Here is a 57,671-nt window from a genome sequence, read left to right on the forward strand (position 1 = left end):
GCTACAACCGCTACGCCCCAGGCGACCACACACAGTCACTGCTCCCAGGCCACCCCGCCGAACTGACGACAGTTGAATAAGCGAGCCCACCAGTCTGGGACCCCGCCTGGGCGCACCGGTGGTCCTGCACCCCCCGCCCTCGATGGTGGGTTCGCCGAACGCCGCTCACCTGGCCTGGTGGCCTCCGGCTCGCCGCTGGTGCCTGCACGGGGCCCAGATAGCGACCTCTTAACACATTGACAAAATTCTTCGATCGAGCGCATTCTAGATCTGACATTGTCAGCCTGGAGGATGGCATGCCCGACGACGACCGGCTCCCGAGGAGCCTCCCGCGCAAGTGGAAGGCTGTGGCGTGCGCGTTGGAGGAAGGGGACTCTCTCCCCGCGCTGTCTGCGCTGGTGGAGAAGGCGCTTGCGGCCACCATTAGGGACATCGGCGGTGTACCGCTCATCAACGACATCTGCGATCAGGTGCACCACACCGCCCGGACGCGATGTCATGCTCTTCCGCTCGACGGCTTCCGCCCCGATCTGTCGCTGAAGCATGACCGACTTCCGCAGACCGACGTGGCGTGGTGTCGTGCCCGAGTTCTGCTGGAGACCCGTACGGAAGAACTCGCAGCGGATCTGAAGCAGACCCGCCACAGGGTCGCAGTTTCCGTGGTGCGGGCACTGGCCTACCACTTCGGATTCGGCCGTATCGTGCCGGCTCTCATCGATCGTGCGCCTTGGACGGCGGACGAGCTACGTGAACGCTGTGCTCAGGCGCTCTCTCAGCCGGGGATCGACAAGCTCGCGGACTGCCTGCTCCGACGGCCCGACGGCCAAGGGGTTCGGGCTCCGCGCCGCGAACGGCTATCCGTCGAGGCCATGCTCGGCATGTCCCTGGAGGATCTACGGTGAACAAATCCTGGACTACCTTCGATTTCCGCTCTGGCGCTCCAGTCGTTCGGCAAGCGGTTCACTGGGATCGTGACGTCCATCTTGACGGCCGTCCGCTGATGGACCAGTTGGCCCGGGTGCTGCCGACGGCCGCAGCCGACTTGATGGAGCTCGCGACGGCTGTCTACACGGCAGACCGCCTCAAGGCCCGTGACGTCGCCGACGCCTACAAACTCGGCTGGAGCCGGAGACTACGCTTGCACGTCCCTGTACGGCTTCCCGACCTGTGGGAAAGCCACGCAGATGCTCTCGTGCGGCTGTTGTCATGGCTGACCGATGACGAATGGAGTCTGCACTTTCACCAGACGGATCCTGCTACGGCGCCGCTGGACAATCCACAGGACTATCTGTTCCCTACGGTTCCAGACCACGCGTGTGTTGCCTTGTTCAGCGGCGGGCTGGACTCGACGGCCGGGCTCGCGGTGGATCTGGACACTGATCCTGTGACCGATGTTCTGACGGTCCGCGTCGTCACCAACGGCAGGATGGAGAGCCGTCAGAAGGCCATCCTTCGCCACTTTGGTTCCCGCGTCCATGACTGCCGCCTACCACTGAGTCTTGCCTCGGGCCTCTCCGCGGAATCCAGTCAGAGAACCCGCGGGTTCCTTTTCATGGCGGCTGGGGTGGCCACCGCGCTGACCGCCGGGAAGAACGTGCTGCGCGTCTACGAGAACGGCATCGGAGCCATCAACCTGCCGCTCCTGGAATCCCAACGAGGCTCACAGGCAACGCGAGCCGTTCATCCACGCACGGTACGGATGATGGAGCGGTTGGCCACCTCATTGAACGGCGGCGGCTTCCGCATCGAACTGCCGCACCTCTGGTCGACCAAAGCCGAGCTATTGCTTAAGGCACCGGCCAGCTTCAGCGAGGCGTACGCCAATTCGGTGTCGTGCGACAGAGGATTCGCCACCCGTACCGAAGGGGCGCGGCCCTGTGGACGATGCACCTCGTGCATCCTGCGCAGACAGTCGGTGTTTGCGTCAGGCCTCTTGCAGATCGACAGCGGCCAGCAGTACCGGCACCGCCTGGACGCCGCACCGCTGCCCTGGGAATTGCGTGCCTCGCTTTGGCAGATCCACCGAATCCGAGTTGCCCTAGATGATTCTGACCCTTGGAGCGCCTTCCTGCACGAGTTTCCGCAGGTCCTCGACGTACCAGCCACCGAGAGGGAAAGCGGGCGCGCGGCAGTGCTTCGGTTGTACGGTCAGTACTGCGCCGAGTGGCAGGCCATGGCCCGTCAACTCGGCGTCAACATGAGCAACTGGGGTCTGGAAGGGGCGGCGGCCGCATGAGGAACGTTGACACCACACTGCCGGAACGGCTGCGAGCCGCCCGGCAATCAGCCGGTGTCACCCAGCAGCAGGCGGCGGCTGCACTGGGGGTGAGTCGCCCGCTCCTGGTGGCCATGGAAAAGGGGACTCGGGATGTCCGCCCCGACGAACTCGTCGCACTTGCATCGCTCTACAAGCGGCAGGTGAGTGATCTGCTCCGGCCGCAGCCTCCCGTGGAGGCCATTGGGGCCCAGTTCAGACTGGCCCTTACCGGCAAGGCCGGTGACGAGAACCTTCACGATGTCATCAACGAGCTGGAAAACCTAGCCGACGACTTCCTCGATCTCGCACGACGGAGCAGCATCGAGCTGCCTCGCCGATACCCGGCCACCTTCGAATTGGCCTATGGCGATCTCGCCCTCTGTGCCGAAGACCTCGCTCTAGAGGAACGACGCAGGCTCGGCCTGGGTGACGGCCCCGTCCAGCAACTCAGGGAATTCCTGGAGGACGAGGTCGGCGTTCGCGTGTTCATGCCGGTCATGCCTTCGAAGGTGGCGGGCGCAATTGTGTACGCCGAGCCTCTTGGCGCTTGCGTCGCTGTGAACGCTCACCATCCGGTTCAACGACGCCGGTGGACGCTCGCCCACGAATATGCGCACTTCCTTACGAGGCGTGATCGTTCTGAGATCACCCTCATCGAGAATCGTAACAACACCGAAGAGCGGTTCGCCGACCTGTTCGCGGCCAACTTCCTCATGCCCCGCAGCGGTCTACGGCGGAGGTTCATCGAACTCACCCGTGAACGGTCTCAGGGCGGCCCGACCGTCGCTGATCTTTTTCAAATGGCCCGCATTTTCCGAGTGTCGTTGCAAGCCATGACACATCGTCTAGAGGATCTGGGCCTCATAAAGCGGGGAACCTATGACAAACTGGAAGGCAACCTGAGGCCGGCTGAGGCGGAGCGGGCCTTGGGTTTGCGGCCGGACCTGGAAAGGGCCGAACTTCTTCCGCTGCGATATCGGTACCTGGCTGTCGAACTGTTCACCAACGGTGAGATCACCGAGGGACAACTCGCCGCCTACCTGCGAACTGACCGCGTACAAGCCCGCAACATCGCGCGGGACCTGACCACGAGCAATGACGTCACGGGAGGCGGCATGCCAGAGCCCGTACGGTGGAACGAGGCGGAGTCCTGACCAGTGCATGTGCTGCTGGATGCCTGCGTGGCGCTAAACCTCGAAGCTGCCGGCGAGTTCGACGCCATCGCCGATGTACTCGGCCTCACGTTCGTCATGTCTACGAAGGTCGCGGAGGAAACGTTCTACCTGGACGACATCATTGACGGCGAGCCCTGCCGCATCCAGATCGATCTCGGCCCGCACATTCGGAAGGGAACACTAGGGGTCCATAATCTGACCCCAGGGGACGAGACCGCCACCTTCGTACGCCTCGCGGGCCAGGTCGATGATGGCGAAGCCGAGTGCCTCGCCCTCGCCGTGCACCGCGCGCTGCCCTTCGCTACGGACGATCGGCTGGCCATCAGGGTCGCCGGCGACCTCGGTCTCACTACGATCTTCAGAACCGCCGAACTCCTTAGGAGATATGCGGACCGCGCCAACCTAAGGTCCCACGACATCACCCTGATGCTGGGAGCGGTGGAGCGGCGCGCCAGCTTCCGCCCACCACGCAGTTCGCCAGACTATTCATGGTGGCTGGGTCACTCCTCACCCAGCGACCACTGAGGCGAACCCGTTGAAGATCCTCGACATCCGATGGAGTCGGAGCTACCGGATGCGATCTGTGGCGCGCAAGCGGGCGACGTGATCTCTCCCGACTGGTGCCTGCCACGATGCAGCCCGATCGGCGCCACCTACTTGACGTAGTCGGAGAACTACTTAAAGTAATCCTCCTGGAACTGCAAAGGGATGGAGGACGTGATGGCACCACGGGCAGTTGGATCGATCGCGCTACTCGCAAGCGGACTGATCCTGAGCGCCGCCGTACCGGCATCGGCCGGGATGTCAGGTTGGCGAGACAGCTATGCCGACGGCAGTGTGACGGTCCCCGCCGACCGGTCGTCGATCAGGGTATGCGACGGCAAGGACGACAGCCACGTCTACAAGGCGGTCTGGCACAACGACAATCCCATCGACGCCAGGAAGGCATTCGAGGTACGGGCGCCCCAGGGCGGATGTGCTACGGATGACTCCTTCTGGGGGTCGGTCAAGGTCTTCAAGCTCTGTTATGGGTACCTCGGTGCCAACAGGCTGGTCGTCTGGGATGGCTGCAAGGCTTCAGTATGGCCAGGCGGTCACTAGGCCGGCACCCTCATGGCGCGCCACGTCCTCTGGCCTCGCCCAGCATCGAGGTCAGAGGGCGCGGTTCCCTCCTGGCTCCTCTTCGCGGCGTTATCGATGCGCTGTAGCCAGACGTAACAGTTAAATCACTTACCGTAGTTGCGTGCTTCTGTGGACCTATGGTTGAGGCCATGACGCCGTGGACCTACATTCAGGCCTTCCTGGATGTACGTATTCAACGTGCCCGCAATGCACCAAGCCGAGGCGCATCAGCGGTTGAATGGGTGATCATCACCGCCGTCATCGCCGGGGTCGCGATGGCTCTCGCCCTGCTGATCAAGAGTCTCGTTGGGCAGGAAATGGGCAATCTGGAGAAGGCATTCAGCACCCAACGGTAAGCCTCGCAAACGTGGCTTACCGACACAGAGGCCTGACGGTTCTGGAAGCCCATAGGGCGTGGTGCTCTCGTAACGCCTGTTTGATCGGCTGAATGCTTGGATCCGTTGGCATTTCGGACACTTGTCTGCAGGTCATTCGTTCATGGTGGTGGAGGAACCAGTTGAATCCTGACCCTTTACGACGGCTGGCGTGCTCGATACAGCCGGTCAGTGATCCGGCCACCAGTCGGCATCCTCAGCTCTCCAGCACTTCGATGGGGCGTCCACCCTTCAGGCCAACCGCGGCGGTGGGGTGTCAGTCAACCTGCAGGTTCTCGCGTGAACGTGCCCGCTGCTCCGGCGGCCTTCACCAGACGTGCCCAGCGAAGGCTGCGGTGAAAGCGACGTGCCAAGTCAGCGGAGCGAGGCAACGCCCCGTCAGATCCCCGATTCTGGTGGGCCCATTCCCAAGCTTCACGTTGCAGTTTCCGGCGCGAAGGCTCGCGGCGGGAGCAGGCGTCCGTTCGCGGATCCATGAGGTGGTCGACATCGTCGGTCGTGTGCGTGAACGTCCGGCGCATCACGGAGCATCGCACCAGTCTGAAGGCCATCTCCATGCCGCCGATCAGCGCGAAGGCCGGCCACGCCGCTACCGCACGGCCGATGATCGAGGGCTCAGCCACGGCGACGTTGGCGCCGACGCTCGCCAGGCTGCCAATGACCAGAAGGCTCCAAGGCAGAAGACCGCCCCGCTTGCCGCGGCGCGAGTCGGACAGCAAGGCCATGGATGCTGCGAGGATCATGCCGTCAACTGAGAGGGGGAGCAGAGCCGCTGACCAGGATGACTCACCGTGGCGGATGGCGAGCATGTGGAGGTGGCGGTAGCTCACCGTCGCGGCGATTGCAGCGAGCAGAACAACGGTGAGGATGGTGGTCCATCCGATGACTCGGTCCGAACGGGAGAGATCTTCGCCGCACGCACAAGGCGTACTGTTTGTCATGGAGCCTCGACTTTCCTACGCCAGGGGTTGTGGGTTCAAGGGCTCGTCAGGTGTTCCCGCACGTGGCGAGCCCGTCTTTCCGCTACGACGACTTCCGCGCTTTTCTGTTCCTGATCTTGGCTAGGGCGTCGAGCGCCGTCTCGTCTGCGTCGTCCAGCGTGTGCAGGTACTTCTCGGTGGTCTTGATGGACGCGTGGCCGAGACGCTCCTTGACTACCTGCAGGTCGGCGCCACCGGCGAGGAGCCAGGAGGCGTGTGCATGGCGCAAGTCATGGATCCGCACGGCGATCTCCAACTCAGCCGCTTCAAGGGCGACGTGCCACACGCATCTCCGGAACCAGTCGGCGGGGATGTGGCCGTCGGTGTCCCGCGTTCGCGGCGGTCGCGGGCTGTCCTTGCCCTTGGAGCGCCTTTCGGCTCGGTAGGCCGCGAACGCCGCGCGGCAGTGCTCGCATCGGCACTTCCCCGTGGTGTAGGCCGTACGTGTGCCGTGCTTATAGGAACGACCCACTTCGTTCGGCTCGGTGAAACCGAGCGAGTCAGGGTTGGGAAGAACTCGGAGGTGAGGACAGGGATTCGGGTCGTCCTTCCACTCGAAGAACAGAGCCTCGCGCCCCAAGCCCTGAGCCTTCACATGGGCCTGTAGCTTGCGAACGATCTGGGCGCTCAGCTTGAAGCGCCGCCATTCCTTGTCCTTCGGGTACGGCTTGACGAGGAACCGCATGCCTTGGGGATGGAATTTCGGATTGACCTCCACCACCGCTCGGCAAACCGTCAGGATGCGGCTGGCGAAATCGAGATCCTTGACTCGAAGCTCTGTGAGCTCTCCCCAGCGAAGGCCGGTTTCGATGGCGGTCTCCACCAGGAGTTGAACGTCGGCATCCGGCAGGGCGTCGTACAAGGTGGCGAACTGCTCGGGACTGATGATCGTGAGCGGCTTGGGGACGACTGGGGGAGTCTTCACGCCCTTGCACGGGTGGAGGTAAGTCACCTGGTCGTTCAGAGCGGTGGTGAAGATCGCGCTGAGGATCACCATGAGACTCTTGATGTTGACAGGCGTGACGCCGTTCTTCTTCAGCGTCGTCACCCACTGGCGCACGTGCTCAGGAAGGACGTCGACCATCCGGAGAGCGCCGAACTCCGGGATCAGGTGCTTGTGGATGGCGTAGGTGTACTTCTGTCGTGTCGTCGCTTCCATCTCGTGGTTCGGCAACCAGGTGTCGAGCACGTAGCGTTCGAACGGCTGACGCCCACGTTTGGGATCTCCCACGCGCCCTTCGGCGACCTTCGCCTCGGCCTTCTGCCACTCCTTGTCGGCTTCCTTCTTGTTGGAGAAGGTGCCGGCTGACCGCTCCCTGCCTTTGATGTCCCAGTAGTAAGCGGTGTAGCGCGGCTTGCCGTCGCGACCGATGCGCTTGCGAGAAAACCCCACCTGACCACCACCTTGATCGTTTGACCGTCATTTGACCGTGAGACTTGCTGTCACGGCGGGGGATGACTGGTCACTCGTGGGCACTGGAATCATGCCGTCTACCTGCGATTTTACGCAGAAATCGAGTGGCGAGCAGGGGTTCTGACACCGCGCAAATGGGCGCTGATAAGGAAGAGGTCCCAGGTTCAAGTCCTGGTAGCCCCACAGAGTTTCACCAGATCAAGAGGCTAGATCCCAAGATCGTGGATCTGGCCTCTTGATCGTTTGACCGTCATTTGACGGCGGCGGGGTGATGCCGTGTTCAAGTAGATTCTCCGGTCCTTCCGAGGATCTTGAGCGGTGTCCTGCAGAGGGGCCTTCAGCCCAATCGAGAGTCTCTTGCCGCCGATGCCCGCGCCGACATGCCCTCCAGGTCGAGAAGCAGGGCCTTCTTTTCAAGATCAGCGCGGCTGGCCCACGGACTGCTCTTTATGGACGGCAACGGCTTGCGAGCCATGCTTGTCTGCCGGGACGACGTGCGCCTTGCGGTACCTCAGCGCAACCCCGCCCGCCTACTGGAGATCACCGTCTTCAATGACTCCTTTGGGTGACGGCGAGCTGTCCGGATGGCTTGCGGATCTGCCGATGAGCGGACATCTGATCTTCCAGGGCCGGGGCCGCCCGATCCGGGCGGCGATCTGAACAGCTGCGGGCGTCTTCAGAGGGCCAGGTCTCGCGCGCCTCGGCCTCGATCGGCTGCGCAGCGCGTTCTCAGTCTGCGGGTCCCGCTCGCCGTGCTGTCTGCGCGGACCGGTCTGACAAGCGGCTGATCAGCTCGCCGCGAACATCTGTGCCGCCAGGCGCCGCGAGTTGTCGATGGCCGCGAAACCACGCGGCAGCATGATTGCCTGGTATGCCGCAACCGCTTCGACCAAAGATTTCCCGCCTCGTGCGGCGGAAAGGATTTCATCCGCCAGTGTGGCGGCGTCGGCCAGCGCGGTGTTCGCTCCGGCCCCCGCGGTGGGCGGCATGGTGTGGACCGCGTCGCCGAGCAGGGTGATCGGGCCCGGCGCCCACGCCGGTATCCGTTCGCTGATCCGGAACGTGATCGGGAAAAACGATTCGGTGTCGGCGCGGGCGTAGATTTCGCGAATAGCCGGATGCCAGTCGGCGACGGTGTCCGTCGAGAGTTTCCACAGTTCTTCCGACGACATGCGGAACAGCCTCTCGTCCGTGACGCCGAGATGATCCGGGGTCGCGACGAGGGTGGCCATCAGGTAGTCCTGCGCCCCGTCCACGGGGGTGCGGAACCGGACGGTACCAAACCCGGCGCCGCACGTGCTGCCACCCGAAACCCAGCACAGACCACGCTCGAATTCCTCGGGAGACAACGATCCGGTGAGGGGCATCCGGCCGTACACACACCGCAGACCGAAGTCGTGCACCACCGCTCCGGGGAGCAACAGGCGCCGAACGGCTGACCCGACGCCGTCCGCGCCGACCAGCAGATTCCCCTCGTCGCTGCCGCCTTCGGCGAACTCGACCCGCACGCGTCCCGAGCCGGTCACCTGATAGCCGGACACTGTGCGCCCGAACCGGACGACGTCCTCGAGGCCGGTGAGCAGGCCCTGGCGGAAGGTGTTGCGGTCGACGGCGGTGAGCTGGTCGGCGGGAATGTCGGGGAAGTGCTGTGTGAACACCTGCCTCAGCCCGGTGGTGAAGGTCGTCACCAGATCGCCGTTGCGGCCGCTGGTGCGGCGCAGCACTGCCAGCACGTCCGGCGGGACGCAGTCGGCCAGTGCCGCGTTGCCGGTCGGGTCGAGGTGGATCCGGTAGCCCTGGTTCCGGGTGCGGGGTGTCGGGTCCTGCTCGTAGACGACGACATCGAGCCCGGCGTGGTGCAGCGCCTGCGCGAGCGCCAGGCCGCCGACACCGCCACCGGCGATGAGAATCCTTGTGCTTTCCGGCATTTCACTCCCCTTGTTGGCTGCGATGCCCCAATGGTGCGCCTGGAGAGCAATGCTGTCAAGCGTCCATTTGATACTTTCAAACGTATGCTTGATAGAGCCAGGTGAAGATATGATCGCGTGCATGTCCGCGTCGAAACCCCGAAGGTCCCCCAAGCCGCAGGAGCGGCAGCGCGATCCCGAACGCACCCGCGCGCTGATCCTGGACGCCGCGATGGCCGAGTTCGGCGCGCATGGCTACGCGGGCGCCCGGATCAGCGCGATCGCCGCCCGCGCCGGAGTGAACGTGCAGCTGATCTCGTACTACTTCGACGGTAAAGAGGGCCTGTACCAAGCCATTTCGCGGCAGTGGCAGCAACGACAGGCCACGCTGGCGCCCGCGGGCACGCCGTTGCCGGAGCAGCTACGCCGCTATGCGCTGGAGGCATTGCGCAACCCGGACGGGGTCCGCCTGCTGGCCTGGAACGGGCTCGAATACACCGGACCCGACGCGCACCCGTCGACCGGCATGTTCGCCGAAACCATCGACGAGCTGCGGAAACGGCAAGAGGCCGGTGAGCTGCCCGCCGATCTCGATCCGGCCTGCCTGGTCGTCATGCTGATGGCGATGACCATGGCGCCCACCACACTGCCGCATATCATCGAGGGCACCTGCGGCGTCGACCCGCGCTCGTCCGAATTCCTCGACCGGTTCGCCGGCCAGGTAGCCATCCTGGCCAGGCACCTCGGGCTCGGCTGATTGGTAGCACAACTCGCCTTCAGAACATGGCCGAGTGATCGCTAACTGGTCCCAAAGTGACTGACGCCGTCGGCGTTGCCGGCGGTCGCCACCAGGACGTGCACGTTGATGATCCGGCCGCCCTCACGCACCTTCTGGGTGAGCGTGTCCAGTCACACGAAGGTGCACGGGCCGGCGTCCAGCGCGCGGGTGCGGGACGCCTCGACCTGCTCATCCAGCGCCTTGGCCATCTGCGACACCTGGCTCTTGGAGATGTGCTTGATGCCCGGCTGCTCCACCAGCTTGTCCACCCGCCGGGTCGAGACCCCGAGCAGATAGCTGGTCGCGACCACGCTGATCAGCGCCTGCTCGGCGGGAGTGGCAGCAGGCAGGTCAGTACGGTGGTCAGCGCTCGGCCGGATCGGCGCGGCCCGTGTGCTGGCCAGGCGCCGCCGGTTACGTCAGTAAGGCGGTGTGGCAGCGGACCCGGAGGGGCGCCCTGACCCCGTCCGGCGGCCACAGCGCGGAGGCGTGCGCGTGGATCAGGTCGTGGAGCCGGTACAGGCCCGGGGCCGGCTCCTGCAGGAGGTGGGCGTTCAGGAGGTGGTCCAGGAGCCGGATCGCCTGGGTGGTGGTCGTGTTCAGCAGGGCAGCGGCGGTGTCGAGGTCGAAGGCCGGGTGGAGGGCCGAGCCCAGGAGCCGGTAGGCCTCTTGCTGGTCGGTGGGCAGGCGTTCGTAGGAGCGGTCGAAGGCGGCGGTGACGCTTTGGTGGCCGGCTGTCAGTTCGGTGAGGCGGTCGGCGGCCAGGCGGTCGAGCAGGTGGTGGGTGTTCCAGGCGGGGTGGGCCTGGAGGTAGGCGGCGGCGATGCGGATGGCCAGAGGGAGGAGGCCGCAGCGGCGTACGATCTCGGCCAGGACGTCCGGAGGCGTGTCCCCGTCGCATCCGGCTGTGCGGGTGAACAGAGTGATCGCCTCTGCCAGAGGCAGGGTGTCCAGGGACAGGATGCGGGCGTTGCCCGGGCAGGTCAGGCGGTGGCGGCTGGTGACGATCACCTGGCAGCCGGGGGTGGCGGGCAGGAGCGGGTGGAGCTGGCGCTCGTCGGCGGCGTCGTCCAGGACGATCAGGAGCCTGCGGCCGGCCAGGACGCTGCGGTACAGCGCGGCGCGGTCGTCCAGGTGCCACGGGATGTGTTCCGCCGGGACGCCCATGGTGCGGAGTATGCGGGCGAGGGCGGCGCCCGGTTCGACCGGTGCCGTCGCCTGGGCGTGGCCGTGCAGGTCCACGAAGAGCTGCCCGTCGGGGAAGCGAGGGGCGAGGCGGTGGGCGGCGTGTACGGCCAGCACCGTCTTGCCCGTCCCGGCCATGCCGTTGACGAAGACGACGACCTCGTTCAGCTCAGGCATGGTGGTGGTGTGGTCCTCCACGATCGCGAGTTCGCGTTCCCGGACGCCCGGCGCGGCGACGTCGGCGGGCAGCTGCCGGGGGATGGTCCACGGCCTCGGGTCGGTCACAGACGGGTCAGCCGGGGCTGTGGTGGGGCGGCCACGGGCGACCGCGTTCAGGGTCGCCCGTTCCGCACCGTCCAGCTCCAGCGCCTTCGCCAGCTGCAGAACCGAGGTGGTCCGCGGCTGCAACAGCCCGTCGTTCTCCAGCCGACGCACCGTCCTGACATTCAGACCCGCCCGTTCGGCGAGTTGCTCCTGCGTCAGCAGCGCCCTCCTGCGCCACATGCGTAGCAGCGCCCCCAATGACATCCCGACACCCCCGTCTTCTTCGGCGGTCCTGCCCCCGCGAACAACCACGACCATCGAAACCGCGTCCCGGCTGTTCAGGCCACTGGTCGGACGGCATTGGACGGAATCGGACGGGGCGGATGAATCCGGCTATCCGCGCAAACGTGATTGAGGGCGTGCGGGCGATTGGCCAGAATGAGCGCCATGGGCGAGCGAGGCGGGGGCGGCCGATCCCACGATGTGTGCCCCTACCAAGGTCTGGTGCCGTTCGAGGACACGAAGGCCGAACTGTTCTTCGGGCGTACGCGGGCGACCCGCAGCCTCCTGGATCGCCTGGGGAGGCGGCTGGCGCGGCACGGATCCATCCTGCTGGTCTCAGGCGCCTCGGGGGTGGGCAAGTCGTCGCTGCTGCGGGCGGGGCTGATGCCGGCGCTGGCGGAGGGGATGCTGCCGCTGGCCGGGTCGCAGGACTGGCCGCGCCTGCTGGTGACGCCGAGCGCGAAGCCGTTCGGCGCGCTCGCCGGGGTGTGGGTGGGGGAGTTCGGCGGGCTGGTCGAGACCGTGGCCGAGCGATTACGGGAGGATCCGGGGGAGGTCGTCGCGGGAACCGGGCGGTTCGTGCTGGTGGTCGACCAGTTCGAGGAGCTGTTCACCCTGGTGGGCGACGAGCGGGAGCGACAGGCGTTCGTACGGGCCCTGCACGCCCTGGCCGAGGGCGCGGACGGCGGCGGGGTGATCGTCGGGGTGCGCGCCGACTACTGGGACCGGTGCGCCGCCTACCCGCAGTTCGCCGAGGCGATCCAGGACGGTCAGGTCATCGTCGAGCCGATGACGGAGCCGGACCTGCGGCTGGCCATCACCGGCCCGGCGGCCGCAGCGGGTCTGGAGCTCGAACAGGGGCTGGTGGAGATCATCCTGGCGGAGCTGCGCGCCGGCGACCGGTACGAGGCCGGCGCCCTGCCCCTGCTCTCCCAGGCCCTGCGCAACACCTGGGAGCGGCGCGAGAAGGACACCCTGACAGTCCGGGGGTACGAGGACTCCGGCCGGGTACGCGACTCCGTACGACGTACGGCCGACGAGGCCCTCGACGGGCTGCGGCCGGATGATCGCAAGGCCGCGCTCAGGTTCTTCCGGCGGATGACGACGATCACCGCGGGCGGCCGGGTGGCGCGGCGCCGGGCGACGCTGGCCGAGCTGCACGCCGCCGCGTCGGCACGTTCGGTGGAGGACCTGGAGCGGACGGCGGCGCTGCTGTCCGCGTTCGCCGACCGGCGCCTGCTCACCCTGCACGAGGACAGCGCCGAGATCGCCCACGACGCGCTCCTGACGGCCTGGCCCACCCTGCGGCAGTGGCTCGAACCGGACCTCGCCGCGCAGACGGTGTACGACGGGCTCCTGGAGGCCGCCGCCCAGTGGGCGGAGAACCACCGCGACCCGGCTTTTCTCTACCGGGGACCCCGGCTGCTGGCGGTCCAGGACAGCCGGCCCCGCTGGGAGCGCGACCCCGACAGCTTCCCCCCGCCCGGCGCCACCGTGGAGAGCTTCGTCGCGGCCTCCACGCGGGAGGCGCGGCGGGTGACCCGGCGCCGCCGGCTCGTCATGTCGGGTCTGGCAGCGCTGTCGGTCCTCGCCCTCGCCGCGGCCGGCACCGCCGTCAACGCGGCGGCCGACGCGAACTGGCAACGCGGTCTGGCCAGCTCCCGCCAGCTGGCGGCGCAGAGCGAGGTCACCGGCGACACCGCCCTGGCCTCGATGCTCGCCGTGGCGGCGTGGCGGATCGCGCACACCAACGAGGCCAGGAACCGGGTGCTGACCGCGGCGACCCGTACCGGCAGGGGGACGCTCACCGGGCACCAGCGGGGCGTCACGGCGGTGGCGTTCACTCCCGACGGCGCGACCATCGCGACGGGGGGCGACGACGGGACGGCGCGGTTGTGGGACACGGCGACGCGGCGGCAGCTCGGCGCGCCGATCACCCGGGCGAAGTACGACTGTTCGAGCGTGCTTCTGGCTTTCAGCCCCGACGGCCGGACGCTGGCCACGGCGTGCCTCGACAGCGTCCGGTTCTACGACGTGGTCACCCGTCGCGAGCTGGGCGCCCAGGTGAAGGCCGAGGGGGTCGTGACGGCGCTCGCGTTCAACCCGGACGGGAGAACGCTGGCGACCGGCGACAGCAGAGGCGTGGTCCAGCCGTGGGACGTGGCCACGCGCCTCCCGCACGGGGCTCCCATGGGTCGTCCGGGCGAGGGGCACGCCATCCACGGGGTGACGTACAGCAGGGACGGGAAGATCCTGGTCACCGGCGGGGAGGACAAGACCGCGCGGCTCTGGGACACCGCCACGTCCCGCCAGCTCGGCGCCCCCTTCACAGGGCACACCGAGTCCCTCGGCGACGTGGCGCTCAGCCCGGACGGGTCAACCCTGGTAACCGTGAGCTGGGACCGTACCGGCCGGGTGTGGGACGTGGCCACGCGCAAGCTGAAGGGGATGCTCAAGGACCGCAAGGCCGGTTACTACTCGGTCGCCTTCAGCCCGGACGGCACGCGGATCGCGACCGGCGGGGACAGCGGCCGCACCGTGGTGTGGGACACGGCCAGCCGGCAGCAGCTGTTCGCGCTCTGGGACAACTACGCCAGTGTCGACGACATCGCGTTCAGCCCGGACGGGGGTGTGCTGGCCGCCGCCAGCAATGACGGCGTGGTCCGGCTGGCCGACCCGCAGGTCCTCCAGCAGAAGGGGACCCGCGTGCCGGCGCAGGGGGCCGTCGCGCTGAGCCCGGACGGGCGGATTCTGGCCGCCGGCGTCGACGACGAGAAGAGCCCCGACCTCCAGCTGTGGGACGCGGCCACCCAGCGTCCTCTCGGCCCGCCGCTGCATCCCGAGGGCGCCCGCCGTGCGGCGTACCGGGTGGAGTTCACTCCCGACGGGCGGACACTCCTGTCGGAGGGCTCGGACGGGATACGGCTCTGGGACGTCGCGAGCCGCCGCGAGGTCGCGCACGAGAAGTCGCTTCACTGGGCCAGGATCAGCTCCGACGGCAGGTTCGTCGCCGCCCAGCGGGACAAGTCCATCGTGTTCTGGGACATCGCGAGCCGCAGGGACACCGGAGCGCGCATCACCGTACGCGACGGCACCGACGTCATCACGGCGATGACGATCAGCCCCGACGACACGATGGTGGCGACCGCGGGTTTCGACAACCGGATCCGGCTCTTCGACGTCACCACTGGCCGGGAGCTGCCCGGCCCGACGTTCACGGCTCACGGCGGATTCGTCAACGACCTGGCCTTCAGCCCCGACGGGCAGCGGCTGGCCGTCACGGCCTACGACAACAGCGTGCGCCTGTGGGACGTGCCGCACCGCCGTGCGGTCGGCATCGGCCTGATCGCCGAGGAGGGCATGACGACCTCGCTCGCCTTCAACCCCGACGGGAAGGTCCTCGCCACCGGCCTCACCAACGGTGAGGTGCAACTCTGGGACCTGCTGACCTACCGGCGGCTCGGGCCCCCGATGAAAGGCCACACCAAGGGCGTGACCGACCTCGTCTACAGCGACGACGGGACGACGGTCGCCACGGCCTCGGGAGACAGGACCGCGCGGCTGTGGAACGTCCGCACACCCCCCGACCTGGTGGCCGCGGCGTGTGCCAACGCGGGCCGCTCCCTCACCCGAGAGGAGTGGGAGAATCTCGTGCCCCAGGAGGAGTACCGCCAGACGTGCACGTGACCCTGGACCCGACCACGGAGAGAACACGGATGTTCCTGCGAGGCTTACGGCGGCGGACAGGCAGGCCCGTCCCGGAACTGGTCGCGTTGTTCCGTTCGATCGTCGAGGGCGGCCGCGACTTTCACCCGATCGCGTCCGACTTCCTGGAGCACTTCATGGACGGCGCAGGCGCGTCGAGGACGATGTCACTGCGGTGGTTGCGCTCGTTCAAGGTGATCAAGAAGGCCGAGCGCAAGAATCAGCGCCGGTTCGAACGGCAGCTCGCCCGCACGGCGCGGCAGCTGCGGGAGGGGGAGTCGAGCTGGTTGCACGACTACTGGGACGCGCGGATCAACGCCTTCATCGGTACGGAGCTGTTCTACGTCAGCAGGATGAGCCTGCTGCGCTCGCAGGGGTCGTTCGTGCTGACCAGGGACGGACCGGAGGTACGCGTGTCCGGCACGGTTCGCCACCGCTGGTTCGACCCCTACGACTGGGACCGCGGCCGCTGGGTGTACATCCCCCGGCACGGGTTCGTGCCCATAGCGGTCGGCCGTGACCTGGTGGAGGCCGACGAGGCCCGCAACTTCCTGATGGAGTCGCGCCACGTGCAGACGCTGGAGGGCCGGTGCCTGGAGGGCCGGTGGCCGCGGCGCGGCAGGGACGAGTTCGGCTGGGCGCTGGTGCGGGCGGGAGAGGGATGATCGAGGAGCGTCCCCGTCCGCCCGATCCCGCCGAGGCGGGCAGCACGGCCGACTTCGTACGGTCGCTGGCCCTGCTCAAGCAGTGGGCGGGCGAGCCGTCCCTGAGCAAGCTGCGTTCGCTCGGCGGCCAGACGACGGCCACGGACGGCGCCACGGTAGACGCGTTGCCGAAGAGCACGGTCTCGCACGTCCTGCGGCAGGCCGACCGGCTGCCGCGGTGGGATTTCGTCCGGGCCTTCGTCACCGCCTGCTTCCACTACTGCGACTACCCGGCCGAGCTGATCCCCGGCGAGCTCGAACGCTGGCGGGCGGCCAGGACGGCCCTGGCGAAACCGTCCGCCCCTGTCCCCGAGCCGCCGGCGACGCCGGCCGTCTCCACGCCCGATCCCGCCGTCGAGCTGCTGACCCGCCGCGTGGTCCGCGAGGAGGACAGGGCGCGCAAGGGGCTGCTCGGCGGCTACAACCTCGCGGCGCTCTCCTTCAGCCTGTACGGCGACACCGGCGAGACCGAGTGCGACCTGCACACGATCGGGCGGTTCTTCGGCGACCTGGGCCTGCGGCGCCTGCTGGTCGTGGGCGAGTCGGGGGCCGGCAAGACGGTGCTGGCGATCGAGCTGGTGCTGCAACTGCTGGAGCCCGTGCTCGCCGCCGGCGGCCTGCTCGACCAGGCGCAACTGGTGCCGGTACGGCTGAGCGCGGCCCGCTGGACCCTCGGCAGGCCGTTCGAGGCCTGGCTGGCCGAGCAACTGGCGCAGGACTTCGGGCTCGCGGCCAGGGACGCGCAACGGCTGGTACGCGATCGCCGGGTGCTGCCGGTGGTGGACGGGCTGGACGAGCTGGACCCCGAGCCGGGGTGGGGCCCGCCGCGCCGGGCGATCGGGCTGCTGGCCGAGCTCAACCGCTACAGCGACCTGTCCGGCAGGCGACCGGGCGCGGTCGTCGTGACCTGCCGCGCCGACCGTCACGCCGAACTGCGCGAGGCCGGGGCCGGGCTCGACAACGCCGCCAGGATCCACCTGCACAACCTGACCGTCCAGCAGATCGGCGCGTACCTGCGCACCCGCTGGCCGGACGGGCACCCCTACGGCGCGCACCGCGAGGCCATCCACGGGGCGCTGTCCGGGCCGGCGGGCAAGGCCGTGCACGCCGCTCTCGCCACGCCCTGGCGGCTGGTGCTGACCGTGACCGCCGTGGAGTCCGGCGCCGATCCCGCCGGGCTGCTCCGCGTGGATCCGGGGCTCGACACCGGTGAAGGGGTGGCGCGGATCGTCAGGAGGCTGCTGGAGGCGTACGTGCCGGCGGCGACCGTGCTGACGCCCCGTACCGCCTACGGGGCTCCGTACCAGGCGGAACAGGTGCGGTCGTGGCTCGTGCACCTGGCCGCCCACCTGCGCTGGCAGGCCGCCCGGGGCGCCGAGGTGGACCGGCCGCCGCCTGGCCTGACGGCGATCGACATCGTTCCGCACCTGCTGTGGCCGATCGGCGGCAGGCGGCGGGTCTGGGCGCTGCACTGCCTGGTCTGCGCGCTCTTCGCGGTCGTCGCGATGCTGGCGTACTGGACGGGGTCGGCGGCTGACGATGCTGGAGCCGGCCCTGAGCGGCTGCTCACCCTGACGCTCATGGCGGGCTGGGTGGCGATCGCCACCGGCCTGTCGTTGTCGCCCTGGCCGGCCGCCGCCGGTGGGCGCAGCGAGGTCCCCCGCCGGCGGCGCGTGATCGGCGGCCTGCTGGGCGCCCTGGCGGGCACGCCCGTCGGGGTGCTCGGCGGCCTGGCCGGACTCGTGCTGACCGGGGGCAAGGTCTTCGGGCCCGCCTTCGCCGTCGCCGCGGGCGGCACCGGAGGGCTGGTGCTGGGCGCGGTCATCGGGCTGACCGCGGCAGGACAGCGGGGCGCCGAGCGGATGACCGTCCCCGAGGTGCTCCACGCCGAGCCCATCACGCTGCTGGGCTTCGGGTTGTGCGGCGCGATCATCGGGCTGGTGCCGCTGCGGCTGGCCCACGCCGGCCCGCTGCAGCTGGCCGTGGGGCTCGCCGGGACCTTCGCCCTCGCCTTCACGCTGGGGGTCGTCTTCAAGATCGCTACCGGGGGCTGGAGCAGGGATGCCGAGCTGGCCCACCCGCGGGAGGCACTGCACCGCAACCCGACGATCGGGCTGGCCTTCGGCCTCACCGGCGGCGTCGGCGCCTTCCTGGTGTTCGTCATGAACACCGGCGTCGTGGAGTCGCTGGTGTGCGCGCTTGTCGGCGGCGTGACCTTCGGGCTGTCCTTCGGGGCGATCGCCTGGGCCCGTACGATGATCGGGCTGGTCGTCGCGGCCATGCGCGGCCTGCTGCCGCTGCGGTTGTGGGCCTTTCTCGACTGGGCCTGCGAGGCCCGGCTGCTCCGGGTCAGCGGCGCCACGTACCAGTTCCGGCACCGGGAGCTCCAGGACTTCCTGACCCCCTCCGACGGTGACCGGTGAGCTCAGGGCCGCTCGGCTGCGTGCGGCTCGCCTGGGCGGGCGTCAAAGCTCGCTGCGCCGCCACTGCTCGATCTCGTCCTCCAGCGCCTGCTCATTCAGCATCGGTACGAACACGTTGGTCGCCCACGCAGTGAACAACCGCACGAACTCGTGGTTCTCGTCGTTCGGCTCACCGTTGACGTGGAACCACGAGATCAGTGGGGCGGCGTGCAGATCATCCGTGTCGCAGTCCGAGCACAGCACCACCCCGGTGTAGCCCTCCACCCGCGTGCCGACGGCGTTGTACCAGCCGTTCGGCACGCGTGCGTACAGCAACCCCTCTCGGCCGCAGCGGGGGCACCCCGGCGCGTCGTCGGAGCTGATGACCTCGATCCGCCGGCTCAAAGCGACAGTGCTTCAGGCCCGAGCAGCGCCTTGATATCGGCGGCGAAGCTCGGTTCGGCGTTGACCGGCCACTCCGGTAGCGACATCACCATGACCTTGCCCGCCGGCCGCCGCAGGTTGATGTGCAGCGGTACGCGGCCCTGGTGCATCTTGAGCACCTGGCGCAGTTCGTCCAGCAGGGTCGGAGTGATGCGTTCTTCCCGCAGGAGAAGCGTGATCGGGGCGCCGGACTCGCTGTTGACGCCGGACACATCGATGAGGGCCATCTCCTGGGCGAAGACCGAGATGGCGCCGTCCCGGTTGTTGATCTGGCCCTTCACCGACACCACGATGTCCGGCCGCAGCTCCGGCCCGTACAGCTCGTAGTTGCGGGGGAAGAACAGGCATTCGACGGCGGCGTCCATGTCCTCGACCGTGAGGATGGCCCACGTGTTGCCTGCCTTGTTCACCCGCCGGTCCACCTTGGTGACCAGGCCGGACACCTGGACGTCGCCGCGGTCGTCGCGGCCGCTGTCCAGCAGGTCGGCGATCGTGGTGTCCCGGCTCCTGGCCAGGAGGCGCTCGGTGCCGGCCAGCGGGTGGTCGGACACGTACAGGCCGAGCATCTCCCGCTCGAAGTCGAGCTTGGTCTTTTTGTCCCACTCGCCTTCGGGGACGGCGATCGTGAACGCCGCGTCGTCGCCCGTGTCGTCCATCCCGCCGAACAACGAGTCCTGGCCGTGCGCCTCGTTCTTCTTGATGTCGATGACGGACTCGACGGCCTGCTCGTGAATCATGAGCAGGCCCTTGCGCGGATGTTCGAGGGAGTCGTACGCGCCCGCCTTGATCAGCGATTCGATGACGCGCTTGTTGCAGGCGGTGAGCGGCACCTTGCCGAGGAAGTCGTTGAAGTCGGTGAAGCGGCCCTTCTCCTTGCGGGCCTTCACGATCCCTTCGACGACGTTCTCCCCGACGTTGCGGACCGCGCCCATCCCGAACCGGACCTGCGTGTCCCCGACCGCGACGAAGTCGAGCTGGGAGTCGTTGACGTCGGGCGGGAGCACCTGGATGCCCATCTTGCGGCACTCGGCCAGGTATACGGCCGCCTTGTCCTTGTCGTCGCCCACCGACGTGAGCAGGGCGGCCATGTACTCGGCGGGGTAGTTGGCCTTCAGATACGCGGTCCAGTAGGCGACCAGACCGTAGCCGGCGGTGTGGGACTTGTTGAACGCGTACCCGGAGAAGGGCAGCATGACGTCCCACAGCGCCTGGATCGCCTCGTCGCTGTAGCCGTTGCCGCGCATGCCGGCCTGGAAGTTGGCGAACTCGGCGTCCAGGATCTCCTTCTTCTTCTTGCCCATGGCGCGGCGCAGCAGGTCGGCGCCGCCGAGGGTATAGCCGGCCAGCTCGCGGGCGACGGCCATGATCTGCTCCTGGTAGACGAGCAGATGGAAGGTGGGGCCGAGGATCGGTTCGAGCGCTTCCTTGAGCTCCGGGTGGATCGGCTCGATGTCCTGGCGGGCGTTCTTGCGGTGGGCGTAGTTGGTGTGCGCGTTGGCCGCCATCGGGCCCGGCCGGTAGAGGGCGAGCACGGCCGCGATGTCCTCGAACCGGGTCGGTTCCATCAGCTTCAGCAGCGACCGCATGGGGCCGCCGTCGAGCTGGAACACGCCGAGCGTGTCGCCGCGGGCCAGGAGCTGGTAGGTCTTGGCGTTGTCGAGCGGCATCGTCAGGGTGTCGAGCTCGACGCCCCGGTTCTGCTTGATGATCTTGATGGCGTGGTCGATGATGCCCAGGTTCCGCAGTCCCAGGAAGTCCATCTTGACCAGACCCATGTCCTCACAGGACGGGTAGTCGAATCCTGTGATGACCACGCCGTCCTTGTCCCGCATGTGCATGGGGATGAGGTCCAGCAGCGGGGTCGAGGACAGGATGACCGCGGCGGCGTGCACGCCGGTGCCGCGGATCAGCCCCTCGATGCCGCGGCCGGTGTCGATGACCTTCTTGACGTCGGGGTCGTTCTCGTACAGGGCGCGAAGCTCGGTGCCCTCGTTGTAGCGGGGGTGGCTCTCGTTGAACATGTCCGCGAGGGGGACGCCCTTGCCCATGACATCCGGCGGCATCGCCTTGGTGATCTTGTCACCCATCGCGAACGGATAGCCGAGAATCCGGCTCGAGTCCTTGACGGCGGCCTTGGCCTTGATCGTGCCGAACGTGTTGACCTGCGCGGTGAACTCACTGCCGTACTTCTGGGTGACGTAGGCCACCATGCGATCACGCTGGCGGTCGTCGAAGTCGAGGTCGACGTCCGGCGGGTTGATCCGCTCAGGGTTGAGGAACCGCTCGAACAGCAGGCCGTGCTCCAGCGGGTCGAGCTCGGTGATGCGGGTGGCGTACGCCACGATCGAACCGGTCGCCGATCCACGGCCGGGCCCGACCGGGATGCCGTTGTCACGGGCATATTTGCAGATGTCGGCCACGACGAGGAAGTACGAGGAGAAGCCCATCGGACCGATGACCTTCATCTCGGTCTCGTACCGATCCATCACCTCAGCCGGAATCGGGGCGCCGTACCGCATCTCCAGGCCGCGCTCGCATTCCTTGCGCAGCCACGACTCCTGGGTCTCCCCCTCGGGCACGTCCGGATAGTCGGGCATCCGGTCCACCTGGGCGAACACGTCGCCGTAGTCGCCGATCATCTCGGCCACGAGCAGCGTGTTGTCACATGCCTCGGGCAGTTCCGGGAACAGGGCGTACATCTCGTCGGCGGGCTTGAGGTAGTAGCCGGATCCGTTGAACCGGAACCGGTTCGGGTCGTCCTTGTTCTTGCCCACGCCGACGCACAGGAGGCTGTCGTGGGCGTCGGCCTGGTCCTCGGTCACGTAGTGGGAGTCGTTGGTGGCCAGCAGCGGAATGTTGAGCTGCTTGGCCAACCTGAGCAGGTCCTCCCGGACCTCCCGCTCGATGCTGATGCCGTGGTCCATGAGCTCCAGGAAGTAGTTCTCCTTACCGAAGATCTCCTGGTATTCGCCGGCGACCTTGACGGCTTCGTCGTACTGGCCCAGCCGGATCCGGGTCTGCACCGCGCCGGACGGGCAGCCGGTCGTGGCGATGATCCCGGTCGCGTACTGCGAGATCAGGTCCTGATCCATGCGCGGCTTGGAGTAGTAGCCCTCGAACGACGCCAGGGACGACAGCCGGAACAGGTTGCGTAGCCCGTTCGCGTCCTTGGCCCACATGGTCATATGGGTGAACCGGCCACCGCCGGAGACGTCCTTGCCACCCTCGCCGTCCGCCACGCCGGTCTCGGCCCGCTGCCCCCAGAACACCGGCTTCTTCACGAACCGGCTGTGCGGGGCCACATACGCTTCGATCCCGATGATCGGTTTGACCGGTGTGCCCGACGCGACCTTCTGGAACTCGTACGCACCGAACATGTTGCCGTGGTCGCTCATGGCGATCGCCGGCATGTCCAATCGTTCGGCTTCTTTGAACAGCGGCTTCAGCTTGGCCGCCCCGTCCAGCATGCTGTACTCGGTGTGGACGTGCAGATGCACGAACGACTTGCTCACCCGTTCCCCCAACTTCGCATCGGCCCGGATCCTCGCATGAGCCTATTCCGTCTCGCGAGGCTCATGGGGCATCGCGCCCGGAGGGCGGGAAGGTTGTTGCCAGGCTGTTGTTGACGCTGCGTGAAGGACATACCACACCGACCGTGAGCTGGGGAAACGCCTCCGTCTTCGGTCCATACCCACTGTTCGACGGACTCGAACGTATGAGCGAGCTGCGCAGCCCGACCACCTCCGATACGGCGAGTCTGCGTTCACCGACGGTGCCCGCGGCCTAGGCTCCAAGCGCGGCCCGGCTCGGGCGGCGGATCCCCCCGGCCTTGGCTGCACGGATCGTCCAGCCGCTCCACAGGACAGCCACTGCGGGAGAGACGAATGGAGTGGTTGGTCTCGCTGCTCGGGGCCGCGCTCATCATGGCCGCCCTACGAGACCTGTTCCACACGCTCTGGCACCCCACCCGCCACGGAGGGCTGAGCCGGCTCGTCATGGCGGCGTTGTGGAAACTGGCCCGGCATCTCCGAGCGCGCAGGCGTGTTGTGGGGCTCGTCGGTCCGCTTGCCATGGCGACGGTGGTCGGCATGTGGGCCGTCACCATCATCATGGGCTGGGCCATCGTCTACTGGCCCCACATGCCGGAGGCGTTCGCCTTCGCACCCGGTTCCGGGCTGTCGCAGGAGCCGGCACTCCTCGACTCCGTCTACCTGTCGCTCGTCATGGTCGCCACCCTCGGGCTCGGGGACATCGTGCCTGTCGCGGGCTGGCTCCGCGTGGTCTCGCCCCTGGAAGCTCTCATCGGCTTCGTCCTGCTGACGGCCACCGTCTCCTGGGTGCTGGAGATCTATCCGACGCTGACCCGCCGGCGGGTGCTCGCGATCCGGTTGGCGTTGCTGCACCGCTCGGACCCGTCCATGCGGCAGCTCGACTGCGCCGCAGGCGCGTCATTGCTGGGAAGCCTGGCCACCGAGGTGGTGCGTGTCCGTATCGACTTCACCCAGTACGCGGAGGCCTACTACTTCCATGACGGTGAGGACCACTCGTCCCTGGCGGCCACGATCGGCTATGCCACTCGCCTCGCCCAGCGCGGGCAGGCAGCCCGACGGGCAGATGTGCGCCTGACGGCCGACCTGCTCGCCGGTGCGTTGGAAGACCTCGCCACCATCCTTGACCAGCGTTTCCTCCACACGAATGGATCACCTGCGGAGGTATTCGCCGCGTACGCGGCCGACCACGGCCGCGCCCTCACCGGGGCCTGAGCGCTGCTCATCTCATCGGTACGGCGACCCGCTCGGCCCTTTCGACCGCAACGCCTCCAGCACGGGTGTGCCGGACTCGGGGTGGTGCGGCGGGCGAATTCCGCATAAATGCAAGGGTGCCGTCACGATCCGACATGGCGCCGTGTGTCGCATCAGCCGCCTCTGTCCGCCGGGTCATAGTGGTCGAGCCGGCTGCCTCTTCAGGCGAGCGGGTCTGCACCCCGGTCTCCATCACCGGTCCGCCGAGCCACGCGTGGCCCTGAAAGGTCCGCACGACACAGGCACGACAGGGCGCGTGCGCGTCCATGAACGAGAAGGCTTCCACCACACGCATGACCAAGAGGGACCGAATCCGAGAAGCGGGCAGAAAGCCTCGGAGGCTGGCGCTCAGCGTGCCACAGATCGTGGGAAGCGCGATGGCCGCGGTCACGGCGGCGGTCGCGGCGTCGTACCTGGGCGTCGCCGGCACGGTGATCGGCGCCGCTGTGATGAGCCTCGCCAGCACGGTGGCCACCGACGTTTACACGCACTATCTCAAGCGCACCGGCGACAAGGTCAGGCAGCATGCCGTGAGCGCGTGGCACGAGCGGACAGCCGAGGCGGGTGATGGCGCGGCGCGGCGGTCCGCGCGGGCCGGGGCACTTCTGAAGGCGTTGCCGTGGGCCAAGCTGGGGGTGGCGGCCGCGCTGGTGTTCTGCGTCAGTATGGGCGGCATCCTGACCTACCAGGTGATCGTTGATCAGACGGTGGCCGACCAGGTGACCGGCAAATCCCGGAAACGGGCCGAACCCCGCAAACCATCTTCCAAGAAGAGCAGGCACGTCGAGTCCCCGGCTCCGGCGCCGTATCGGGAGTCAGCCACCTCGACGCCGACGGGCGCGTCTCCGTCCTCCACCCCCTCCACGTCACCGACCACCCCCATCCCCACGCCGACTCCCACTCTGACGCCGAAGCCGACGCAGAGCGTGCCGGAGCCGTCCGAGCCTTCCCCTTCCGAAGGGACTCCCGACGTGACCAGGCAGCCCCCGGCGCCGGGTCAGGGTGGGCCAGCCGGCTCGCCCTCCGCCACGCCGCCGGGCACTGTGCACATAAAGCTCTTCTGAACGTGGCGGGAGACCGGCTGCCGCGCCGACCAGTCGTAGGTGAGCGTGACCTCGGTCTCGGAGGGACCGAGCGGCGCAAGGTCGTAGCGCCGGCGATACGTCCATATTCGTTGAAGCGTCGGCGTGGCGGCGTCCGGCCTCGGTAGCTTTCGACGCCGTGAGACGTACGATCTGCGCTGTATTGGCGTTCCTCTCGACGTGCCTGTCCGTGGGAGCGACGCCCGCGACGGCGGCGGGAAAGGTCCCGGCCCAGTTCTTCGCCAAGCTGTACAGCGAGGCCCTGGGCAGGATGCCCGACCCCAGCGGCTGGTCCGCGGCGGTCGGCGACTTCGCCGCCAAGGGCTGCACGCCGGACCGCGTCAGAGATTTCGCGCGGGGCTTCTACACCTCGGCCGAGTTCATGGCCCTGAATTACGACGCCGAGGAGCGTGTCCTGGCGCTCTACCGGGACGCGCTCAACCGCGAGCCCGATCGGAGCGGGTTCGACCACTTCACCGGGCTGCTGACCGAGGGCGCGCGGAGCTGGCCGCAGATCGTGGACGCGATCGTCTCCAGCGGCGAGCTGGCCTCGCTCGCCGCGACCATCTGCGGCTCGTCCACGAGCTACCACTACGGCACCGCGCCCGCGCTGACGCTCACCCCCAAGGGCGCCGGGTTCGCGGGCGGCACGGGCGAGCAGCTTCAGGCGCTGCTGGACGCCACGCCCGAGGGCGGCACGGTGTACCTGGCGGAGAAGGCGGTGGTGCGGGTCGGCGCGATGCTGGTCATACCCCCTGGTCGTACGCTGGCCACCACCGGGACGCCGTCGCCCCGTGAGTATGCCCGGCAGGGGCGCCTGGTGCGCGCCTCCTCCTTCGGCGAGCCGGTCGTGCGCCTGCAGAGCGGCGCCCGCCTGCGTGGCGTCTGGGTGGACGGCCAGCGCGGCGCGTACACGAACTTCACCTTGAACGCCATCAACGTCCAGCTCATGGGCGGCGACGGCACCGAGGTCAGCGGCTCGAAGATCTCTGACAGCCGTGGCTGGAGCAGCTTGCTGGCGCTCGGCAGCGGCGACAATCGGCCGTGCCCGAGGGCCGTGATCAGCGGCAACCTTGTCACCGCGTACTCGTCGGAGCATGTGATGCACGACGGCGTGGGCCGCTGGACCGACGGCATCTCCGTCTCCTGCGAGAACGCCGTCGTCGAGGGCAACGGGATCGTGGACGCGACGGACGTGGGGATCGTGCTGTTCCGTTCGAGCCCGGCGACCCAGCGTTCGAGCGTGCAGGGCAATGTGGTGCTGAACGCCGGCAATGCGGCGTACGGGGCGATCGTCGTGGACCCCCTGTACGGCGGGGACGTGACGCACGACTTCACCGGCGCGACCGTGTCGGGGAACGCCTTCTGGACCGGCCCGGACACGCACGCCGACATCGGCATCGCGGCCGGGACCCGGATGTGGTTCGGCGAGCGCGCCGACGACGGCGCCGGGGTGTCGGTACGCGACAACACCACCAACGGCCTGACGGCGGTCGTCGGCACCGGGATCGCGGTCGGCGGCATGAACCGCGCCACCGTCCAGGGCAACGACCTGCGGCTGTCGGTGCGGGCGATCAGCTCCTGCCCGCACGTGAACTTCGGCGTGGACCAGGAGGGGCACGCCCAGGACGGCGACTTCCAGCCGGGCGCCACGCCGGTCGACTTCACCAACCCCTCCGGGGGAGGCTGCATAGGCCACTGAAGCCCCCAGGGGGTCCGAGAGGTCGTACTGTTCCTGTCAGCCGAGCCAGCTCGCGACCTGCGACTCGACAGCGGGGTACCAGCCGAGTTGGAGATGGTTGGCACCGGCGATCAGCGCGGTGCCGGCCACCGTACCGATGCCTACCGTGGACAGCGCACTGCTGACGAACACCACGCCGTCGCTGGGTCCCCGGTTCTCGTTGTAGATGCCCACGACGCTGGGCGACCCGCCGGCCAGCAGGTACGTCGCCACCGACGCCGGCACACCCGCCTGCTGGATTCGCGAGATCAGCGAGCCCGCGTTGATCGCGGCCTGGATGCCGGGCCCGGAGGTGTAGAAGCCCTGTCCGCCGTAGTACGTGGTGTACCAGTCCTGCTGCGTCTGGTCGATGCCGTAGGTGCCGTCGAAGCGCGCCAGCATCTGCCGCTGCCCGGGATAGCAGTCGAACCCGCCGGCGGGTACGAACGAGAACTCCGGATGGTTGGCGTAGATGCCGTAGCAGGTCATGTACGCGTGCGGCGCGGGGGAGTTGACGCTGCCGCCGCACTCCGGCCAGATCGAGAAGTCGTGCGCCCAGCCGTGAGCGAACGGATAGTCGTAGCCGGCGTTCGGGCCGCCGAGCGTGATGAGCTTGCGCACGTCGCCGGCGTACGAACGGCCCCAGCTCGGCTTGACCGACGACACGTACATCCGCGCCGACATCTCACCCTTGCTCCAGCCCACCAGATCCACCGCGGACACACCGAGCTTGGCCTTGATGATCGCGATCGCGTCGCCGACCTCCTGGGCCTGCATCAGGTTGTCGCCTTCCTTGTGCGCGAACCCGATGGCGAAGACCCGGTATCCGGCGTTCGACAGGTGCTGCATCAGGCCGGTACTCGGGCAGCTTATGGCGCCGCAGCCGAAGCCGCCGGACTCGCCGGGATTGGCCCACGCCCGGTCCGGATTGTCGTTGGCGCCGTGGACCAGCAGTACCGGAGTGGCCTTGGGGTTGGAGTTCCAACCGGGTGCGTGGTACAGCAGGAACCGGCCGGGGAACGGCCGCTTGATGCCGCCGAAGAAGCTCAGACGCTGGCCGTCCTGATCTCCGCGGCCGTCCGGCGGGTAGCTCTCTTGGGTGAACCCGGACGTGGTGTCCAGGTACCGCTCCACCGAGGACCAACCGTTCGCGACGTTGGTGTACGTGGCTTCCAGCGTCAGGTACGAGGGGGTCGCGGCATGGGCCGCGGTCGGTACCAGCAGTGCGGTCAGCATCACCGCGACCGTCCATAAGCAACGCATTTGGGCCTCCTGTCTACGGGATTTCGGCGACCGCGGCGGCAACGCGCGCGGCGAGCAGGATCGTGCGGTGGCCGGTGTCGTCGACGGTGCGCGCCGGCATCCGGGAGCCGGGGCATGGCGGCGAGGCCGTGGAGGCCGGCAGGGCGGGCATGACGGTCGTGTCGGGCATGAGTGCTCCCTGAGTCGGTCGGCAACCCCGAGACCGGCCGCCATCGTCACTTGAGCGCCGCGGCCGTTCCAGTGCCGCCCGCCACACCTTTGCCGCACCGGACGTGTGCGTGCGGCACATCCGCGGAGGGCAGCCAGGGTGTCGCGGGCGAAGAGCTAGGGCCGCTGGTAGAGATCGGGGATCCCGTCATGGTCGGAGTCGGCGGTCTCGGACCGGTGGATGCGCCGGTAGACGCGGGCGCGCAGCCGAAGGATCACTGTGGCCAGCAGGGCCGCGGTCAGGGAACCGGCCAGGACCGCGATCTTGAACCGCGCGTCGGCCTCGCCCGTTCCGAACGCCAGCTCCCCGATCAGCAGCGACACCGTGAACCCGATGCCGCCCAGGACGGCCAGCCCGGCCATGTCGATCCAGGCCAGCCCTTCGTCCAGAGTGGCGCGGGTGAAGCGGGCCACCAGCCAGGTGGCGGCCAGGATGCCGACCGGCTTGCCGACCAGCAGCCCGGCCACGATCCCCATCGCCACGGGGTCGCTCAGCGCTCCTGCCGGCCCGCCGAGGCCACCCAGGCCGACCCCGGCGGAGAAGAACGCGAACACGGGCACGGCCACACCGGCGGACAGCGGGCGGAACCGGTGCTCGAAATGTTCGGCCAGGCCCGGTCCCTCCGTGCCGCCCGGCGGTGTCCGGGACAGTACGGGGACGGTCAGAGCCAGCAGCACCCCGGCCACGGTGGCGTGCACCCCTGAGGCGTGCACCAGTGCCCAGCAGGCGAACGCCGGCGGCAGCAGCAGCCACCACGCGCGTACCCTACGCCGTACCAGCACAGCGAAGATCGCCAGCGGCACCACAGCGGCCAGCAGCGGGAGCACCGAGAGGTGCGAGGTGTAGAAGGTGGCGATGATGACGATGGCGATCAGGTCGTCCACCACCGCCAGGGTCAGCAGGAACGTGCGCAGCGCGTCCGGCAGGGAGCGGCCGATCACCGCGAGCACCGCCAGCGCGAAGGCGATGTCGGTGGCCGTCGGGATCGCCCACCCCCTGGCCGCCGTTCCGCCGGCGACCGCCAGATACACCAGTGCGGGCACCACCACGCCGCCGACGGCCGCGGCCACCGGCACCACGGCCCGGCGCAGGTCACGCAGATCGCCGGCGACGAACTCCCGTTTGAGCTCCAGGCCGGCCACGAAGAAGAAGATGGCCAGCAGCCCGTCCGCGGCCCAGGTGGCCAGGTCGAGGTTCAGGTGCAGAGCGGCAGGGCCGGCCTCGATGGCGCGCAGGTCCTGGTAGGTCTGCGCCCACGGCGAGTTGGCCCAGATCAGCGCGGTGAGCGCGGCGGCGAGCAGCAGTGCCCCGCCGATGGTTTCCTTGCGCAGGATGTCGGCGATGCGGCGCGCTTCGGGCCAGGTGCTCCGGTTGAACAGGCGGGGAACGCGCGTGGCGCTGGTGCCGGACATGGAACTCCGCTCCTTCTGCAGGGCTCGGGTCGCTCACTTGCCGACCAGACTTCCCGGCACACCTATCAATAAGGTATCAGGACACGTAAAGAGCTACATAACGGACTCTCGTCCGGTTCGGATGGTCCACGGGATCTCCTGGTCGTTCGGGTGGCCGGGGTTGAGTGCCAGCTGCGCGCAGCGGCGGCCTTGGTCTCGCAGCGGGTTGGTGACGGACGTGATGCCGAGCCGGCGGCCGGCCGGTGAGGCATCCCAGCCGAGGTAGGCAGCCTCCGGGTGAGTCTCCTGGAGGGCCTGGTGGGCTCCCAGGACGAGTTCGTCGCTCATGGCGATGATGAGCGCGGTGGGGGTGAGCTGGGGGGCGAGTTCTCGTGCTGCGGCGAGGCCGTCCTGTTGGGTGTTGCGGGCCACGACGGCGATCGGCGTGCTCGTCCAGTCGAGCCCGGCCTGTTCGATGGCGGTGCGGTAGCCACGCAGGCGGGCGTCGGTGACGGGGAACGGTGCGTGTGGCGGCAGATCGGCGCCGGTCGTCACCATGTGCTCGCGGTCGCGATCGAGCGGGAACGAGATCACGACGGGCGTCCGGCCTTCGCGGAGCCCCTGGGAGGCGATCGCGAGCGCGGCCCGGTAGTCGTCCTGGGTGACGCACGCGATCCCCTGGCGCGGCGGGCCGCCCTGGATGACAGCGGGACGGGGGTCGTCGGCGACTGCCGCCAGCACCGGGTCGTCCTCTGCGGTGGTCCACAGCACGAAGCCGTCGACCGCCGCGGACAGCACGCGGTCGGCGTCGGCGGCATCGCCCCGCGTGGGGATGAACGTGAGGCCCCGGCCTTCCTCGACGCAGACCTCCGCGACCCCGGCCAGGAACTGTGCTGCTTGGGGATCGTCGAAGGCGTACGCCAGATGCTCGCTGAAGACCACCCCGATCTGATGCGTTCGACCGGATTTCAGCGCGCGGCCCACGGCGTCGGGGTGATAGCCCAGCTCGTCGGCGGCGCGGTGCACGCGTTCGCGGGTGTCGGTCGCGACCCGGGCAGGCCGGGTGAAGGCGTAGGAGGCGGTCATGGGTGACACCCCGGCACGAGCCGCCACATCTTTCAGTGTCACGCGTCTGCGGTCGGTTGGCACGGTGCCATTCTAGTTGTGTAGCGTTACACATGTGTCCACAGTGATCGCCCGCCCCGGCGGCATGTTTCGCGCGGCGCCGTTCCTCGGCTTCGCCGGTTTCGGCGCCTTCTGGGGTGTGTGGGGTGCCGGCCTGCCCCTGCTGCGAGCCCAGGCCGGTGTGAGCGATGCGGAGTTCGGCGTCGTACTGCTCTTCATCGCCGCCGGAGCTCTGCCCGCCATGCTGCTGGCCGGGCGGCTCGTCGACGCGCTCGGTCTGCGTGTCACCGGAGTACTGCTCGCGCTGCTGGGTGTCATGGGTGTCGTGCTCTCCGCCGCCGCGGTGAACTATGCCGCGTTGTGCGCCGGCATCCTGTTGATGGGAGCCTGCTCGGGAGCGGCCGATGTGGCGCTCAACACGCTGGCGGCGACGGTCGAGAAGCGAACCGGACGTCCCGTCGTGACCCGTTCGCACGCGGCGTTCTCCGCCACGGTCGCGCTCTCGAGCCTGGCCACCGGTGCACTCACCGCGATCGCGGACAGCCTGCTGGTGAACTTCGCCGCGGGCGCGGTGGTGGTCGTGGCGCTCGGTCTGGCCGTCGTCACCGCGACGCGACCGGCCCATGCTGATGACGACGCCGCCGCACCTGAGGGCGCCGCCACGCGTCCTGGTCGCATGTCGGGGTGGATCGCGCTGGTCATGGTCGGGGCGATCGGCGCGTTCGCGTTCGCGGCGGAGAACGCCTACCAGTCCTGGAGCGCCGTTCTGCTGACCGACGCGTTCACCGCCTCGCCGGCGCTGGCCGCCGTCGCGCCGGCGGCGTTCGCCACAACGGCGGCACTGACCCGTTTCGCCACCGGTACGGTCACGCTGCGCCGCCCGATCGCCACGCTGGTCGTGGCAAGCGCGATCGCCACGGCCGGTGGCGTGCTGACGGCGTTCGCGGCCACGCTGCCGCTCGCCCTGGGAGGCGTCATCGCCGCCGCCGTCGGCACCTCGGCGCTCTTTCCCACCCTGCTGTCCTACGGGCTTCGGCCCGTTCCCGACGGGTCACGAGGACGGGCCACGTCCGCCATCTCCACGGTTGCCTATCTCGGCTACCTCGCGGGCCCGGCGTACTTCGGGCTGCTCGCCGATGCCACCGGGGTGCAGAGGACGTTCCTCGGTATCGCCGCGCTGACCGCCGTGGTGCTGGCGGCGATCCCGGCGCTGCCGGCGCTCAAGCGAGCAGGAGGATGGCCAGCGCGGGGCCGAAGGCGCCGCCGAGCTGGTAGCACAGGGTGAGCAGGCTCACGGCGGTGGCCCGGTGCTCGTCCGGTACGACGGCGCGGCCACTCACCGACGTGAACCAGCAGACGTTCTACGGCGCCGTCCCCCTTCCCCAGGAAGAGGTCGACCGGCTCGTCACCGCGGGCGTGCGGGCCTTCCTCCGTAGCTACGCTCCCTCCTCCGCACAGCACAAACCCTGAGGCGCCACTCGATGCGGACCGGGTCAGATGGGCTTGGCCTCGAGGAGGCTTGCTCCCGCGCCCAACTCCACAACCTCTCCCAGTTCCAGATCGGCCGAGGCGAAGAGCTTCGCGTACTCCTGTCGGCTCCGTTCCGAGCCGCCGTTGAAGATGGCCAGCATCCGCAGGTCCAGGTCCTTGCCCAGATGCGGCTCCGCGTCGTCGGGCAGCACCACTTCCAGGATCAGCACGCGCCCGCCGGGTTTCATGGCGTGCCGGACATTTCGCAGAATGCGCACAGCGTCGTCGTCGCCCCAATTGTGCAGGACGCTGGCAAGCAGGTAGACGTCCCCTCCCGAGGGCACCGAGTCGAAGAAGTTCCCGGCCACCACCTCGCACCGATCGGCCAGGTTCTCGGCGGCCAGCACGTCCCCGGCATGGGCCACCACGTGGTCGAGATCGAGGAGGATGCCCCGCATGCCGGGATTGGCGCGCAAGACCGTGGCCAGGATCGAGCCGCTGCCTCCGGCGACGTCGACCATGGTGCCGACGCCGGTGAAGTCATAACGCGTGACCAGGCCCCGCGTGAAGGCGTCGGCCCTGGCGGTCATGTAGTCGTCGAAGATGTGGCTGATGTCGGGATGGCGGGCCAGGTGCTCGTAGAGCTCTCCATACCTGGTGACGAACGCGGAGCTGCCCTCGCGTACCGTGTCCGGCAGTTTGCCCATGGCGTACCAGAAGCTCTCCTCGCCCAGCATGCGCATGGAGGAGCGGATCGAGCCGGGGATGTCCGAGCGGAGCGCCGAGCCCTCCTCGGTGAGGGCGTATCGGTCGGCGCCGGACGGACGGACGACTCCGATGCCCGCCAGCTCGCGCAGGACCCGGCGGAGCGAGGGAGCGTGCGCCCCGCACCGTGCGGCGAGCTCTTCGGTGTCGAGCGGCCCATGCGCGAGCTGATCGGCCACGCCGAGCTCCGCCATGGTCAAGAGTGCAGCGAATCGGGAGATACCGGAGACCGCTTCCCAGAGGAGCTTGTCGGATGACGGCATGTGTCCTTTTCCAGAAGTCATGGCGTACGGTTCGCCTGCCTGTGCCAGATCAGCAGCCGGCGCTCCGCGAGCACGAACAGCGCGTTGACGATATAACCGAGAATGCCCAGCAGGGCGATCGTCGCCCAGACGCCGGGTGTGTCGAAGCTCCGTTGCGCCACCAGCAGTTGGTAGCCGATGCCGTTCGTGCTGCCGAACACCTCGGAGATCACCATGAGGATCAGCGCGAGGGACAGGCTCAGTCGCAGGCCCGCGAAGATCTTGGGCGAGGCGGCGGGGATGACGATCCGGTGTAGCCGCTGCGGTCTCGACAGCCCGAAGACCGTGGCGGTCTCGGTGTAGGTGCGGTCGACGGTTCTGGCTCCGTCGATCGAATTGAGCAGTACGGGCCAGATCACGCCGGAGACGATCGCGGCGAGCTGCATGGCCAGGCCGGCCTGGAACAGCGCCAGGAACAGCGGCAGCAGCAGGGGCGGCGGAACGGCACGGCCGAACTCGATCAGCGCGTCCACGTAGTCGGCCGCGACTCGCGAGCGCCCCAGTGCCACGCCGGCCACCACTCCGATGAACGCGGCCAGCAACCAGCCGGAGAACATGCGTCCCATACTGGGCAGGATGTTGTCCACGGCGTCGTCGGTGAGGAACAGGCGCGCGGCCGGGCCTGAGAACCACAGCTCGTGCATGCGGGCGACGATGCTCGTGGGCGGTGGGAAGTCGGTGTCTGCGAGCCGTCGCGTGACGAGCTCCCAGGCGGCGATGACAGGGAGGATCACCAGGACCCCGGCAAGTGATCTCACGTCTGCGCCGCACCCGTCCGCGCCAGGTGCCAGCCGAACAGACGGCGCTCGGCCGCCCGCAGCGAGGCGTTGGCCAGCAGGCCGAACATGCCGGCCCACAGCGTGGCCGCCATGACGAGGTCGGTCCTGTTTCCGCTGCCCGCCTGGATGACGAAGACGCCCAGGCCCGCGGTTCCACCGGCGAACAGCTCGGCGCTGACGGCGATGATCAGCGCGACCCCGGAGGCGATCCGGACACCGGTCGCGACGAAAGGCGCGGCGCTGGGCAGGCTCACTCTGCCGAGCACGGCCACCGGCCCGAATCCGAAGCTACGCAGCGAATCCTTCGCCAGCGGGTCGACGTCGTGCATGCCGTACAACGTGTTGAACAGGATCGGCCAGACGGACGCGTACACGATGACGCCGACCTTCATCAGGCCGTCCACCGGGATCAGCAGGATCGCCAGCGGGATGACCGCGACCGAGGGAATGGGCCGCAGAAACTCCAGTACGGGCCGGGCGGCGCGCTCCAACGGGGCCAGCGCGCCGAGCAGGACGCCTGCCGGGACCGCCACCGCCACCGCCATCAGCAGGCCGAGTGCCCAGTTCGTGAGCGTCGTGAGCGCTCCCAGCAGGAACTCTCCGTCGACCGCCAGCCGCACGGCCTCCATCAGGATGACGGAGGGCGCGGGGAAGATCACGCCGTCGCCCAGCCCGAACCGGATCACCAGCTCTCCCGCGACGAGGAACGCCGCAACGCCGGCGACGCTGCGGAATGACCGCGAATGACTCATCCGTCCGACGGCGTCGCGATGACCGACTTCACGTCGATCGGGCTCTCGAGGTACTTGTACTCAAGCATGAGGTCGGCGACTTTTTGCAGCCTGTTGGCGCTCAGCGCGCTCGGGAAGGTGCCCAGGGTGATGACCGAAGCGGTCTTCGCATCGATCTTCGTGTACTTGGGCAGGATCGCCTCGATCTCCTTACGGTCGTTCGACGCGAGTTCTTGCGCCTTGGCGATGGCTCGCTGAAAGGCGGCCAGCGTCTTCGGGTTCTTTTTGACCCAGTCGTCGGAGGCCATCCAGCCTGCGATCGGCAGGTCCTCGGTCTGCCCCGTCATGGTGTCGGCGATCTTGCGGAAGCCCAGCTTGCTCTGGTTGGCGGTGAGGAACGGCTCGGTGATCCAGGCGGCGTCGGCCTGCCCGGCCTGGAGCGCGTTGCCCATGTCGGGGAAGGGCTTCTCGGCGAATTTGACGTCGTTCTCGGTGAGACCGGCCACCTTCAGCTGGGTGGTGACGGCCAACGTGGCGATGTTCCGGAAGTTGTTGACCAGGACGGTCTTGCCCTTGAGATCCGCGACGGTCTTGATCGGCGAATCCTTCGGGACCATGATGTTGTAGGCGTTCGGGCCGGCCTGGTACATGTCCGCGACGAGCTTGAACTTCTCGCCCTTGCTCACCGCCAGGAAGGTCGAGACGTAGTTGGTCTGGGTGATGTCCAGCTGACCGCTCTTGATCTGCGGAAGGGCCGCGGCGCCGCCGACGATGGCGACCGGCTCGACCGTCAGGCCCTCTTGTTTGAAAAAGCCCTTGTTGATGGCGATGTAGAGGGAGACGGGGTCGGGAATCGGCATGGCGCCGACCCTGATGGTGGCCTTCTCCAGGCCGTTGCCGCCCGAGCCGGCCGACTGGCCGTTTCCGCCGCAGCCGGTGAATAACAGAGTGGCGGTAACGCCGAGCACGAGAGTGCGGCGGCGCACTTTGCGGGTCATTTCAGGTTCTCCTAACACAGGAAGCCTCCGGTGATCGGCGCCGGGGCACCGAGCGTGAAGATTACCGAAGGCGAGATCGATGCTGAAGCGCGACGGATGACGTTTCTCTTGGATTTCTCTGCAAATGAATTGCGTCACCAGCGCTAACAGCGGGTGCGGCGCCGAATGATCCGATGCTCCTGAGATCGAACTGCCGAGTTACTGTGTGTGATGTTTGCAGAGACGTGCAAATGTTGATTTATCTAGTACCTTGATTGGCGTTGGCCAGCTAATGGGGTTTGTGGTCGAATTGCGCCGGAGCTTGCCCGTGCTCGGTCAGTGGCGCCGGAGCTTGCCCGCGTTCAGTCAGCGACGTGGCTGAAGTCTCCCGAGGCAGGCCGTCCGGGGGACGCTTGCCATCGGTAAGGACAAAGATGACCCAAGTTGGTCGTGCCGGCGTTCCCGTTCTGCAGGAACGGTTCGTGGCCGACGAGAAGTCACCGGAGCAGGCGTCGGTGGAGCAGGTTCCCGCTCATGGGAACCCGATGGCGTTGCGGAACTGGCGGGTGCGAACCCGCCTCATCACGCTTATCGCCATTCCGACCCTGGTGGCCGTGGTCCTGGGCGCGCTGCGGGTCGGCATATCGATCAGCAGCGCGGAGCAGAATCAGCGCATCAGCAATGTGGGCTCCTTGGTGACGCAGCTCGGCGAGCTGTCCCGCGAAATGGCGCTCGAGCGAGACCTTTCGGCGTACTATGTCGCCTCCGACAGGGAATCGGCGCAGTTGGAGCGGCTCACGGCCCAGCGGCGGATCGTCGATGCCAGCGTGCAGCGTACGAACGCGACGGCCGCGGAGGTCGAGGACTCACTGTCCGATCTCGGTCGCAGGAAGCTGGCCCTCGTCCGCATCAGGCTGACCCAGCTCGCCTCGCTGCGTGCCACCGTGTCCGGGCAGAACGCGCAGCTGCCGCCGCTCCCGACGATGGAGAAGTACTCCGAGGTCATCGCGGAGATGCTGCAACTGTACGACGAGGTGGGGCAGGGCTCGACGGACGAGCAACTGATCTCCACCAGCGCCGCGCTGCGAGCCGTCGCCCGATCGGAGGAGGAGGCCGCCAAGCTGCGAGGCCTGTTGACGATCGCGCTTGTCAAAGGGTCGTTCGAAGAGCCCGAGCGCAAGGCCTTCCTCGACGCCCGCTCCAACCGCGAGAGCGAACGCGCCTCGTTCCGCGCCGTGGCCACGCTGGCACAGCGGCAGTTCCACGACAACACGGTCGCCAGCGTGGAGGTCGGCCGGGGCGAGTTCTACATCAACAGGGCCGTGTTCCTCGCCAATGCCGGCCTGCCCCTGCGGCGGCTCGACACCTCGACTTCCGACGACGTCACCCTGTGGTTCAACGCCATCAGCGACACCGTCGACCGGCTGCACACCGTTCAGCGGGCGTTGCTGGAGCAGGTCGGCACCCGAAGCGCCGACATTCAGTCCAGCGACCGGTCCGCGGCCACGCTCAACATCATCATCCTCGCCGTGCTGCTGCTCCTGGTCCTCGCCATCACCGCGGTCATGGCCCGCTCGCTCGTCCGGCCGCTCAGGCGGTTGCGCAGGGACGCGCTCATGATCGCCAGCCAGCGGCTCCCCGAGCTCGTGCGGCAGCTGCGCAACAGCGAGGTCGACACGAAGGCGATACACGTGCCGCCGATCGCCATCTCCTCCAAGGACGAGATCGGCGAAGTGGCGCGGGCGTTCGACGAGGTCCACCGTGAGGCGGTCCGGCTGGCGGGCGAGGAGGCCCGCCTGCGCGCCAACGTCAACGCGATGTTCGTGAACCTGTCACGCCGCAGCCAGACGCTGGTGGAGCGGCAGATCACCCTCATTGACGGGCTGGAGCAGGGCGAGCAGGACGAGCAGCGGCTCGGCAACCTGTTCAGGCTGGACCACCTGGCCACCCGTATGCGGCGTAACAGCGAGAACCTGCTGGTTCTCGCCGGCCAGGAGACGCCACGCCGCTGGAGCAAGCCCGTCAAGCTGGTCGACGTCGCCCGCGCCTCGCTGTCGGAGGTCGAGAACTACGAGCGGGTCATCCTCCAGGTGCCCGACGGCGTCGCCGTGGCCGGCCAGGCCGTCAACGACATCATCCACCTGCTCGCCGAGCTTGTGGAGAACGCGTTGTCGTTCTCGCCGCAGGAGGCCCAGGTGACGGTGTCGGGCAGCAGGATCGACGGGGGCGGCATGATGTTGTCGATCACCGACTCCGGCATCGGCATGACCCCGGACGAGCTCACCATCGCCAACGACCGCCTCATCGACGCTCCCACCGTGGACGTGTCGGTGTCGCGGCGCATGGGCCTGTTCGTGGTCGCGCGTCTGGCCCACCGCCACGGCGTCCGGGTGCAGTTGCGCCCGCACGAATCCGGGGGGCTCACCGCGATGATCCTCATGCCCGAGGCGATGCTCGCCGCGCAGGCGCCTAGCTATCCCGGCGGCTCCGCCGAGGCTGTCCCCACCCCACCGCAGTGGGGGTCGTTCCAGATGGGTCCGGCCCATCCTTCGTACCCGTCCAACCCGTCCGGCGCCTGGCTCACGCCGTCGGAGAGGCCGGGGGGATCCGGCGGCTGGCCGTCCTCCGACACCGGCTCGTACGCCGTCGCCGACCCGTGGACGCCGCCGAGGAGACCGTACGACCCGCCGAGCCAGGAAGCGATCTTCCCCAGGCGTCCCAACCTGGGCCTGCGCGGCGGCATGGACGACGCGCCGCAGCGGCCGTCCGGTTATGACTTCCCCGACACGGCGTCGGCGTCCACCGGTCCCATTCCGGCCGCCAAAGCAGCCTCGGACGAGTATCTGCCGATCTACGCCTCGATCGAGTCGGCGTGGTTCGAGCAGGGAGTCAGCTGGGGGGCGGCCGACGCCGGATGGAACGCCGCCAAAGCCGCCGCCGTGGAGCCGGTGCGCGACGGCGAGACCGCGACCGGGCTGCCCAAGCGGGTGCCCAAGGCCAACCTGGTGCCGGGCTCGGTCACCACGGCCTCCACGCCCCAAGATGTCCCGCCGATGCCGTCCGTCTCGGCGGACCGGGTACGCAGCCGCCTGTCCAGCTTCCAGCAGGGGTACCGGTCCGCTCGCGACGACATCAGCATGGGCAGGGCCGCCCCTGACCCGAAGCACAGAGGACAGGGCGCATGAACGACGTGAGCTACATGGCGTACGAGGTCGACTGGCTGATCAGCGAATTCGTCGGCATCGTTCCAGGAGTCGTCCACGTCGTTCTCTTCTCCGCCGATGGCCTGCCGTTGGCGACGTCCTCGGGCTTCCCCGTCGACCGGGCCGGCCGACTGGCCGCGATCACCTCTGGGCTGGTCGGCCTGTCGGTGGCCGCGGCCTGCGCCCTCGACGGGGGTGGGGTCGTTCAGAGCATGGTGGAGATGGCGAACGGCATGATGCTGGCCACCATGTCGATCGGCGAAAGCGCTTGCCTGGCCGTGCTCTCCGAGCCCGACTGCGACGCGGCGCTTGTCGCGTACCACATGACGCTCATGGCGGACCGTGCTGGTCAGGTGCTGACTCCCGCCGTACGCGAACATCTGCGCACCAGCCAGATCAGGTGATGCGGACGTGTGACCAGGACGCGGGCGATCACCGCTTTCCGGTATCCCTGCCGACCGCTGAAGCAAGTTTGTATGCGCCACCGTGAGACGCTGCTTCCTATTTGCCGAAGCTCGAGAGGAAGAGTTACCAATGCGCACGCGCCTGGTCATCGAGCGACTTGATCGGGTACCCGTGACCGTGACGATGGTCCCCGGATTGTCCATGCTCGCGCTGATCTGCGATGCGCTTGCGGGCCGGGACAGGGGCGCCCCCGAACGATGGCGGCAACTGGTGCGCTCTGCCGCGGTGGCACCCGACGGAATGGTGGTGGATTCGCTCTCGGCACCCGGCTACACCATATTTCCCGATGTCGCGTTCCCCGGAGACTTCAGCCGAGATCTGGACGTTCCCACGCAGCTCGAAATGCTTCGCGATCTGTCGCCCGACGCGTTACAAACAGAGCTGGACTCCATCACCGACGGGAGACCGCCGCCCCACTGGCAGCCCGCGATGAAGCACCCTCGCCGTTGGCTGCACGGATTTGCCGACCTGCTGGGGCAGGCATGGTCCGCCATGTATCCGGAATGGCAGCAGACCCGCGCGCTGTTCGATCGCGAAGTCGAGCGGATCGCCGTGGCCAGCGCCCGAGGAGCACTCGATGTCGTGCTCAATGACGTGCACGCCGACTGCACTTTCAGTGAGGGCGCGCTGAGCGTCCCCGACTATGGTCCCGACGAGTTCTCCATCGAGTCCAGGGGCCTGGTGCTGATACCCATGCTCGCCGGGCCGGACGCGCTCATCGTCCGTTTCGACGGCCCGGACGCCGTCTGGATCGGCTATCCCCCGCCGTACCTGACGGTGCCCAGGCCGAAGGACACCGAGGAGCAGCTCCAGTTCCTCTTCGGCGACGCACGGGCGACCATCCTGGCCAGCGTCGACCAGCCGATGTCGATGGGCGTTCTGGCCAGGCGCATCAAATGTCACCCCAGCGTGATCACCTACCACTGCAAGCGCCTCGAATCGGCGGGGCTGGTCACCCGGCGGCGCGACGGCAGGGAGATCTACGTCCACCTGACCAGGCGCGGCACGGCCCTTCTCGATCTCTTCACCTCCTGACCCCGGATCGACGGCGTCGGCACCGCGGCCTCGGTCTCGGCCCACCGCCTGCGTGGCCGCCCCGGCACGAACCCGCACCATCGATGTCGCGCGTGGCGGGTGAATCCTCTGGCGGGTCCGGCGCCTCTCATATGCGTTCCGTCATCGACGAAGGAGAGGTTGTCGTGATCGTAGCCGTGGGAGTCGCGGTCGCCGTCGTACTCATCTGCACCTGTAGCGTGGTCGTGCTGCGGCGGAGGAGGCGTACGCGTGGCTGAGACGACGACCTGGCCGGACGAGGCGGTGATCGCGGCGGCCCGCGAGGGCGACGCCGAGTCGATCGCCGCGCTGGTGTCGGGCGCGCACCCGCACGTGCGGCGCTTCGCCCGCCACCTGTGCGCCACGCCGGAGGACGCCGAGGACGCGGCGCAGGAGGCGTTGATCGTTCTCTATCGCAAGATCGGTACGCTGCGCGCCACCGGCGCCCTGGTGTCGTGGATGTTCCGGATCATCCGCAACGAATGCGTACGCAGGGCCAGGCTGGCACTCCGGCCACCGCCTCCCCTCCACGGCGCCGCCATGCGGTCCGCGGAGGAAGAGGTGTTCGAGCGGCTGGAGGCGGCGCGGGTGGCGGCGGCCATCGCGGCGCTGCCGGCCGACCAGCGGCAGGTGCTGATCATGCGGGACGTCCAGGGCCTCAGCGGCCGGATGACCGCCGACGCGCTGGGCCTGAGCGTGGCGGCGATGAAGTCGCGCCTGCACCGCGCCCGCGCGGCCGTGCAGGACCGGCTGGGCGAGGGGGTGTGCGATGACTGACGGACACGAGTTCGCCAGCGCGTCACTGCCTCGGCACCTGGCGCGTGGCGTGGTGGGGTTCGGGGCGTTGATCGGCTCGGTCGCGCTGATCCCGGTGATCGGGCCGGTCAGCCTGGTGCTGGCGCCGGTGGCGCTCCTGGCCTTCCGCGGGTGCCCGACGTGCTGGCTGATCGGCCTGGCGCAGACCGTCTCGATGGGACGGCTGCGGCGGTCGTGTACGGACGGCGTGTGCGAGCTGCACGTCGCCAAGCGGACGTAGCCGGCCTCTCCGGGAGATCGGGGGAATCGCCCCGAGGCGTCGGCAATGATCGATAACGTGCCAGGATGAGTGATGCGTTTCCTCGGCACGTGCTCTGCGTGCTCGGCGCCGGGCTGGACCTTTCGGAGATAGAACGGACTGCGGCCGGCTTCGGCGGTTTCGTCCTCGACCGCGAATACTCCGAGGCCGAACCCGACCCTCGGATGCCGGAGGCGTTCGAGGCCAGTATGGCGGCGGCCTCGTTCGACGAGGCGGACTGGGCCGCAGTGGAGTCCCACGACACCGTCGGCTACCTGCTGTCCGCGCCGATGATGCAGGAGCTGGCGTTCGACACCTCCCGGCGGCTGCTGGCGGTGACGGCCGCGCTGCTGCGGTCCGGAGCCACGGCGGTGAAGAACGAGAGCAGCGGGATCGCGCACGGCCGGGACCGCTGGCTCGCGCTGGCCGATCGAGCGGCCGACGCCACGGACGAGGCCCTGGCCGACGCGCTGGTCAGGGCCTGGGTGCAGCGACCGCTCCACGACGGTCAGGTGCTCTACAGCTGCGGCATGCACCTGCTCGGCGCGCCCGATGTGGAGATCGAGGTCGGTGCGGAGCTTCCGGCGGAGGACAGGCTGGCCGAGCTCGTCGCGCACCTGGACACGCTCGCCATCTACCTGCTGACCGATCCGCGTGCGGAGGAGATCGAGGACGGCGCCGGGTTCCGGATGGCCGAGGACGCTCCGCGCTGGTTGCTGCGCACCGGCGCGTGCGACCGTTATGACGAGGACGATCTGTTCTTCAACCCGTACGGATACGTCCGGCTGACTCACGCCGACTGACGGACGCTCGATGAGGTCACCCACGGCTCCGCCGGACGGCTACGAACAGCCCTCCGACGACGTACCAGCCGGGACGGCGGCGCATGTATCCGAAACGTCCATGGTTCAGCCGATGGCCAGGCGGAAGCGGTCGCCGAGGTCGGCGAGGCGTTCGACGGGTTCGTTGGCGAACACGAGCCGCAGGTAGTGCCCGCCGCTGGGGCCCCAGCCGTCCATGGGGGTGGCCGCGACCTTCGCCCGCTCGAACAGGCGCCGGGACAGTTCGGCGGGGGTCAGCTCCAGGGGTCTGGTGTCGATGAGGAGTGACCATCCGCCGTGCGGCCGGACGACCGGGTACGCGGCGAGCCGGCGCAGGACCGTCTCGCAGCGCCGTTGCCACTCGGCGGTGGCGGCGGCGACGTCGGCAGCGGCGTCCGGCGCGTCCAGCGCGGCGGCCACGGCGTCCTGTGCCAGGCCGACCTGGCAGACGACGTTGGTCAGGCCCACCAGGCGGATGTCGGCGACGATGTCGGCGGGGCCGGTCACCCAGCCGACGCGCCAGCCGATGAGCCGCAGCTCCTTGGAGGCCGAACCGACGGTGATGGTGCGCCGTACCAGGCCCTCGTGGGCCGCCGGGTGGCTGGGAGGGCGGCCGTCGAAGCGGATGCGTTCCATGGCCGCGTCGTAGATCAACCAGGCGTCGTGGCGTTCGCAGGCGTCGGCGAGGGCGGACCAGTGGCGGTCATCCAGGACGAGGCCGGTCGGCATCGCCGGCCCCATCATCAGGACCGCCGCCGTGTCGGGTCCGACGGCGTCGGCGAGCTGTCCGGCGTCGACGGTCCAGCCGTCCGCGGTGGGCCGCGCGGGGACGAAGCGGGGGATGCCACCCGCGAGCCGGACCCGGTTGACCAGGCCGGCGTATATGGGGTCGCACAGCACGACCTCCTGCCCGGGCTCGACGGTCGCCAGCAGCGTGTTGAGGATGCCGTTGAGCCCGCCGGCCACGCTGACGCATTCGGTGTCGGCGTCGTAGACGTGCCCGGAGATGCGCCCGACGTGCGCTGCGGCGGCCGCGCGAAGCGAGCGGCGCCCCTGGAACGGCAGATAGCTGTTGGCCGCGTCGTCGTCGACGGCGGCATGCGTGGCGGCGATGGCGACGGCGGGCGGCCGCAGGTCGGTGTCGAGGTTCTCCAGCCGCAGGAACTCCGGGTCGCCCACGGCGTCGGCCGCGTCGCCGACGGCGTCCACACCGATGCCCGGGATGTCGCGCAGCCGTGTCACCGTCATCTCGCCTCCAAAACCATTCTATTGGTACGTCCATACCACTATGCTGATACGCATGGAGCTCGCGCAAGTGGTGGGGACGAACGTGCACCGGCTGCGTACGGCGGCCGGGATATCGCTGGCCGACCTGGCGTCCGCCGGCGGCATCAGCAAGACCACGCTGCACGGCATCGAGCAGGGCCAGGGCAACCCGACCCTGAGCACCCTGTGGGCCCTGGCCACCGCGCTGAAGGCGTCCCTCGGTGAGCTGCTGGAAGCGCCCGCCTCGACGGTCGAGGTGGTACGCGCCGACGACCGGCGGCCGCGGGTCGAGGGCGACGCGGTCAGCGCGCGTCTCCTGCACCGCATCAGGGTGCGCGGCACCGTGGAGGTCTACGACATCGCCGTCGCCGAGAGCACCCAGCACTCCGACGCCCACCTGCCCGGCGTCGAGGAGTGCCTCGTGCTCACCCACGGAAGCGTCACCACCGGACCCGCCGATTCCCCCACCGACCTGGTCGAAGGCGATTCCATCCGGTTCGACGCCGCTCGTCCGCACCTGTACCGAGGCCACGCCCCGGACAATCGTGCTGTGCTTCTCATGGTCCACCCGGAGGGCTGACCCGCTATGACCGTCCCCGATGTGTCCGAACTCCGTGAAGGCTCACGCCGGCGAGCCGCCGACCGCCCCCAAGGCCCCGCACTGGCCAGCGTGGAAGACCTGCACGGGCCGGACGGGCTGCCGCTGCGCCACTACCGGCCCTCCGAACAGGCCAGGCCGCTGATGGTGTTCGCCCATGGCGGCGCCTTCGTCATCGGCGACCTGGAGACCCATGACCGCACCTGCCGGCGCATCGCCCACGCCTGCGACGTCGAGGTGCTGGCCATCGACTACCGGCGCGCGCCCGAGCATCCGTACCCGGCGGCCGTCGAGGACGTGACCGCGGTGCTGCGCTGGGCCCGCCCGGCCGCGGTGGCCGGCGACAGCGCTGGCGGCCACCTGGCCACCATGGCCTGCCTGCGGCTGCGCGACGCCGGCGAGCCGGTGCCCGACCTGCAGATCCTGATCTGCCCCAACACCGACCTGACGCTCTCCCAGCCCAGCATCGTCGGCAAGGGCTCCGGCCACTCGCTGGACGCCGACTTCCTCGCCTGGGCCGTCGAGCTGTGGACGCCCGACCCCGCCGACCGCGTGCCCGCCAGCCCGCTGCTGGCCGCAGACCTGTCCGGCATGCCGGACACCCTCATCGTGACCGCCGAACACGACGCCCTGCGCGACGAAGGCGACGCCTACGCCCGCCGGCTGGCGAAAGCCGGCGTCCGCGTAACGCACCGGCAAGAGCCCGGCCTGGAGCACGGCTTCATCCAGAACATGGACCTGACCTCCGCCGAGGCGGCCGCCGCGCACGAGCGGCTGTTCGAGGACATCAGGACCCTGACGCGCCGGGCCCGGTGATCAGGGGCAGATCTTCCGGTACGGCAAGCCGGGCAGATACTCCTGCCACTCCGCGCGCGTCAGCGAGCGCCCGGCCCGGGCGCAGACGGCCGCGGCCGTGCGCTCGGGATCGACGGAGACCGCGCGCAGCACACCCGCCTCGTCGAGGGTACGGAGCACCGCGCCACCGGCTCCGAACCCGGCCGTCATCAGCGGCTCGTCCGCCCCTGCGAACGACGGCCCGAGCTTGCGAGGCGTGATGGGGTCCCAGAGCTGAACCTCCCCCTCAGTGAGGGACGCGGCCACGTCGCCCGTCCGGGAGAAGACCAGCTGGATGATCCCGATGATGTCACCGGGGTACGGACGCAACGTCGGACCACGCCTCTTACCCGTGCGCAGATCCCAGAACGCGAGCCTGCCCGACTGGCTGTAGGCGGCGAGGCTCGCCCCATCAGGACTGAAGGCGATGCTCCTCAAACCGCTGCTCAGCCCTCCTGGGCCGAAGGCGGGGCCGACCGGCTGCCCGGAGGAGAGATCGATCAGGTGGTTGGCCGAGTCGCTCATCGGAGCGATGATCGTGCTGCCCGGCCGGAACACGATGCCCATCAGGTAGTTCGTGTCGATGGGCCGCAACCACTTGTGATGCGGCACGTCCCAGACGAAAAGCCGGTTTCGGGATGCGCCGCTGGTATCGGTGGCGGCGATCGCGACAAGCGTCCCGTGCTCGTTCACGGCCACGGCTTCCGCCATCCACTCACCCGGCAACTGGGCCCTGGTCACGCGCGACGGCTGCGCGGTGTCCCACATCTCCAGCGGCTTCCCCATGCCGCTGAAGGCCGCCAGCAGCCGCCCGTCTCCGCTGAACGCGAAGCCCAGGGTGCCGTCCCCGATCCTTATCTTCAGGGGCGATCCCAGCGGGCGGAGCTTCTCCGCGTCCCAGAGCACGAGCTGCTTCGCCTCGTACTGGTGCGTGGCGAGGAGTCGTCCATCAGTGCTGAACACAGCGGACTCAGGGGCGTGGCCGGGCAGCCGCGTGAGGTGGAGGACATCGGAGATGTCCAGGCCCACCACGGTCTCGTCGGTCAGGTAACGCAGGGTCGTGCCGTCGAAGCCCACGCTCTCGGGTGCGCTCCGGTAGGAGAGCACGGTGTTCCCGTCCGAGACCCGGACAAGCTCAAGGTTGTTGTTCTTCCTGACCACGAGGTAGCGGCCGTCCGGGCTGAACCACATTCTGGTGTCGCCGTAGCCGTTCCCCCCGAGCGCCGGCTGGCCGGCGAGGTCGCGTCCCGTGTGCGCGTCGACGAGGGAGACCCCTGAACCGGTGGCGCAGGCGATGGTCCGCCCGTCCGGGCTGATGGCCGCCGTCCACACCTCATTGGCGCAGCCGTTCGAGCGGGGCCATGGTGCCACCGGTTTCCCGCTCGGCAGCCTCAGCAGGCTGAACCGGCGCATGACTCCCCCGTTCACGACCAGGTCGTTGGCCAGGGTGACGGAGGGTTCGAGCATGCCGTCCCCCGCCTCGATCTCCGCGCCGGTCCGCGTGTCCCAGAGGCCGCCGGCCTGGGATCCCAGCACGTTGACGTACCGGTCGCCGGTCTGGAACTTGACCCCGTTGAAGTTTTCCGGCATATCGATCCTGCGTCTGGCTCCGGTCTGCCTGCCGGTGCTCGTGTCCCAGACATGGATCTCATCGCCCGCCGCCACGGCCAGCAGCCGGCCGCTGGGGCTGAGGCCGGCGCCCAGGAACTTCTCCCCGCCGATCTTCAGGTCGTCCCAGCCGCCGGTCTTCCTCCCGGTCCGCAGGTCGTAGATCCGCACCCCCTGCGGGGACACGCTGACGAACGTGCGCCCGTCCCTGGTGATCTGCCGTACGGTCTCCGCGCCCGAGTCCGGGTCGGAGAACGCCGAGCGCTCGCGCTGTGCCCAGGCGTTCTGCAACGTCGCCCGCGTCGCGGTGACCGGGGCCAGCCGCCAGGCGGCGACGCTGAGCAGCATCGCCCGTACCGGGTCCGCCGTGCGCATCGCGTCGGCCTGGGCCGCCACCTTGCCCGCGACCGCCTCGTCCCGCTGCGCGGCGACGATCCTGCTCTGCTCCGAGATGACGAGGCTCTGCCGTACGGCGACGGCGCCGCCGATCAGGGCGAGGACGAGCAGGGCGGACAGGGTGACGGTGAGGAGGCGGCGGCGCCGGATCCGGTGGCGGGTGGCGGCGTTGCAGGCGTCGAGGAAGTCGCGTTCGAGCTTGCTGAGCGTGAGATGGCGGCGTCCGGTGGCGGCCCAGCGCAGGGCCGTCTCCAGACGGCTGCCCTGGAAGACGTCGCCTTCACGGCGCCCGTGGGTGTTCCAGTGGCGTGCGGCGGCGCGGATCAGGTCGTGCGTGGGCAGGCCCTCGCGCTCGTCGCCGACCCAGGACCGCAGCCGCGGCCAGGCCTGTAACAGGGCGGGCCGGGCCAGCGCGACGTCGTCGCCTCGAACGGCGATCACGTAGGAGAAGACCTCCAGGACCCGTTCGAGCGCGGCCCGCTCGTCCGGTGTCCTCGCCTCGAACAGCTCCTCATGCGACGCGGTGCGTACGGTCACCTCACCTGCGTCGGTGACGGCCACCATGCGCAGGAACAGGTCGGGCACCAGGTCGCGTTCGCCGGGGCTGAGAAAACCGTAGGCGTCCTCCGCAAGCGTGCCGAGGGCGGGATCGGCGGCGGCTCCCCGGCTGAGCAGCCCGGCCTCGGCGCTGCCGACGGTCAGCAGGTCGGCCTGCCCGCCCTGGAACCCGCTGATCAGGCCGAGCAACAGCTCGCGCGCGGTAGGCCGGGCGAGTGGGTCCTTGGCCAGCGCCGCCGAGACCAGCGGCCGCAGCGAACGAGGCAACACCGAAAGGTCGGGTTCGGCGGACAGGACGCGGTGCATGACCGCGCCCAGGCTCTCGGCCCGGAAGGGGTCGTCGCCGTTGGCGGCGTAGAGCACGATCGCACCCCAGGAGAACACGTCGGCGGGAGCACCGGCACGCTGGCCGGTGAACACCTCCGGCGCCATGTACGTCGGGGTGCCGGCCACCAGACCAGTGGCGGTCAGCGACATCTCCAGGGTCCGCGCCACCCCGAAGTCGATGACGCGCGGACCGTCCGGGCCCAGCAGCACGTTGTCAGGCTTGAGGTCGCGGTGCACGACGCCGGCGTCATGGATCGCGGTCAGCGCCGTGGCCACCACGGTGGCCAGGCGGTGCAGCTCGTCGCCGCTGAAGCGGCGCCCGTCGGCGACGGCCTGACGCAGGCTCGGCCCTTCGACGTAGTCGCTGACGATGTACGGCTTGGGCGCGTCCAGATCGACCGCCAGCACGCGTGCCGTGCAGAACGAGGCCACCCGCCGGGCCGCCGTGGCCTCCTTGCCGAAGCGCGACCGCAGATCCGGATCGCCGGCGGCGTCACCGTGCAGCACCTTGATGGCCACCCGGTCGCCCTGCGCGTCGTACGCCTCGTAGACCACCCCCTGGCCCCCGGCGCCCAGCCGCCCGGCCAGCCAGAAGTCCCCCAGCCGAAGAGGATCCCCAGGCAGCAGGGCCGACGCCATCTGATCACCCCGTCATCTCGGATCTTCTACGTCCTTAGATGCGGCCCCCGCGGCGGAAGTTGTCCTTCGTCGATCACCCGGCGGCGCCATGGTCGGGGAAGAGTCCCTGAAGGAGCGTGTAGCCCGGCATGCGTTCGGCCGGACGCACGCTCACGGTGAACATCTCCGGCTCGTCGAACACCGGCTCTCCGTTCGGGCGGCGTGCGTACGGGACGCGCCCGTAGTCCACCCCGTCGCTCTGATCGAAGCTCATCCAGGTGATCGCCTCCTGCTCCCCTTCGAGCAGCGGGAGGTTGGAGACGGCCCGGCTGAAGACCTTGTCCGGCGTGATCACCCATACCTGGGGGACCGCGAAGATCCATCGCGTCGCGGCGATCTCCTGGGCCCTGGTGGCGGCTCGATTCTCGAAGTCCGTGGCCGACTGCTGATCGCGAAGGTAGTCGTAGTCGCTGAGCACGAGTTGGCGTTCACCCTGGAGCGCGACGATGGCCGGGCAGTCGCGGGCGAGGATGCTCTTCTCCAGCCGGCCGATCACGTCGAAGAGCAACGTGGCCGTCTCGTCGTTCATCACGTCCTCCGAACTTCGCAGTCCCCCACAGATCCTGCCATGACGCAATGAGATGGATCTCTCAGCGGAGGGCGTCTTCTCCAGGGGGACGGGTCTGCCCGGTGAGCAGCGATCGAGTGCGGGCCGGTGCCGACGGAGGCAGGTCGGCGAGGACATCGGCGAGCGAGACCCCGGCCAGGCTGCCGCGCCACACCCGATGCGCCTCGGCCATCTTCACGGCGAGGATGCAGGCCTGCCGGCACTCCTCGGCCGGAAGCGCGCCGCGGCCCTGCCTGCGGATCTCGCGGCATTCGTACGGAGCGGAGGCGCCGTCCACCGCCTCCACGATCTGCAGCAACGTGATCTCCGCGGGCTCGCGCGCGAGCCGGAACCCGCCGCGCGGCCCTGTCGTCGCCGACAGCACGCCCGCCTTGACGAGCGACTGGAGCTGCTTGGCGAGGTAGGGCGCGGGCAGGTCGTAGTAGTCCGCCAGCTGGGCGGCCGATGCGGTGGTCCCCGGTTCGAGCTGCGCCAGCGAGGTGGCGCAGTGCAACAGCCATTCGGTGCTTACAGGCAGCTTCACGATCGGCAGGATATCGTGGATATTGCGGACCTGTTTAGTCCGAGATATGGTCCTGGTTGATCGTGGACAAGGAGTGATCATCATGCGGATCGCCGTCGCCGGCGCGACCGGCAACATCGGTTCCCTGACCGTGGCCGCCCTCGAACGGGACGGGCACGACGTCGTGCGCATCAGCCGTTCGCTCGGCCTGGACCTGCTGACCGGTGACGGGCTCGACGACGCCCTCGCCGGGGTCGAGGCCGTCATCGACGTCACCAACGGGCCGGAGGGGGATCGGGCCGAGACGGTGGCCTACTTCGCGGCGGCCACCCGTAACCTGCTCGCCGCCGAGGAACGGGCCGGCGTACGCCACCATGTGCTGCTGTCGATCGCCGGGGTGGGCCGGATCGACGGCAATGCGCACTACGCAGGCAAGCGGGAGCAGGAACGCCTGGTGACTGCGGGCCCGGTGCCGTGGACGGTCGTACCGGCCACGCAGTTCCATGACTTCGCGGAGATGGTGGCCGGCTGGACCGAGCAGGACGGCGTGGCCACGGTCGCGCCGCTGCTCATGCAGCCGATCGCGCCCGCGGACGTGGCCGCCATCCTGGCCGAGATCGCGGTCGGCGAGCCGCAGGGACACTACGTCGACGTCGCGGGGCCCGAGCAGCAGGACCTCGTCGACATGGCCCGGCGTACGCATCGGGCGCGCGGCCGGGAGGTCAAGCTCGTGCCGACCTGGTCGGGCTTGTTCAGCCAGGAGATGGCCGGCAACGTGCTGCTGCCGGGCGAGGACGCCCGCATCGCGCCGACGACGTTCGACGACTGGCTCCAGGAGCAGAAGTGACCCGGGTCAGGGCTGGACGGCGTTTCGGGCCTTGTGCATCGGGAGCATGTCGAAGATGCTGATCACGCGCGTGATCTTGCCGTTCTCGACAGTGAAGTAGTCGATGCCGCGGAAGTCCTTCAGCAGCGGGGTGTCGGTGGTGTACACGGTCGCCGCGTTCGTGTCGTTGCCCAGGACGTCGATGACGGTGGCGCTGACCAGCGAGGTCGCGAACGGCTCGAGGAACCCGCGGTAGCCCTCCACCCCCTCGAACGTGCCGGTGGGGGCCTCGCACACGACGTCGTCGGCGAGGAGGCTCAGGGCCTTGTCGATGTTCTTGCTGGTCCACGCGCGGACGAAGTCGTCGGCGATCTGCTGGGCGAGCCCGTTGGTTCCGGTCACAGCACAGTTCCTTTCAGAGACGCCGCCCCCGGTGGGCGGCCCGTCTACCTGCATCTTCACGGGGATATATGTCAGGTAGCGTCATATACCTTTGAAGACGTGAGATCCGAGCGCCTGCTGTCGATCATGCTGCTGCTGCAGACCCACGGGCAGCTGCCGGCCGGTGACCTGGCCGAGCGCCTGGAGGTGTCGGTCCGCACCGTCATGCGCGACGTCGAGGCGCTGTCGTCGGCCGGCGTGCCCGTCTACACCGTGCGCGGCCCCCACGGCGGCATCGCGCTGCTGCCCGGCTACCGCACCAACGTCACCGGCATGACCGCCGACGAGGCCCGCGCCCTGTTCGTGCTGATGTCCGGTCACGCTCACACCGAGCTGGGCCTGGGGCAGGCCCTCGGCTCCGCGCTGCGCAAGCTGATGGCCGCCCTGCCCGCCCCGCACCGGCCCGACGCCGACCTGGCCAGCCGCCGCATCCTCATCGACCCCGTGCGCTGGCGCGGCGGTCCGGCGCGCTCGGCGACCGGCCCCGCCGTCGACCTGGCCGTGCTCCAGCAGGCCGTCTTCAACGACCGGCGGGTGCACCTGCGCTACCGGCACGGCCGCGACAACCGCGTCCGCTCCTACACCCTCGATCCGTACGGCCTGGTCAACAAGGCCGGCGTCTGGTACCTGGTGGCCGACCACCGTGGCGAGCCCGCACTCTTCCGAGCCGACCGGGCCCTGTCAGCCGGCATCCTCGACGAGCCCGTACGCCGCCGCGACGGCCTCGAACTGGCCGACGTCTGGGACGGCCTGCGCCGCCACATCGACGAGATCCCCGCCCCGCTGCCCGTCACGGTCAGCGTCCACCGGGACATCCTGTCCAGATTCCTGCGCATCCACGGAGCCGACCTGGCCGGCCCCCCTCCCGCGACCGACCAGCGAGCAGAGCGAGTGCACGTCGAACTGCACTTCCGCTCCCTGGCCGCGGCAGAGGTGCTCCTGGCCTTCGGCACCGACGCTGAAGTCCTCGCCCCGGCCGAGCTCCGCCGGGCCCTGGCCCGCAAGGCGGCCGAAGCCGCCGCCCGCTACAACTGCTCATAACGGTGGAAACCGCTGGTACGCCACACCGCTCCCGACGAGGTCACCGCGAACGCCTCCAGCTCGTCCTGCTCCTCCACCCACTCCCGCGCCGCGGAGCCCATCGCGAACGCGGCGGTGGCGTAGGCGTCCACGGTGGTCAGGTCGTACCCGACGAGGGTGAGCGAGGCCAGCGCGGTGGCGGGGGCGCCGGTGTGCGGGTCCACGATGTGGTGCCCGCGTTCGGCGGTGCCGGAGGTGGCGACCGCCAGGCCGGTCCCCGAGACGACGGCGGCCAGCGCCCCGGGCCGCAGCGGGTCGGCGATGCCCACCCGCCACGGCCGGTCGGGTTCCGGCGATGAGCCGAGGCGGACGTCGCCGCCGCCGTTGACGCTGTGCCCCCGCGCGCCCGCCGCCGCCAGCAACGCCGAGGCGTGCTCGATGGCCCAGCCCTTGACCAGCGCGGACGGGTCGAGCCGGCCGCCGGGCATGAGCGTGAAATAGCCGCCGGTGTCGCGCTCGACCTGGGCGCAGCGGGCCAGCACGCGGGCGATCTCGGGCGGGCAGCTCTCCGGGGCGATCTCGCCGCGGCCGAGGCGGCTGATCGGGCTGCCGGGCCGGTACGTGGAGAAGAGGGCGTCCACGTGGTGCAGCCAGGTCACCGCCTCCTCGATCGCCGACGTGATCCGCTCGGACGCCTCGTGCCGGACGTCGAAGGAGAACACCGTCCCCATGACGTGCTCGACGTGCCGGATCGTCACAGCCCCGCCCGGTCGATCGCGCTCTGCAGGGAGCGGGCGTAGCCCTCGCTGGTGTAGGTGGCACCGGACACCGTGTCGATCTGCGCGCTCTGCGCCGACAGCGCCTCCTGGGTGAGGATCGGCAGTGCGGCGTCGTTGATCTCGATGTCACGGCGGTTGCCGTCGGGCGCCTGCAGTACCTGGACGTCGGCGATCTTCCCGCCGGACACGGTGATCGCGACCTGCACCGGGCCCCAGCGGGTGTCGGCCGAATCGCCGGTCACGGTGGTCCCCTGAGCCGGCGTGGTGTCCTGCGCCGGCGTGGTGCCCTGAGCCGGCGTGGTGCCGGACTGCTTCTGGGCCAGGGCGGCGGGCGGCTGGGCCGCCTGCGACACGTCGTGCGGCTTGAACGACAGCAGCAGCACCAGGCCCACGGCAGTGGCCAGCACGGCGAGCAGTGCTCTACGGATGGGCATTTATCGTCGTACTCCTAGAACTCGAAGGATTCGTGATGGATGTGCCGCCGGGGTACTCCGGCGGCCCGCAATGCCTGGATCGCGGCCCGGGCCATCTCGGCGGGGCCGCACACGTACACGTCGTGGTCGCGCAGGCCGGGCACGACCCGGGCGAGCACAGCCGCGTCGAACGGCCCGCCGGGGCCGCGGGGGCCGGTCGAATAGTGCAGGTTCGCGCCCCGGGCGACGGCGATGTCCTCGAGTTCCTGCCTGAACACCAGGTCGGCCTCCCTGCGTGCCCGATAGAGCAGGGTCAGCTCGCCGGGAAGCGACTCGAACAGGGCACGCAACGGGGTGATGCCGACGCCGCCCGCGATCAGCAGCACCTGCCGGCGGGAGCGCAACCGGCCGGTGAAGGCCCCGTACGGTCCCTCGGCGAAGACCCGCGTCCCGGGGCGCAGCCCGGCCAGGGTCGCGCTGTGGTCGCCCAGCGCCTTGACCGTGATCCGCAGCCCGCCGGCGCCGGGCGGGGCCGACAGCGAGTACGGGTTCGCCGACCACCACAGCCCCTTGGCCAGGAAGCGCCAGCGGAAGAACTGGCCGGGCTCGGCGCGCAGCCGTTCCAGTCGCCGGCCGGTGACCTGGATGGAGATCACGCCGGGGGCCTCGGCGGTCACCGCGGCCACCCGCAGCCGATGCCGCAGGAACAGCCGGACGGGCCCCAGGAGCCGGTACCAGACGACGAGCGCGGCCACGCCGAGATAGAGGACATACCAGGCGACCTGGGCGGCCCGGTCACCGGCGAACTCCGCACCGGTGGCGAGTTGGTGGCCGAAAGCCAGGTAGGCGGCGACATAGGTGTAGAAGTGCAGCAGGTACCAGGTCTCGTAAGCGATCCGGCGGCGGGCGGCACGGGCCGAGATCGCGCCGATGCCGAGGAGCAGCAGGCAGGCCGCGGTGGCCTCCCACATCTCGGGGAAGGTCACGACCATGGTGACGGCCTCGTCCGCCATGTGCTGCCCGTCGGCGATCGCGTACCCCCAGATGACCGACAGCACGTGCGCGGTCATCAGGCCGACGACGTAACGCCCGCCCATGGCGTGCCAGCGGGTCAGCCGGTCGGTGCCGACGCCGTGCTCCAGCGCGGGCACGCGCGCCATCAGCGCGATCAGCATCGCCATCGCGTAACCGGCCAGCAGGCCGGTGATTCGCCCGGCGTTCGTGAGCCAGCCGGCGGCGCCGACCACCGCGGACGTGTCACGCCACCACAGCGCGACGACCGCGACCGCGCCCAGGCCGATCAGGGCGAGCACCGGGCCGGGGCGGGCCACGAACCCGGTGGACCTGACCTGCGGGGCGGTTCGGGATGGTACGTGCGTGATGGTCACACCGTTCTCCTGCTTCTTCGGGAACGGGACCCACCGTGCCAAGCGAAACTCTGCGTTCCTTCTGAACGGCCCGGGACGGAGGTGCTCTCAGAGGATTTTCAGAAGATTTCGGTATGAAATGGACATGGAGGTGACCGTGTCGGTGTTGCTGCGTCCTGACGGTGCGCCGATCCGCGTGCTGGTCGTGGACGACGAACCGGACATCGTCGAGGTGCTGGAGACGGTGCTGCTCCAGGAGGGGTGGCGGGTCCGCGCGGCTGGCGACGGCATGACCGCGGTGCGGGCGGCGGAGGAGTTCGTGCCGGACGCGGTGGTCCTGGACGTGATGCTGCCCGATCTGGACGGCCTGGAGATCATGCGCCGGATCCGCGAGCGGCTGCCGGAGGTGTGCGTGCTGTTCCTCACCGCCAGGGACGCGGTGGAGGACCGCGTGGCCGGGATCACCGCCGGCGGCGACGACTACGTGACCAAGCCGTTCAGCCTGGACGAGGTGCTGGCCCGGCTGAACGGGCTGCTGCGCCGCGCGGGGATGGCCCGGGCCGGGAACGGCACGCGGCTCGTCGTGGCCGATCTCGTCATGGACGTCGAGGCCAGGGAGGTGACCAGGGCGGGGACGTTGATCGACCTGACGCCGACCGAGTTCGACCTGCTGCGGCTGCTCATGCTCAACCCGCGCCGGGTGCTGAGCAAGACCCAGATCCTCGACCACGTCTGGTCCTACGACTTCGGCGGGCAGGCCCACGTGGTCGAGCTGTACGTCAGCTACCTGCGCAAGAAGATCGACGCGGGCCGCGAGCCGCTCATCCACACCGTCCGCGGCGTCGGCTACGTGCTCAAGCCGCCCGCATGAGCCGCCTCCTGCCGCGCACGCTGCGGGGCCGGCTCGTCGCGGGGGTCCTGGCGCTGCTGGCGCTGGCCTGCGCGGCCGTCGGCGTCGCGACGTCGTTCGCGATGGACCGCTTCCTGATGGGACGGGTCGACCAGCAGCTCGCCACGATCGGCGGCAGGTACGCGGCGAGCCTGGAGCACGGTGACCGGAGCGGGGGCGACACGCGCAGCCAGGCGCCGGGCACCTTGGGGGTGCGCGTCGCCGGCGGCGTGATCACTCAGGGGGCGGTGGTGACCCCGTACGACGACGATCGGGCGCGGCTCGCCGGCGGTGACCAGGCCGTCCTGGCCGCGTTGCCGGCCGACGGCGTGCCCAGGACCGTGTCCCTGTCGAGCCTGCACGAGTACCGGGTCGTCGCCGTACCGGGCCGCGACGGAGACGTGCTCATCACCGGTCTGCCGCTGCACGAGGCCGAGGAGACCTTGAGGCGCATGCAGGTGTTCGAGGTCTTCATGTTCGGCGCCGCGCTGGCCGTCACCGGCGTCGCCGGCGCGGTGTGGGTCAGGCTCGCGCTGCGCCCCCTGGAACGCGTGGCCGCCACCGCCCGGCGGGTCACCCGGCTGCCGCTGGCCAGCGGCGAGGTGGCGCTGACCGAACGGGTGCCCGACACCGATCCGCGTACCGAGGCCGGGCAGGTGGGGGCCGCGTTCAACAGCATGCTGGGACACGTGGAGGCGGCGCTGGCCCGCCGGTACGCCGTCGAGCAGCGGCTGCGCGCGTTCGCCGCCGACGCCAGCCACGAGCTGCGCACCCCGCTCGCCGCGATCCGCGGCCACACCGAGCTGGCCCTTCGCGGCGCCGAGCCGATGCCCGAGGGGGTGCGGCACGCGCTCGACCGCATCGACGCCGAGTCCGGCCGGATGAGCGAACTGGTCGCCGACCTGCTGCTGCTCGCCCGGCTGGACGCGGGCCGGCCGCTGGCGCGGGACGAGGTGGATCTCACCAAGCTGGCCATCGAGTCCGTCGGTGACGCCAGGGTCGCCGCGCCCGCCCACCGCTGGCGGCTCGAACTGCCCGAGGAGCCGGTCACCGTCCAGGGCGACCCGTCGCGGCTGCGCCAGGTGATCACGAACCTGCTGACCAACGCCGGTACGCACACCCCCGAAGGCACGGCGATCACCCTGACGGTACGACAGGCGCCGGGCGCGGCGGAGCTGACGGTCGCGGACGGCGGGCCCGGCATCCCGGCGGACATGCAGGAGGAGATCTTCGAGCGCTTCTCCCGCGTGGACAAGGGGCGATCGCGCGCTTCCGGCGGCACGGGGCTCGGTCTGGCGATCGTCAAGGCGGTGGTCGCCGCGCACGGCGGCACGATCGGCGTCGAAAGCCGCCCCGGCCGCACCGCCTTCCACCTCCGCCTGCCCGACCCCGGGCAATAGCGGGTGTCATGCGGAAAATGAGAGGCAAGCGAGCGGAGTGATGGCCTACCGTGCCGCGAGTGACGGATCTGCTTCCCCCGGCAGTGCTGGACGCGGTGCTGGGCCACCCGGGAGGCTCGCTCGTGTCGTGCCGGAGCGAGCCGGTCACCGGCAGCTCAGGGGCCGCCACCGATGCCGTGACCAGGCTGTCCGGCCAGGCACGGCTCGGCCGGGACCAGGTCTCCTTCACCGTGATCCGCAAATCCTGCCGGCCGCTGACCACCGGACGACACGCCGCCGGAGCCGCCGACCCCCGGCACTGGGCCAACTGGCGGCGGGAACCTCTCGCCTATGCCAGCGGGCTGCTGCCGAAGGGACCGGGCCTGGCCGCGCCCCGCTGCTACGGCGTCATCGGCGACACCGTCTATCTCGCCGACGCCGGCGCCACCCCGGAAGCTCCGCACGTGGCCGCGCACCGGCTCGGCCGCTGGCAGGCCGACGTCGCCGTCCCCGACGTGCCGTGGCTGTCCGGCCACCAGCTCGCCCAGCGGATCGCCGTCAGTGACCTGAGCTGGACCGGCATGGACGTTCCCGCACCTATCCCGGCGTTGTGGCAAGAGCGCCACGACCTGCTGGAGCGGCTCGACCGGGTGCCTCGCGTGCTCGTGCACGGTGACTTCTCCCACGGCAACCTCGTCGCCGCCGCCGACGGCGCCGACACGGTGGCGCTGGACTGGGCGACGTTCGGGGTGGGCCCGGTGGGCGCCGACCTCGCGTCACTGGCGCTGACCACCCTCGGACGCCATCTCACCGACTACCTCGACGGACTGGCCGGCCGCTTCGACGCCGCCGACGTCGAGCTGGGCTACCGGGCGACGCTCGCACTGACCGGAGCCGGTCGCATCCACTGGATGATGTCGCGCGGGATGAGGCCTCCCGCCGGCTATGTCGACTTCGTCACCGCCGAAGCCACCTCACGCCTATGCCCGTAGTGCCC

Annotated in this window: 51 protein-coding genes and 1 pseudogene (1 of these 52 running past the window's edge); 28 read left to right on the forward strand and 24 right to left on the reverse strand. The window is 69.2% G+C overall.

Annotated features, from left to right (window positions below; all coding sequences use genetic code 11):
• Positions 1-296 precede the first annotated feature (296 nt).
• The 6 genes from ACIHFD_RS60900 (at position 297) to ACIHFD_RS60925 (ending at position 4,910) form a co-directional block, all read left to right on the forward strand.
• A complete protein-coding gene (locus tag ACIHFD_RS60900; RefSeq protein WP_397374764.1) occupies positions 297-902 on the forward strand; it encodes a hypothetical protein in 606 nt (201 codons plus the stop codon).
• Complete coding sequence (locus tag ACIHFD_RS60905) at positions 899-2,236, forward strand: 7-cyano-7-deazaguanine synthase (protein ID WP_397374765.1); 1,338 nt, start codon at positions 899-901, stop codon at positions 2,234-2,236. Before ACIHFD_RS60900 ends, ACIHFD_RS60905 begins: the two co-directional genes overlap by 4 nt.
• Entirely contained in the window at positions 2,233-3,411 is a 1,179-nt protein-coding gene (locus tag ACIHFD_RS60910; protein ID WP_397374767.1) for a helix-turn-helix domain-containing protein, read from the forward strand. The genes ACIHFD_RS60905 and ACIHFD_RS60910 overlap by 4 nt, the downstream gene beginning before the upstream one ends.
• Before the next feature lie 3 nt (positions 3,412-3,414).
• A complete protein-coding gene (locus ACIHFD_RS60915; protein ID WP_397374768.1) occupies positions 3,415-3,957 on the forward strand; it encodes a hypothetical protein in 543 nt (180 codons plus the stop codon).
• A 183-nt stretch (positions 3,958-4,140) separates the two neighbouring features.
• Positions 4,141-4,533, forward strand: coding sequence for a hypothetical protein (locus ACIHFD_RS60920; protein ID WP_397374769.1), 393 nt, complete (start codon positions 4,141-4,143; stop codon positions 4,531-4,533).
• 170 nt (positions 4,534-4,703) lie between these two features.
• Positions 4,704-4,910, forward strand: coding sequence for a hypothetical protein (locus ACIHFD_RS60925; protein ID WP_397374770.1), 207 nt, complete (start codon positions 4,704-4,706; stop codon positions 4,908-4,910).
• 299 nt (positions 4,911-5,209) lie between these two features.
• On the opposite strand, the gene ACIHFD_RS60930 is transcribed toward ACIHFD_RS60925, so the two are convergent.
• From ACIHFD_RS60930 to ACIHFD_RS60940, 3 genes are all read right to left on the reverse strand, one after another.
• Positions 5,210-5,890 (reverse strand): DUF2637 domain-containing protein, encoded by a 681-nt coding sequence (locus tag ACIHFD_RS60930; RefSeq protein ID WP_397374771.1) that lies wholly within the window; start codon positions 5,888-5,890, stop codon positions 5,210-5,212.
• Positions 5,891-5,972: 82 nt separating this feature from the next.
• The gene (locus tag ACIHFD_RS60935) at positions 5,973-7,322 is read right to left on the reverse strand and encodes a tyrosine-type recombinase/integrase (protein ID WP_397374773.1); all 1,350 of its coding nucleotides are present in this window, start codon (positions 7,320-7,322) and stop codon (positions 5,973-5,975) included.
• Between the two features lie 809 nt (positions 7,323-8,131).
• Positions 8,132-9,271: an FAD-dependent oxidoreductase gene (locus ACIHFD_RS60940; protein WP_397374774.1), complete on the reverse strand. Its 1,140-nt coding sequence runs from the start codon at positions 9,269-9,271 to the stop codon at positions 8,132-8,134.
• A 109-nt stretch (positions 9,272-9,380) separates the two neighbouring features.
• On the opposite strand from ACIHFD_RS60940, the gene ACIHFD_RS60945 reads away from it, so the two are divergent.
• Positions 9,381-10,007, forward strand: a complete 627-nt coding sequence (locus ACIHFD_RS60945; RefSeq protein ID WP_397374776.1) for a TetR/AcrR family transcriptional regulator — start codon at positions 9,381-9,383, stop codon at positions 10,005-10,007.
• A gap of 65 nt (positions 10,008-10,072) precedes the next feature.
• On the opposite strand, the pseudogene ACIHFD_RS60950 reads toward ACIHFD_RS60945, so the two are convergent.
• Positions 10,073-10,360 (reverse strand): annotated as a pseudogene (locus tag ACIHFD_RS60950) (transposase); the annotation flags it as partial.
• Between the two features lie 82 nt (positions 10,361-10,442).
• Entirely contained in the window at positions 10,443-11,741 is a 1,299-nt protein-coding gene (locus ACIHFD_RS60955) for an NB-ARC domain-containing protein (protein ID WP_397374778.1), read from the reverse strand.
• 183 nt (positions 11,742-11,924) lie between these two features.
• Between ACIHFD_RS60955 and ACIHFD_RS60960 the strand changes: the two genes are divergently transcribed.
• Genes ACIHFD_RS60960 through ACIHFD_RS60970 form a run of 3 tightly spaced genes read left to right on the forward strand, consistent with a single transcriptional unit; the run spans position 11,925 to position 18,591 of the window.
• Positions 11,925-15,446 carry a hypothetical protein gene (locus ACIHFD_RS60960; protein WP_397374779.1) on the forward strand — a complete coding sequence of 1,174 codons (3,522 nt, stop codon included), beginning with the start codon at positions 11,925-11,927 and terminating at the stop codon, positions 15,444-15,446.
• Entirely contained in the window at positions 15,437-16,129 is a 693-nt protein-coding gene (locus ACIHFD_RS60965) for a hypothetical protein (RefSeq protein WP_397374781.1), read from the forward strand. Before ACIHFD_RS60960 ends, ACIHFD_RS60965 begins: the two co-directional genes overlap by 10 nt.
• Positions 16,126-18,591: an NACHT domain-containing protein gene (locus tag ACIHFD_RS60970; RefSeq protein WP_397374783.1), complete on the forward strand. Its 2,466-nt coding sequence runs from the start codon at positions 16,126-16,128 to the stop codon at positions 18,589-18,591. The genes ACIHFD_RS60965 and ACIHFD_RS60970 overlap by 4 nt, the downstream gene beginning before the upstream one ends.
• 42 nt (positions 18,592-18,633) lie before the next feature.
• Here the strand turns inward: ACIHFD_RS60970 and ACIHFD_RS60975 are convergent, their stop codons facing one another.
• Complete coding sequence (locus ACIHFD_RS60975) at positions 18,634-18,975, reverse strand: DUF6300 family protein (RefSeq protein ID WP_397374784.1); 342 nt, start codon at positions 18,973-18,975, stop codon at positions 18,634-18,636.
• Positions 18,972-22,526, reverse strand: a complete 3,555-nt coding sequence (gene dnaE, locus ACIHFD_RS60980) for a DNA polymerase III subunit alpha (protein ID WP_397374785.1) — start codon at positions 22,524-22,526, stop codon at positions 18,972-18,974. The genes ACIHFD_RS60975 and dnaE overlap by 4 nt, the downstream gene beginning before the upstream one ends.
• 372 nt (positions 22,527-22,898) lie before the next feature.
• Here dnaE and ACIHFD_RS60985 point away from each other — a divergent pair, with 372 nt between their 5' ends.
• The 3 genes from ACIHFD_RS60985 to ACIHFD_RS60995 all read left to right on the forward strand — a co-directional run bounded on the left by ACIHFD_RS60985 (position 22,899) and on the right by ACIHFD_RS60995 (position 26,600).
• Entirely contained in the window at positions 22,899-23,777 is an 879-nt protein-coding gene (locus ACIHFD_RS60985; protein WP_397374786.1) for a potassium channel family protein, read from the forward strand.
• 392 nt (positions 23,778-24,169) lie between these two features.
• Positions 24,170-24,880, forward strand: a complete 711-nt coding sequence (locus ACIHFD_RS60990) for a hypothetical protein (RefSeq protein ID WP_397374788.1) — start codon at positions 24,170-24,172, stop codon at positions 24,878-24,880.
• 157 nt (positions 24,881-25,037) lie between these two features.
• On the forward strand, positions 25,038-26,600 hold the full coding sequence (locus ACIHFD_RS60995) for a DUF4214 domain-containing protein (protein WP_397374789.1): 1,563 nt from the start codon (positions 25,038-25,040) through the stop codon (positions 26,598-26,600).
• 36 nt (positions 26,601-26,636) lie between these two features.
• Here the strand turns inward: ACIHFD_RS60995 and ACIHFD_RS61000 are convergent, their stop codons facing one another.
• The 4 genes from ACIHFD_RS61000 to ACIHFD_RS61015 form a co-directional block, all read right to left on the reverse strand.
• On the reverse strand, positions 26,637-27,881 hold the full coding sequence (locus ACIHFD_RS61000; protein ID WP_397374790.1) for an esterase/lipase family protein: 1,245 nt from the start codon (positions 27,879-27,881) through the stop codon (positions 26,637-26,639).
• A gap of 13 nt (positions 27,882-27,894) precedes the next feature.
• Positions 27,895-28,050 (reverse strand): hypothetical protein, encoded by a 156-nt coding sequence (locus ACIHFD_RS61005; protein WP_397374791.1) that lies wholly within the window; start codon positions 28,048-28,050, stop codon positions 27,895-27,897.
• Positions 28,051-28,205: 155 nt separating this feature from the next.
• The gene (gene nhaA / locus ACIHFD_RS61010; RefSeq protein WP_397374793.1) at positions 28,206-29,501 is read right to left on the reverse strand and encodes a Na+/H+ antiporter NhaA; all 1,296 of its coding nucleotides are present in this window, start codon (positions 29,499-29,501) and stop codon (positions 28,206-28,208) included.
• Between the two features lie 93 nt (positions 29,502-29,594).
• Positions 29,595-30,629 carry a LacI family DNA-binding transcriptional regulator gene (locus ACIHFD_RS61015; RefSeq protein WP_397374794.1) on the reverse strand — a complete coding sequence of 345 codons (1,035 nt, stop codon included), beginning with the start codon at positions 30,627-30,629 and terminating at the stop codon, positions 29,595-29,597.
• A gap of 31 nt (positions 30,630-30,660) precedes the next feature.
• Between ACIHFD_RS61015 and ACIHFD_RS61020 the strand changes: the two genes are divergently transcribed.
• Together ACIHFD_RS61020 and ACIHFD_RS61025 are read left to right on the forward strand one after the other, a co-directional pair.
• A complete protein-coding gene (locus ACIHFD_RS61020; RefSeq protein WP_355212009.1) occupies positions 30,661-31,890 on the forward strand; it encodes an MFS transporter in 1,230 nt (409 codons plus the stop codon).
• Entirely contained in the window at positions 31,887-32,075 is a 189-nt protein-coding gene (locus ACIHFD_RS61025; RefSeq protein WP_397374795.1) for a hypothetical protein, read from the forward strand. Before ACIHFD_RS61020 ends, ACIHFD_RS61025 begins: the two co-directional genes overlap by 4 nt.
• Positions 32,076-32,098: 23 nt before the next feature.
• Here the strand turns inward: ACIHFD_RS61025 and ACIHFD_RS61030 are convergent, their stop codons facing one another.
• From ACIHFD_RS61030 to ACIHFD_RS61045, 4 genes are all read right to left on the reverse strand, one after another.
• Complete coding sequence (locus ACIHFD_RS61030; protein ID WP_397374796.1) at positions 32,099-33,034, reverse strand: methyltransferase; 936 nt, start codon at positions 33,032-33,034, stop codon at positions 32,099-32,101.
• A gap of 86 nt (positions 33,035-33,120) precedes the next feature.
• Complete coding sequence (locus ACIHFD_RS61035) at positions 33,121-33,900, reverse strand: ABC transporter permease (RefSeq protein ID WP_397374797.1); 780 nt, start codon at positions 33,898-33,900, stop codon at positions 33,121-33,123.
• On the reverse strand, positions 33,897-34,673 hold the full coding sequence (locus tag ACIHFD_RS61040; RefSeq protein WP_397374798.1) for an ABC transporter permease: 777 nt from the start codon (positions 34,671-34,673) through the stop codon (positions 33,897-33,899). The genes ACIHFD_RS61035 and ACIHFD_RS61040 overlap by 4 nt, the downstream gene beginning before the upstream one ends.
• On the reverse strand, positions 34,670-35,788 hold the full coding sequence (locus tag ACIHFD_RS61045; RefSeq protein ID WP_397374799.1) for an ABC transporter substrate-binding protein: 1,119 nt from the start codon (positions 35,786-35,788) through the stop codon (positions 34,670-34,672). Before ACIHFD_RS61045 ends, ACIHFD_RS61040 begins: the two co-directional genes overlap by 4 nt.
• 275 nt (positions 35,789-36,063) lie before the next feature.
• Here ACIHFD_RS61045 and ACIHFD_RS61050 point away from each other — a divergent pair, with 275 nt between their 5' ends.
• The 6 genes from ACIHFD_RS61050 to ACIHFD_RS61075 all read left to right on the forward strand — a co-directional run bounded on the left by ACIHFD_RS61050 (position 36,064) and on the right by ACIHFD_RS61075 (position 42,207).
• Entirely contained in the window at positions 36,064-38,814 is a 2,751-nt protein-coding gene (locus ACIHFD_RS61050; protein ID WP_397374800.1) for a nitrate- and nitrite sensing domain-containing protein, read from the forward strand.
• A complete protein-coding gene (locus ACIHFD_RS61055) occupies positions 38,811-39,236 on the forward strand; it encodes a roadblock/LC7 domain-containing protein (RefSeq protein ID WP_397374801.1) in 426 nt (141 codons plus the stop codon). The genes ACIHFD_RS61050 and ACIHFD_RS61055 overlap by 4 nt, the downstream gene beginning before the upstream one ends.
• Before the next feature lie 82 nt (positions 39,237-39,318).
• Complete coding sequence (locus ACIHFD_RS61060; protein WP_397374802.1) at positions 39,319-40,332, forward strand: MarR family transcriptional regulator; 1,014 nt, start codon at positions 39,319-39,321, stop codon at positions 40,330-40,332.
• A gap of 249 nt (positions 40,333-40,581) precedes the next feature.
• Positions 40,582-41,127: an RNA polymerase sigma factor gene (locus ACIHFD_RS61065; RefSeq protein WP_397374803.1), complete on the forward strand. Its 546-nt coding sequence runs from the start codon at positions 40,582-40,584 to the stop codon at positions 41,125-41,127.
• Complete coding sequence (locus ACIHFD_RS61070; protein ID WP_350724289.1) at positions 41,120-41,386, forward strand: hypothetical protein; 267 nt, start codon at positions 41,120-41,122, stop codon at positions 41,384-41,386. Before ACIHFD_RS61065 ends, ACIHFD_RS61070 begins: the two co-directional genes overlap by 8 nt.
• Before the next feature lie 65 nt (positions 41,387-41,451).
• Positions 41,452-42,207, forward strand: a complete 756-nt coding sequence (locus ACIHFD_RS61075; protein ID WP_397374804.1) for a hypothetical protein — start codon at positions 41,452-41,454, stop codon at positions 42,205-42,207.
• A gap of 105 nt (positions 42,208-42,312) precedes the next feature.
• Here ACIHFD_RS61075 and ACIHFD_RS61080 read toward each other — a convergent pair whose 3' ends face one another.
• Positions 42,313-43,473, reverse strand: a complete 1,161-nt coding sequence (locus ACIHFD_RS61080; RefSeq protein WP_397374805.1) for a pyridoxal phosphate-dependent aminotransferase — start codon at positions 43,471-43,473, stop codon at positions 42,313-42,315.
• Positions 43,474-43,525: 52 nt separating this feature from the next.
• Between ACIHFD_RS61080 and ACIHFD_RS61085 the strand changes: the two genes are divergently transcribed.
• Positions 43,526-44,071 (forward strand): helix-turn-helix domain-containing protein, encoded by a 546-nt coding sequence (locus ACIHFD_RS61085; RefSeq protein ID WP_397374806.1) that lies wholly within the window; start codon positions 43,526-43,528, stop codon positions 44,069-44,071.
• A 21-nt stretch (positions 44,072-44,092) separates the two neighbouring features.
• Positions 44,093-44,905 carry an alpha/beta hydrolase gene (locus ACIHFD_RS61090; RefSeq protein ID WP_397374807.1) on the forward strand — a complete coding sequence of 271 codons (813 nt, stop codon included), beginning with the start codon at positions 44,093-44,095 and terminating at the stop codon, positions 44,903-44,905.
• On the opposite strand, the gene ACIHFD_RS61095 is transcribed toward ACIHFD_RS61090, so the two are convergent.
• From ACIHFD_RS61095 to ACIHFD_RS61105, 3 genes are all read right to left on the reverse strand, one after another.
• Complete coding sequence (locus ACIHFD_RS61095; protein WP_397374808.1) at positions 44,906-48,451, reverse strand: WD40 repeat domain-containing serine/threonine protein kinase; 3,546 nt, start codon at positions 48,449-48,451, stop codon at positions 44,906-44,908.
• Positions 48,452-48,524: 73 nt separating this feature from the next.
• Positions 48,525-49,019 carry a hypothetical protein gene (locus ACIHFD_RS61100; RefSeq protein WP_350724303.1) on the reverse strand — a complete coding sequence of 165 codons (495 nt, stop codon included), beginning with the start codon at positions 49,017-49,019 and terminating at the stop codon, positions 48,525-48,527.
• Positions 49,020-49,080: 61 nt separating this feature from the next.
• Positions 49,081-49,581, reverse strand: a complete 501-nt coding sequence (locus tag ACIHFD_RS61105; protein ID WP_397374809.1) for an RrF2 family transcriptional regulator — start codon at positions 49,579-49,581, stop codon at positions 49,081-49,083.
• A gap of 82 nt (positions 49,582-49,663) precedes the next feature.
• On the opposite strand from ACIHFD_RS61105, the gene ACIHFD_RS61110 reads away from it, so the two are divergent.
• On the forward strand, positions 49,664-50,407 hold the full coding sequence (locus ACIHFD_RS61110; RefSeq protein WP_397374810.1) for an SDR family oxidoreductase: 744 nt from the start codon (positions 49,664-49,666) through the stop codon (positions 50,405-50,407).
• A 6-nt stretch (positions 50,408-50,413) separates the two neighbouring features.
• Here ACIHFD_RS61110 and ACIHFD_RS61115 read toward each other — a convergent pair whose 3' ends face one another.
• Positions 50,414-50,788, reverse strand: a complete 375-nt coding sequence (locus ACIHFD_RS61115; protein ID WP_350724309.1) for a nuclear transport factor 2 family protein — start codon at positions 50,786-50,788, stop codon at positions 50,414-50,416.
• A gap of 99 nt (positions 50,789-50,887) precedes the next feature.
• Between ACIHFD_RS61115 and ACIHFD_RS61120 the strand changes: the two genes are divergently transcribed.
• Entirely contained in the window at positions 50,888-51,868 is a 981-nt protein-coding gene (locus ACIHFD_RS61120; RefSeq protein ID WP_397374811.1) for a helix-turn-helix transcriptional regulator, read from the forward strand.
• Here ACIHFD_RS61120 and ACIHFD_RS61125 read toward each other — a convergent pair.
• The 3 genes from ACIHFD_RS61125 to ACIHFD_RS61135 are packed head-to-tail and all read right to left on the reverse strand — an operon-like array spanning position 51,853 to position 54,427.
• Positions 51,853-52,605 (reverse strand): FAD:protein FMN transferase, encoded by a 753-nt coding sequence (locus ACIHFD_RS61125; protein WP_397374812.1) that lies wholly within the window; start codon positions 52,603-52,605, stop codon positions 51,853-51,855. The two genes, ACIHFD_RS61120 and ACIHFD_RS61125, sit on opposite strands and share 16 nt — an antisense overlap.
• Positions 52,602-53,060 (reverse strand): FMN-binding protein, encoded by a 459-nt coding sequence (locus ACIHFD_RS61130; RefSeq protein WP_397374813.1) that lies wholly within the window; start codon positions 53,058-53,060, stop codon positions 52,602-52,604. Before ACIHFD_RS61130 ends, ACIHFD_RS61125 begins: the two co-directional genes overlap by 4 nt.
• 14 nt (positions 53,061-53,074) lie before the next feature.
• On the reverse strand, positions 53,075-54,427 hold the full coding sequence (locus ACIHFD_RS61135) for a ferric reductase-like transmembrane domain-containing protein (protein ID WP_397374814.1): 1,353 nt from the start codon (positions 54,425-54,427) through the stop codon (positions 53,075-53,077).
• 124 nt (positions 54,428-54,551) lie between these two features.
• Between ACIHFD_RS61135 and ACIHFD_RS61140 the strand changes: the two genes are divergently transcribed.
• The 3 genes from ACIHFD_RS61140 to ACIHFD_RS61150 are packed head-to-tail and all read left to right on the forward strand — an operon-like array spanning position 54,552 to position 57,666.
• Positions 54,552-55,277, forward strand: a complete 726-nt coding sequence (locus ACIHFD_RS61140; RefSeq protein ID WP_355212073.1) for a response regulator transcription factor — start codon at positions 54,552-54,554, stop codon at positions 55,275-55,277.
• Positions 55,274-56,695: a HAMP domain-containing sensor histidine kinase gene (locus tag ACIHFD_RS61145; protein ID WP_350724320.1), complete on the forward strand. Its 1,422-nt coding sequence runs from the start codon at positions 55,274-55,276 to the stop codon at positions 56,693-56,695. Before ACIHFD_RS61140 ends, ACIHFD_RS61145 begins: the two co-directional genes overlap by 4 nt.
• Before the next feature lie 59 nt (positions 56,696-56,754).
• Positions 56,755-57,666, forward strand: coding sequence for a phosphotransferase family protein (locus tag ACIHFD_RS61150; protein WP_397374815.1), 912 nt, complete (start codon positions 56,755-56,757; stop codon positions 57,664-57,666).
• Here the strand turns inward: ACIHFD_RS61150 and ACIHFD_RS61155 are convergent.
• On the reverse strand, positions 57,655-57,671 hold the end of the coding sequence (locus ACIHFD_RS61155) for a MerR family DNA-binding transcriptional regulator (protein ID WP_397374816.1). Its footprint extends 499 nt past the window's final position; only the last 17 of its 516 coding nucleotides appear in the window; the start codon falls outside the window, past its right edge; its stop codon occupies positions 57,655-57,657. The two genes, ACIHFD_RS61150 and ACIHFD_RS61155, sit on opposite strands and share 12 nt — an antisense overlap.

The organism is Nonomuraea sp. NPDC051941 (assembly GCF_044593615.1).

Coding starts and splice junctions, on each gene's coding strand:
- ACIHFD_RS61130 (WP_397374813.1), bottom strand. CDS start 53,060: ATGCCCATCCGTAGAGCACTGCTCGCCGTGCTGGCCACTGCCGTGGGC.
- ACIHFD_RS60920 (WP_397374769.1), top strand. CDS start 4,141: ATGGAGGACGTGATGGCACCACGGGCAGTTGGATCGATCGCGCTACTC.
- ACIHFD_RS60925 (WP_397374770.1), top strand. CDS start 4,704: ATGACGCCGTGGACCTACATTCAGGCCTTCCTGGATGTACGTATTCAA.
- ACIHFD_RS61095 (WP_397374808.1), bottom strand. CDS start 48,451: ATGGCGTCGGCCCTGCTGCCTGGGGATCCTCTTCGGCTGGGGGACTTC.
- ACIHFD_RS60960 (WP_397374779.1), top strand. CDS start 11,925: ATGGGCGAGCGAGGCGGGGGCGGCCGATCCCACGATGTGTGCCCCTAC.
- ACIHFD_RS61080 (WP_397374805.1), bottom strand. CDS start 43,473: ATGACGGTGACACGGCTGCGCGACATCCCGGGCATCGGTGTGGACGCC.
- ACIHFD_RS61140 (WP_355212073.1), top strand. CDS start 54,552: ATGGAGGTGACCGTGTCGGTGTTGCTGCGTCCTGACGGTGCGCCGATC.
- ACIHFD_RS60985 (WP_397374786.1), top strand. CDS start 22,899: ATGGAGTGGTTGGTCTCGCTGCTCGGGGCCGCGCTCATCATGGCCGCC.
- ACIHFD_RS60930 (WP_397374771.1), bottom strand. CDS start 5,890: ATGACAAACAGTACGCCTTGTGCGTGCGGCGAAGATCTCTCCCGTTCG.
- ACIHFD_RS60910 (WP_397374767.1), top strand. CDS start 2,233: ATGAGGAACGTTGACACCACACTGCCGGAACGGCTGCGAGCCGCCCGG.
- ACIHFD_RS61085 (WP_397374806.1), top strand. CDS start 43,526: ATGGAGCTCGCGCAAGTGGTGGGGACGAACGTGCACCGGCTGCGTACG.
- ACIHFD_RS61030 (WP_397374796.1), bottom strand. CDS start 33,034: ATGGCGGAGCTCGGCGTGGCCGATCAGCTCGCGCATGGGCCGCTCGAC.
- ACIHFD_RS60940 (WP_397374774.1), bottom strand. CDS start 9,271: ATGCCGGAAAGCACAAGGATTCTCATCGCCGGTGGCGGTGTCGGCGGC.
- ACIHFD_RS61040 (WP_397374798.1), bottom strand. CDS start 34,673: ATGAGTCATTCGCGGTCATTCCGCAGCGTCGCCGGCGTTGCGGCGTTC.
- ACIHFD_RS60900 (WP_397374764.1), top strand. CDS start 297: ATGCCCGACGACGACCGGCTCCCGAGGAGCCTCCCGCGCAAGTGGAAG.
- nhaA (WP_397374793.1), bottom strand. CDS start 29,501: ATGTCCGGCACCAGCGCCACGCGCGTTCCCCGCCTGTTCAACCGGAGC.
- ACIHFD_RS61005 (WP_397374791.1), bottom strand. CDS start 28,050: ATGCCCGACACGACCGTCATGCCCGCCCTGCCGGCCTCCACGGCCTCG.
- ACIHFD_RS61000 (WP_397374790.1), bottom strand. CDS start 27,881: ATGCGTTGCTTATGGACGGTCGCGGTGATGCTGACCGCACTGCTGGTA.
- ACIHFD_RS61050 (WP_397374800.1), top strand. CDS start 36,064: ATGACCCAAGTTGGTCGTGCCGGCGTTCCCGTTCTGCAGGAACGGTTC.
- ACIHFD_RS61100 (WP_350724303.1), bottom strand. CDS start 49,019: ATGAACGACGAGACGGCCACGTTGCTCTTCGACGTGATCGGCCGGCTG.
- ACIHFD_RS61145 (WP_350724320.1), top strand. CDS start 55,274: ATGAGCCGCCTCCTGCCGCGCACGCTGCGGGGCCGGCTCGTCGCGGGG.
- ACIHFD_RS61110 (WP_397374810.1), top strand. CDS start 49,664: ATGCGGATCGCCGTCGCCGGCGCGACCGGCAACATCGGTTCCCTGACC.
- ACIHFD_RS60945 (WP_397374776.1), top strand. CDS start 9,381: ATGATCGCGTGCATGTCCGCGTCGAAACCCCGAAGGTCCCCCAAGCCG.
- ACIHFD_RS60955 (WP_397374778.1), bottom strand. CDS start 11,741: ATGTCATTGGGGGCGCTGCTACGCATGTGGCGCAGGAGGGCGCTGCTG.
- ACIHFD_RS61070 (WP_350724289.1), top strand. CDS start 41,120: ATGACTGACGGACACGAGTTCGCCAGCGCGTCACTGCCTCGGCACCTG.
- ACIHFD_RS61075 (WP_397374804.1), top strand. CDS start 41,452: ATGAGTGATGCGTTTCCTCGGCACGTGCTCTGCGTGCTCGGCGCCGGG.
- ACIHFD_RS60970 (WP_397374783.1), top strand. CDS start 16,126: ATGATCGAGGAGCGTCCCCGTCCGCCCGATCCCGCCGAGGCGGGCAGC.
- ACIHFD_RS61055 (WP_397374801.1), top strand. CDS start 38,811: ATGAACGACGTGAGCTACATGGCGTACGAGGTCGACTGGCTGATCAGC.